The 41,225-nt window shown below is 65.6% G+C and carries 35 protein-coding genes; 28 read left to right on the plus strand and 7 right to left on the minus strand.

The annotated features are described in order from the left end of the window. From CRP50_RS26590 to CRP50_RS23610, 13 genes are all read left to right on the plus strand, one after another. On the plus strand, positions 1 to 348 hold a 348-nt coding region (locus CRP50_RS26590; RefSeq protein ID WP_217992116.1), incomplete at its 5' end, for a hypothetical protein. Next, positions 345 to 1,973, plus strand: a complete 1,629-nt coding sequence (locus tag CRP50_RS23560) for a DUF927 domain-containing protein (RefSeq protein ID WP_176525323.1) — start codon at positions 345 to 347, stop codon at positions 1,971 to 1,973. The genes CRP50_RS26590 and CRP50_RS23560, both read left to right, overlap by 4 nt. Beyond that, the gene (locus CRP50_RS23565; protein ID WP_141415242.1) at positions 1,966 to 2,460 is read left to right on the plus strand and encodes a hypothetical protein; all 495 of its coding nucleotides are present in this window, start codon (positions 1,966 to 1,968) and stop codon (positions 2,458 to 2,460) included. Before CRP50_RS23560 ends, CRP50_RS23565 begins: the two co-directional genes overlap by 8 nt. Further along, positions 2,457 to 2,843 carry a hypothetical protein gene (locus CRP50_RS23570; RefSeq protein WP_097281657.1) on the plus strand — a complete coding sequence of 129 codons (387 nt, stop codon included), beginning with the start codon at positions 2,457 to 2,459 and terminating at the stop codon, positions 2,841 to 2,843. Before CRP50_RS23565 ends, CRP50_RS23570 begins: the two co-directional genes overlap by 4 nt. 376 nt (positions 2,844 to 3,219) lie before the next feature. After that, on the plus strand, positions 3,220 to 3,849 hold the full coding sequence (locus CRP50_RS25330; protein WP_141415243.1) for a hypothetical protein: 630 nt from the start codon (positions 3,220 to 3,222) through the stop codon (positions 3,847 to 3,849). A 476-nt stretch (positions 3,850 to 4,325) separates the two neighbouring features. Continuing rightward, on the plus strand, positions 4,326 to 5,822 hold the full coding sequence (locus CRP50_RS23575) for a type I restriction-modification system subunit M (RefSeq protein ID WP_097281684.1): 1,497 nt from the start codon (positions 4,326 to 4,328) through the stop codon (positions 5,820 to 5,822). A gap of 3 nt (positions 5,823 to 5,825) precedes the next feature. Then, positions 5,826 to 6,848 (plus strand): RhuM family protein, encoded by a 1,023-nt coding sequence (rhuM, locus tag CRP50_RS23580; RefSeq protein ID WP_097281658.1) that lies wholly within the window; start codon positions 5,826 to 5,828, stop codon positions 6,846 to 6,848. An 86-nt stretch (positions 6,849 to 6,934) separates the two neighbouring features. After that, positions 6,935 to 8,095, plus strand: coding sequence for a restriction endonuclease subunit S (locus CRP50_RS23585; RefSeq protein ID WP_217992117.1), 1,161 nt, complete (start codon positions 6,935 to 6,937; stop codon positions 8,093 to 8,095). Between the two features lie 30 nt (positions 8,096 to 8,125). Further along, a complete protein-coding gene (locus CRP50_RS23590; RefSeq protein WP_097281660.1) occupies positions 8,126 to 11,140 on the plus strand; it encodes a type I restriction endonuclease subunit R in 3,015 nt (1,004 codons plus the stop codon). 2 nt (positions 11,141 to 11,142) lie between these two features. Next, positions 11,143 to 11,916, plus strand: a complete 774-nt coding sequence (locus tag CRP50_RS23595; protein ID WP_097281661.1) for a M48 family metallopeptidase — start codon at positions 11,143 to 11,145, stop codon at positions 11,914 to 11,916. Between the two features lie 359 nt (positions 11,917 to 12,275). Next, complete coding sequence (locus CRP50_RS23600; protein ID WP_097281662.1) at positions 12,276 to 13,199, plus strand: restriction endonuclease; 924 nt, start codon at positions 12,276 to 12,278, stop codon at positions 13,197 to 13,199. Positions 13,200 to 13,233: 34 nt separating this feature from the next. Beyond that, complete coding sequence (locus tag CRP50_RS25335) at positions 13,234 to 14,187, plus strand: hypothetical protein (protein ID WP_141415244.1); 954 nt, start codon at positions 13,234 to 13,236, stop codon at positions 14,185 to 14,187. A 218-nt stretch (positions 14,188 to 14,405) separates the two neighbouring features. Further along, positions 14,406 to 14,855, plus strand: a complete 450-nt coding sequence (locus CRP50_RS23610) for a hypothetical protein (RefSeq protein WP_097281664.1) — start codon at positions 14,406 to 14,408, stop codon at positions 14,853 to 14,855. Between the two features lie 227 nt (positions 14,856 to 15,082). On the opposite strand, the gene CRP50_RS23615 is transcribed toward CRP50_RS23610, so the two are convergent. The 3 genes from CRP50_RS23615 to CRP50_RS23625 form a co-directional block, all read right to left on the minus strand. Then, positions 15,083 to 15,694 (minus strand): plasmid pRiA4b ORF-3 family protein, encoded by a 612-nt coding sequence (locus CRP50_RS23615; RefSeq protein WP_176525324.1) that lies wholly within the window; start codon positions 15,692 to 15,694, stop codon positions 15,083 to 15,085. A gap of 8 nt (positions 15,695 to 15,702) precedes the next feature. Then, positions 15,703 to 16,593, minus strand: a complete 891-nt coding sequence (locus CRP50_RS23620) for a DUF1186 domain-containing protein (protein WP_176525325.1) — start codon at positions 16,591 to 16,593, stop codon at positions 15,703 to 15,705. Between the two features lie 408 nt (positions 16,594 to 17,001). After that, positions 17,002 to 17,340: a hypothetical protein gene (locus CRP50_RS23625; protein ID WP_141415245.1), complete on the minus strand. Its 339-nt coding sequence runs from the start codon at positions 17,338 to 17,340 to the stop codon at positions 17,002 to 17,004. 591 nt (positions 17,341 to 17,931) lie between these two features. On the opposite strand from CRP50_RS23625, the gene CRP50_RS23630 reads away from it, so the two are divergent. The 9 genes from CRP50_RS23630 to CRP50_RS23675 all read left to right on the plus strand — a co-directional run bounded on the left by CRP50_RS23630 (position 17,932) and on the right by CRP50_RS23675 (position 28,627). Next, a complete protein-coding gene (locus CRP50_RS23630; RefSeq protein WP_097281667.1) occupies positions 17,932 to 18,213 on the plus strand; it encodes a hypothetical protein in 282 nt (93 codons plus the stop codon). Then, positions 18,210 to 18,599: a hypothetical protein gene (locus CRP50_RS23635; RefSeq protein ID WP_176525326.1), complete on the plus strand. Its 390-nt coding sequence runs from the start codon at positions 18,210 to 18,212 to the stop codon at positions 18,597 to 18,599. The genes CRP50_RS23630 and CRP50_RS23635 overlap by 4 nt, the downstream gene beginning before the upstream one ends. Further along, positions 18,583 to 19,905, plus strand: coding sequence for a relaxase/mobilization nuclease domain-containing protein (locus CRP50_RS23640; RefSeq protein ID WP_097281668.1), 1,323 nt, complete (start codon positions 18,583 to 18,585; stop codon positions 19,903 to 19,905). Before CRP50_RS23635 ends, CRP50_RS23640 begins: the two co-directional genes overlap by 17 nt. A gap of 116 nt (positions 19,906 to 20,021) precedes the next feature. After that, positions 20,022 to 21,104 carry an ArdC family protein gene (locus CRP50_RS23645; RefSeq protein ID WP_097281669.1) on the plus strand — a complete coding sequence of 361 codons (1,083 nt, stop codon included), beginning with the start codon at positions 20,022 to 20,024 and terminating at the stop codon, positions 21,102 to 21,104. A 761-nt stretch (positions 21,105 to 21,865) separates the two neighbouring features. Further along, positions 21,866 to 23,278, plus strand: coding sequence for an RES family NAD+ phosphorylase (locus CRP50_RS23655; RefSeq protein ID WP_097281671.1), 1,413 nt, complete (start codon positions 21,866 to 21,868; stop codon positions 23,276 to 23,278). 349 nt (positions 23,279 to 23,627) lie between these two features. Continuing rightward, a complete protein-coding gene (locus CRP50_RS23660) occupies positions 23,628 to 24,158 on the plus strand; it encodes a sigma-70 family RNA polymerase sigma factor (RefSeq protein ID WP_097281672.1) in 531 nt (176 codons plus the stop codon). Beyond that, positions 24,118 to 25,215, plus strand: a complete 1,098-nt coding sequence (locus CRP50_RS23665; RefSeq protein WP_097281673.1) for a FecR family protein — start codon at positions 24,118 to 24,120, stop codon at positions 25,213 to 25,215. Before CRP50_RS23660 ends, CRP50_RS23665 begins: the two co-directional genes overlap by 41 nt. A gap of 119 nt (positions 25,216 to 25,334) precedes the next feature. Continuing rightward, positions 25,335 to 27,599: a TonB-dependent receptor gene (locus CRP50_RS23670; protein WP_097281674.1), complete on the plus strand. Its 2,265-nt coding sequence runs from the start codon at positions 25,335 to 25,337 to the stop codon at positions 27,597 to 27,599. 65 nt (positions 27,600 to 27,664) lie between these two features. Continuing rightward, a complete protein-coding gene (locus tag CRP50_RS23675; RefSeq protein ID WP_097281675.1) occupies positions 27,665 to 28,627 on the plus strand; it encodes a hypothetical protein in 963 nt (320 codons plus the stop codon). On the opposite strand, the gene CRP50_RS23680 is transcribed toward CRP50_RS23675, so the two are convergent. Then, on the minus strand, positions 28,576 to 29,196 hold the full coding sequence (locus CRP50_RS23680; RefSeq protein WP_217992118.1) for a GNAT family N-acetyltransferase: 621 nt from the start codon (positions 29,194 to 29,196) through the stop codon (positions 28,576 to 28,578). The genes CRP50_RS23675 and CRP50_RS23680 overlap by 52 nt on opposite strands. Further along, positions 29,166 to 30,719, minus strand: a complete 1,554-nt coding sequence (gene pap / locus CRP50_RS23685) for a polyphosphate:AMP phosphotransferase (protein ID WP_097281676.1) — start codon at positions 30,717 to 30,719, stop codon at positions 29,166 to 29,168. Before pap ends, CRP50_RS23680 begins: the two co-directional genes overlap by 31 nt. 286 nt (positions 30,720 to 31,005) lie before the next feature. On the opposite strand from pap, the gene gap reads away from it, so the two are divergent. The 5 genes from gap (at position 31,006) to CRP50_RS23710 (ending at position 38,216) form a co-directional block, all read left to right on the plus strand. Next, positions 31,006 to 32,013: a type I glyceraldehyde-3-phosphate dehydrogenase gene (gene gap / locus CRP50_RS23690; RefSeq protein WP_097281677.1), complete on the plus strand. Its 1,008-nt coding sequence runs from the start codon at positions 31,006 to 31,008 to the stop codon at positions 32,011 to 32,013. Positions 32,014 to 32,121: 108 nt separating this feature from the next. After that, on the plus strand, positions 32,122 to 33,315 hold the full coding sequence (locus CRP50_RS23695) for a phosphoglycerate kinase (RefSeq protein ID WP_097281678.1): 1,194 nt from the start codon (positions 32,122 to 32,124) through the stop codon (positions 33,313 to 33,315). A gap of 168 nt (positions 33,316 to 33,483) precedes the next feature. Further along, positions 33,484 to 34,998, plus strand: coding sequence for a hypothetical protein (locus CRP50_RS23700; RefSeq protein ID WP_097281679.1), 1,515 nt, complete (start codon positions 33,484 to 33,486; stop codon positions 34,996 to 34,998). A gap of 44 nt (positions 34,999 to 35,042) precedes the next feature. Further along, positions 35,043 to 37,490, plus strand: coding sequence for a hypothetical protein (locus CRP50_RS23705; protein WP_097281680.1), 2,448 nt, complete (start codon positions 35,043 to 35,045; stop codon positions 37,488 to 37,490). Between the two features lie 21 nt (positions 37,491 to 37,511). After that, the gene (locus CRP50_RS23710) at positions 37,512 to 38,216 is read left to right on the plus strand and encodes a CpXC domain-containing protein (RefSeq protein ID WP_097281681.1); all 705 of its coding nucleotides are present in this window, start codon (positions 37,512 to 37,514) and stop codon (positions 38,214 to 38,216) included. A gap of 70 nt (positions 38,217 to 38,286) precedes the next feature. Here CRP50_RS23710 and CRP50_RS23715 read toward each other — a convergent pair whose 3' ends face one another. Further along, positions 38,287 to 39,786, minus strand: a complete 1,500-nt coding sequence (locus CRP50_RS23715) for an aldehyde dehydrogenase (RefSeq protein ID WP_097281682.1) — start codon at positions 39,784 to 39,786, stop codon at positions 38,287 to 38,289. After that, on the minus strand, positions 39,783 to 40,433 hold the full coding sequence (locus CRP50_RS23720) for a cupin domain-containing protein (RefSeq protein WP_097281683.1): 651 nt from the start codon (positions 40,431 to 40,433) through the stop codon (positions 39,783 to 39,785). Before CRP50_RS23720 ends, CRP50_RS23715 begins: the two co-directional genes overlap by 4 nt. A 310-nt stretch (positions 40,434 to 40,743) precedes the next feature. Here CRP50_RS23720 and CRP50_RS23725 point away from each other — a divergent pair. Beyond that, positions 40,744 to 41,225: alanine dehydrogenase (locus CRP50_RS23725; RefSeq protein ID WP_416045222.1), on the plus strand; the 482-nt coding region annotated here is incomplete at its 3' end.

The raw sequence follows: 41,225 nt of genomic DNA on the forward strand, positions 1-41,225 counted from the left end.
TTCTTCTGCGACGGCAGGCGCGGGTCCGTCTCCAGCCGCGCGCCCGTGCTGGGGCTGAAGCCGGCCATGGCCGATGCCGTAATCCGGCGATGCGATTTTCTCAGGGTCATGTACAACCTCGCTTGGTGGTCGGTGATCGGTCTGCCGGGCATCACGGTCATCTTCTTGGCGGTTGAAGACCGGATGTCCTTGGCAGCCGTCGCGGCCACTGGCGAGGGCAAAACCCGCGCCGGACAGGGTCCGACCTACGGCCGGGCTACGCCCGCCCTCCGGTCGGACCCTGTCGTCACCAACAATGTCGCTGGCTCGTCAAGTTCAATGTCGCTGTGCACCCGAACGGCGACGTGAAGCGTGTGGAGCTGTGTAGCTGGATCCGTGTGGCGGGTCTCGCCCGCGACTGCAACAGCCAGGGCTGGGAAATCCTCGTCCAGCTCCGCGACCCCGACGGCTTGGTCCACGAGGAGTTGATCCCCTATTCCGAGTTGGCGGGTGACGGCACGACCGCCTACGCCCGCCTGAAGAGCCGCGGCCTGCGGAGCATGGGCGGCAAGGGCGTGAAGAACGCCATCCTGAGCTGCCTTGAGATGTGGGAAACGCCCGTGCGTATCCGCATGGTGCCTACGGCGGGCCATCACGACGGTCGCTTCGTCACCCCGAGCAAGGTCTACGGCCCCACCGACGGCGATGAACTTCGCCTTGACCGCCGCAACCTCCGCCCTGGTCAGATGACCGAGTACAAGGGCACCAAGGAACTGGCCGACGAGTTGGCCTCCCTCTGCGTCGGCAATTCCCGCCTAGTTCTGGCTCTCTCCACTGCCTTCGTCGGCCCGCTCCTCCACCTCCTCGGCATCGAGGGCGGCGGCCTGCACTTCCAGGGCGAAAGCAGCATCGGCAAGACCACCCTGGTCAAGATCGCGAAGACCCCCTACGGCTATTCGCTCCAGACGTGGCGTGGCACCGACAACGGCCTCGAAGGGGTCGCCGCCAACCACAGCGACCTTCTGCTGGTCCTCGACGAAATCGGCGAGTCGGACGGCCGCGTCGCGGGCCGCGTGGTCTACATGCTCGCCAACGGCACCGGCAAGCTCCGTGCGGACGCCCGCGGCGAAGCCCGCACGCCGAAGACCTGGCGTCTCGTCTTCCTGTCGACGGGCGAGAAGACGCTGGCCGAGATGATGGCCGAGGCGGGCCAGACCATCAAGGCTGGTCAGGAAATTCGCATGATCGAGATCGCTGCGGACGCGGGTGCTGGCATGGGCATCTTCGAGGACATCCACGGCTTCCCGTCGCCCGCGGCGTTCGCTGACCATCTGGTCGCCCTGTCGGACAAGGTCGCGGGCGTGGCTGGCGACGAGTACCTCACCAAGCTCATGGCCGACGTGGACTCGGCGGTTGCGACGGTCAAGACGCACATGGACAGCTTCATGGCCACCTATTGCCCCGCGGGAGCCGTCGGTCAGGTGTCGCGTGTCTACCGCCGCATGGCCCTGATCGCCGCCGCGGGCGAGCTGGCGACAAGCATCGGCGTCCTGCCGTGGTCCAAGGGTGAGGCGACGGCCGCCGCGGCCTACTGTGCGTCGAACTGGGTTGATCGCCGCGGCGGCGTCGGCTCCTCGGAAGCCATGCGGTGCATCGAAAGCGTCCTGTCGCAGATCGAACGCTACGGCTCCTCCCGCTTCGATGAATGGACCCAGGCTCCGCTGAGCACCGACGAGATGATCGTCGACAAGGCCCACATCCGCTATGGGTGGCGTCGCATGCAGAACGGCCGCTGGGAGTACTATGCGACCGCCGACGGCTGGGCCCAGTTGCATGAGGGCTTTTCCAAGGACCTCGCCAACAAGGCCCTGATCGATGCCGGTATTCTGAAGCCTGGCAACGACAGGACCCCGAAGCCGGTCACGGTTCCTGGCTACAAAAAGCAGCGTCTCTACCACATCGTGCCGCCCTCGGAGGACGATGCCGATGCGTGACCGCTTCGCCGCTTTCCGACGCGGCGTGGTGGCGGAACACGGGGGCCATGTCCCCCGTGTTCTGGAACACCCCACCGCCGATCACGGTGTTCCCGTCAAAACCGCGGAAAATCAAGTCCTTGACGGCATCGGGAACACGGGAACACCTGGAACACCCGATTTGGCGGACTGGCTTCACGACTACGAGGAGCGGGCCGCCATCCGCGAGCATGACGGCGGCCTGCCCCGCCACGATGCCGAGCGGCTGGCCTACGAGGAAACCCTTCTCGCTTGGCACCACCGCCACGGGATGCCGCCCAAGGGCACCTGCGGTGCCTGCGGCCAGCCTCTCGGGGATTGGACCGTGCCGCTCCCTGACGGGGCCGTCGTCCACACCACCTGCGTCAGGAAGTACCACAGCATCTCGCGGACCCGAGCCGCCGCCGCCTTGACCCTGGCGGGCGTTCCCGCCCCTATCGACAACAGCCACACTGGAGCCTGGAAATGATCGAGTACAAGAAGCACCGCGTCACCGCCGACGACATCGTCCGCACCGTCGGTGCCCGCCCCGCAGACGGCACCGCCCAACACTGGGCGTTCCGCGAGGGAGTCGAGGACGGCTTCGCGGGCCAGCCGATGAAGCCCAAGGGGAACCCGTACATCGCCGCCTGCTACAAGGACGGTCATGCGGTCGGCGTTGCTTTCGCTGACTTCCTCGGCCGCCTCAAGGTCCGCCCGACCCGCCAGATGGTTGAAGGCCTCGCCGAGGCCCTCCGCGAAGAGGGGCGGCAGGACGGTCGCGTCGGAAAGTGGAACATGCCCAAGACCGATGAAATGATTGCGGCGGAGATGGCCGCGTACCAGGAGGGCTACGACGAAGCGGCCCGCTGACGCTGGCGGGGGCGACGGACCTTCCGCCGCCCCTCTCCGAGGATAGGCATCACCACTTGCGAAGGGGGTGCGCTGCGCGCACCCCGCCCCCGAGGGTCCACAGGCAAGGTCGCCGCCAGCCCAGCCGCATGAAGGGCGGCTGGCGGCTCGTTGCGTGGGGACTTCGGGGACAGAGACAGGTAACACTGAGTTGTGAAACGGGAACCTTAAATTGACACCCGATGTTGCCTTCGTACCTCTTTTGACACAGAATTCCCCCTACCCTGATGCTGGGCATACGCCCGTAAAGACCGAGATGCCGCCCTCTTTCCAGATGCATTACTGCCATCGCTAGCAATGTAGAACTAACTAGCACAGGAAAATGAAAGGATGTGGAATGATAAAGTCGACCACAATTATGGAACACAAAAAACCAAAAATAACTAAACTCGATCACGCGGTATCTTGGATAACTTTACTTTCAGTTCTTACGATTTGGGGGCTAATAATAACCTTACCAATATACTTTCTTAACCAGAAAAAGATCGGAAAACGCTGGATTAGCGACATTGAGTCTGAGGCGAATAAAAAATTCATAGAGTTTGTGGGTCAGAACCCGAAATACGTAGATATTTTCATCACCGACGCAGGCGACAAGTATATGTCGGCATCTGCGTTAGCGTATAGAGATGGCCGCCTATTCGTTATGGAGAACGGCTTAGCGGCTGAGATTCCTTGGGCGGCAGTACGCTCGTGGAGCTATGAGGTAGTAGAGGCGGGAAAAATGGTCACCACCTCCAACAACCTATTCGATAAAATGGATGTTGGGAAAATAAACAGGAGAATGCAGGATGAGGCAGACAAAAAGAGTGGCCTGAAGATATTTGTGGCGGACGTTGATAAGCCTGTTTGGTTTTTAATGACGAGTGATGAAGGCATACTTACCAAGTGGCACGAGATATTCAACCAGATTAACGAAGGCACATTGATGATTGCGCCGTATTCGAACGAACCGATACCTGCATAATTTTGCACTGCGGTTAAGGTACATTGGGGGAAGCGTCGCAGTTTCGACCACCGAACAGGCGGTGCCGCTTCTTGGGCAGGTCGCAAAACCACTGTGGGGACGGCGACCTTACCCCTCCCACGGGATGTGTCTCACAGACGACTGTACTGAGGGCGGCTTCGAGGCGGCCTGGGGCAGCCATGATCCCGCAGGCCCGAGCCGCAGGCGTTCCTGGTGTTCCCATATTCCTACCTCCGCAAAGCGGTAGGACAGCGGGTTTTCCTGGGAACACCTGTGGGCACACCCTGTCGCAGGCACGGTGTTCTGGAAAACTGCACCGGAACGCCTCCCATTACGCCAGACCCACGGCTTTTCGCGGGCTCCAGCCATCTGGAACACTAGAACACATGGAACACCGCATATCGGGGACGGTGGCGGTTGCCCGCTCTACCTCTTCTGGTAGACTTCCGTACCCGATCACCTTTGCCGTGGTTTCCATGCCCGTCCTGACCCTCGACCAGCTTGAATCGCACCTGTGGAAAGCCGCCGACATCCTTCGCGGCTCGGTCGATGCCAGCGATTACAAGCACTACATTTTCGGCCTCCTCTTCTACAAGCGGCTCTGCGATGTGTGGGAGGAGGAGTACGAGGACCGCATGAAGCAGTACGGGGACGCCGCCCTTGCCGCCGACCCCGACGAGCACCGCTTCCACATCCCCGACGGGCACTTCTGGAAGGACGTGCGGAAGCACACCACCAACATCGGCGAACACCTCAACGCCGCCTTCCACGCCATTGAAGACGCCAACCACCGCCTGCGGGGCGTCTTCCAGGACGTGGACTTCAACAACAAGGAGCGGTTCCCTGACGCCGTCCTTGAGAAGCTCCTTCAGCACTTCGAAACCCACCGCCTCCGCAAGGTTGACGTGGAACCTGACGTGCTCGGGCAGGCGTATGAGTACCTGATCGCCCAGTTCGCCGATGATGCGGGCAAGAAGGGCGGCGAGTTCTATACACCCAAGATGGTCGTGCGGCTGATCGTCGAATGCCTTCAGCCCGAGGAAGGCATGTCCATCTACGACCCCACCTGCGGGTCGGGCGGCATGCTGCTGGAAGCCTTCCACCACATCGAGCGGCAGGGTAGGAACCCGCGAAGCCTGTCCCTGTTCGGGCAGGAGCGGAACCTCAACACCTGGGCGATCGCCCAGATGAACCTGTTCCTGCACGACATCGACGACGCCTCCGTCGCCCGAGGCGATACCCTAATCGACCCGAAGCACCTGATCGGCGACAGCAAGGCGATCCGCACCTTCGACCGCGTGCTGGCGAACCCGCCGTTCTCGCTGAAGCAGTGGGGGCACGAGGTCTGGAGCAACGGCGACTCCTATGCCCGCGACCTCTACGGCTGCCCGCCCAAGTCCTACGGCGACCTCGCCTTCGTCCAGCACATGGTCGCCAGCCTGAAGGAAGACGGTATGCTGGGCGTCGTCCTGCCCCACGGCATCCTGTTCCGGGGCGGGGCGGAAGGACGCATCCGTGAAGGCATGCTGAAGGACGACATCATCGAGGCGGTCATCGGACTCGCCCCCAACCTGTTCTATGGGGCGGGCATCCCCGCCTGCATCTTGATCGTCCGCAAATCCAAGCCCGCCGACCGCAAGGGCAAGGTGCTGTTCGTCAACGGCGTGGAACAGTTCGTCGAGGGCAAGGCCCAGAACCGCCTGTCGGACGAGAACGTCGCCACCCTGGCGGCGGCGTTCCATGGCTATGCCGACATCGACCGCCTCGCCCGCGTCGTGCCGATGGACGAGATCGCCGCCAACGACCACAACCTCAACATCAGCCGCTACGTCCACGTCACCGAGGACGAGGAAGACCTCGACGTTGCCGAGGAGGTCGAGAAGCTCCTTGAACTGCGGGAACAGCGGGACACGGCGGAAGCCAAGATGATGGGTTTTCTGCGGGAACTCGGCTACCTCCCCGAGGGAGCCTGACCCATGGCGGAGGGAGAGATCATCCTCTACCGCTCCGAGGACGGGCGGGCTCAGTTCCAGCTTACCGAAAGCGACGGCTCAGTCTGGATGAGCCAAGCCGAGATCGCCGACCTGTACCAGACCTCCAAGCAGTCCATCAGCCACCATATCCGCAACATCCTCTCGGAGGGGGAGCTGACCGAGGCGGCAACTGTCAAAGAAAATTTGACAGTTCAAACCGAAGGCGGCAGGCGGATTTCCCGCACCATCAAGCTCTACCGCCTCGACATGATCCTGGCGATCGGCTACCGCGTCCGCTCGCCGCGTGGCGTGCAGTTCAGGCAGTGGGCGACGGCGACGCTGACGGAGTACCTGCACAAGGGCTTCGTCATGAACGACGACCGCCTGAAGGACCCTGGCGGCTGGGACTACTTCGACGAGCTTCTGGAACGCATCCGCGACATTCGGGCGTCCGAGAAGCGATTCTACCAGAAGGTCCGCGACCTGTTCGCCCTGTCGCAGGACTACGCCGACGACACGGCGGCCGCGAACAGGTTCTTCGCCACGGTGCAGAACAAGATGATCTACGCCGTCACCCGCCACACGGCGGCGGAACTCATCGTGGCACGGGCCGACGCCGACAAGCCCAACATGAACCTGCAAAGCTGGACGGGTGATAGGGTCCGCAAGGCAGACGTGATCGTCGCCAAGAACTACCTGACCGCCGACGAGGTGACAGAGCTGAACCGCTTCGTGACCATGTTTCTCGACCATGCCGAGGACCGCGTGTCGCAACGCAAGCAACTGTCGCTGGAGGACTGGCGGACCACGGTCGACCGCTTCATCACCTTCAACGAACGTCCCCTCCTCGACCATGCGGGGAGGATCAGCCACGACCGCATGAAGAGCATCGTCCACGACCGCTATGACTCCTTCGACGGACGGCGGAAGCGAGAAGAGGCCCTCGCCGCCGACGCGGACGACATGGAGGAACTGAAGGCGATCGAGGCATCTGCCAAGGCCGCGAAACGGGACCGCAAGCCATGACGTCGACGAGGGTGCCAAATGGGTGGCAGAGCGTAGAACTCGTGGAGGTCGCTCGCGAGTGCCGTCAGCGAAACACTGACGGCAGCTTGTCGTCCGACACTCTGCTGGGCGTTTTCAAGAACGAGGGCATGGTTCCGATGCGGGACCGCGTCCGGGGAAGCGACGTGTCCCGGTGCAAGGTTCTTCCCGCCGGAGCCTTTGCCTATAACCCGATGAGGCTGAACATCGGTTCCATCGCCCGATGGGCGGGTGATGCGGACGCGATCGTCAGCCCCGACTATGTCGTCTTCCAGTGCGACGAGCGGCAGCTCAGCGGCGATTTTCTCGACTACGTCCGGCAGTCCAAGGACTGGGCGACGTACATGGAGAACGCGGGAAAGGGCGGCGTCCGCATCCGCATCTACTTCAAGGAGTTAGGGCAGTTCCGCTTCCTGCTCCCCCCACTCCCCGAGCAACGCCGCATCGCCGAAATCCTGTCCAGCGTGGACGAAGCCATCGCCGCGACGCAGGCGGTCATCGAGCAGACCCGCACGGTCAAGCAGGGCGTCCTGAAACGCCTGCTGACCAAGGGCATCGGTCACACCCGCTTCAAGCAGACGGAAATCGGGGAGATTCCCGAGGCGTGGGAGGTTGTGCCGCTTCAAGCCATTGCGTCCGTTCAGACAGGCTTGGCGAAAGGAAGCAACAAACCTGATGACCCTGTCGAGCTACCGTACCTCCGGGTCGCAAACGTACAGGACGGCTACATCGATCTTACCGAGGTGAAATCCACTGCGGTTGATCGGTCACGGGTGGCTCGCTACAGCCTTCGTGCGGGTGACGTGCTCCTCACAGAGGGGGGAGACTTCGACAAATTGGGACGTGGTGCGGTCTGGCGTGCTCAGGTCGAACCGTGCCTGCACCAGAATCACGTCTTCGCGGTTCGCCCCAATCAGGAGGTGCTCCTATCGGATTTCTTGGCGGCTCAGACTGCATCGGACCATGGCAGGCGATACTTTCTGTCTTGTGCGAAGCAGACGACGAACCTTGCCTCGATCAACTCCACGCAGTTGAAGGAATTTCCTGCCATCGTTCCGCCGCTGAAGGAGCAGTCCGCAATCAACGCCCGCACGGCGGCCTTGCAGGAGGCTGAAGATGTTGCGAAGGCAAGTCTCCGTCGCCTGGAACAGATAAAATCCGCCCTCATGTCCGACCTCCTGACAGGTCGCAAACGGGTGCCAATGGCGGAGTTAGCCGCCGCCGAATAGGGGGCACGCGGAAACAGGGGGATCACGATCATGGGGATGGAATGGCACCTGGCGGAGAAGCCGACGCTCGCCTGCCTTGAGGGCATGGGCTACGCGGTCGTGCCGCCGTCCGAGCACGCCGCCCTCCGCGACGGCGACAACCAGGTGCTGTTCCGTCCCCACCTTGTGGACGCCATCAAGCGGATCAACAGGCTGTCGGATGCTGACGCCAACGCCGCCTTTGCCGACCTCGTGTCCGTGTCCGACAACGAACGCTGGCTGTCCATCCTGCGGGGCGACTTCAGCCGCACGGTGCAGGGCGAGGCTCGGCACCGCACCATCCGCGTCATCGACTTCCTGAACCCCGCGAACAACGTCTTCACCGTCACCAACCAGTTCCGCGTCAAGGCGGAGCACACCCGCATCCCCGACGTGGTGGTCCACGTCAACGGCATCCCCGTCGTCGTCATCGAGTGCAAGAGTCCTGTCAATGCCAAGGACAAGAGCAGCGAGGCGTTCGAGCAGATCAAGCAGTACGAGCGGGACATCCCCCGCCTGTTCCTGTCCAACGTCTTCAACGTCATCACCGACGGCACCAACTGCCTGTACGGGGCAACGGCAAGCCCGTCCAAGTTCTACGCGACTTGGCGGGACCCGCACCCCCGCAAGGCGGAAGACTTCGCCGACGCCCTCTCCATGGGGCTGTGGAGCCTGCTGGAGCCGTCCCGCCTGTTGGACCTGATCGGCCATTTCATCGTCTTCGAGCGGGCGGGCAGCGGCAGGGTCGTCAAGAAGATGTGCCGCTACCAGCAGTTCCGTGCGGTCAACAAGATCGTGGACCGCGTGGCGGAAGGAAAGCACCGGCGGGGTCTGGTGTGGCACACGCAGGGGTCGGGCAAGTCCCTGACCATGGTCTACGCCGCCCTGAAGCTGAAGACCCACCGCACGGTGTCCTCGCCCGAACTGGCGAACCCCAACATCATGGTGCTGACCGACCGCGTGGACCTGCACAACCAGATCAGCGGCACCTTCGTCGCCTGCGGCCTGCCCAATCCCGTCGCCGTTGAGAGTATCGGCGACCTGCACGCTCTGATCCGCGGCGGGTCGGACGGGCTGACGGTGCTGTCCACGATCTTCAAGTTCCAGGGTTCAAAGACCCCCATCGCCAACTCGGCGAACTGGATCGTCATGGTGGACGAGTGCCATCGGACGCAGGAAAAGGACCTCGGGGCGTACCTGCGGGCGACCCTGCCCGATGCCCGCTTCTTCGGCTTCACGGGCACCCCCGTGAAGAAGACCGACCGCGACACCTATGAAAACTTCGGCGTGGCGGGCGAAGGCTATCTCGACAAGTACGGCATCGACGATGCGGTCGCCGACGGGGCGACGGTGCCCATCCACTACACGGGACGGAAGACCGACTGGCACATCGACGAAGCCAAGATCGACATCCTGTTCGACACCTGGTTCGCCGACCTGCCCGACGACAAGCTGGCCGAGTTGAAGAAGAAGGGCGTGTCGGTCGCCGACCTGGTCAAGCACCCCAGGCGGATCGAGCTGATCGCCTTCGACATCTGGACCCACTTCAAGGCGTATGCCCGTCCCGACGGTTTCAAGGCTCAGATCGTCGCCATCGACCGCGAGGCGGTGATTCTCTACAAGCGGGCGTTGGACAAGGTCATCGCCGAAGACCTGATGCAGGACGGAATGTCCGAGGACGACGCGAAGGCGGAAGCCGCCGCCCTGTCCGCCTGCGTCTACTCCGCCTCCCAGGAGGACGCCAAGCCTAGCGAGGACGAGCGGACGGAGGACATCCGCAAGGACCTGCGGCGGCACTACCTGGATGCGGATGCCGAGACCAAGGCGAAGGATCGCTTCGGCACGGCGGCCGAGAAGCCCGAGTTTCTGATCGTCTGCGACAAGCTCCTGACGGGCTTCGACGCCCCGATCGAGGCGGTCATGTACCTCGACAAGCCGCTGAAGGAGCACACCCTGTTGCAGGCGATCGCCCGCACCAACCGCGTCCACGACGCCCGCAAGCACAGCGGTCTGATCGTCGACTACATCGGCGTCTCAGACAATCTGGACGACGCCTTGTCGTCGTACCGTGCCGAGGACGTGAAGAACGCCCTGCGGAACCTCGACGACCTCCGCAACCAGCTTCGCTCCGCCCATGCCGACGTCCTGCGGATGATGAAGGGGCTGACGCGGTCGGGCACGCTGTCCAAGGACGACCTGAAGGCGGAGTTCGACGCCCTGATCGCCCTGCTGAAGGGCGAGGACCAGTGGTTCATCTTCAAGGGCAAGGCGAAGGGCTACATCGCCGCCTACGAGGCGGTCAGTCCCGATCCCGCCGTGCTGGAGTTCTCGGACGACCTGAAGTGGGTGGCGACGTTCCTGCGGTACGGCACGCAGGTCTTCGAGAAGAAGGAAGCCTTCGACCAGCGGGAGTACAGCCGCAAGATCAGGGACATGCTGGAACGGCACCTCGACGCCACGGGCTTAAGCGTGACGGTGAAGCTCCGCCACATCACCGACCCCGACTTCTGGCAGGACTTCGAGACCGCGGGCAAGAGCGAGTCCGACATCAAGGAAGCCGCCATCCGCAAGACGACCGAACTGCGGAAGACGGTGACCGAACGCATGGGGCAGAACCCTCATCAGTACGGCAAGTTCTCCGACCGCCTGCGGGAGCTTCTGGAACGGCTGGATCGCGGGCAGGAGAGCTTCGCCGAACTTCTGAAGGATGCGGAGAAACTGGCGAAGGACCTGCAAGCCGAGGAGACCGCCCACGAGGGAACGGGTCTGTCGCAGGGGGCCTACGGCATCCTTCAGGTGCTCAAGTCCTTCGACGGCGGCGACCAGGCGGACGACTTGGCGACAGTGATCGCCGACCTGTATTCCAGCGACGAGACCGCCCCGCCCCTGTGGCAGGAGAAGGAAGGCTTGCGGAAGACCCTGCGGCAGGAAGTCCGCAGGCTCGCCCACGCCTTCGGGCTGGGCAATCTGCGGGAAGTCTCCGAGCAGGTCGAGGAGTTCGCCCTCAAGAACTTCGCGAAGGCGTGACGATGCCCGTGCTGACGGTCGGCGACACCCACATCCCCTATGACCTGAAGCGGTCGGAGTCGGCCACCCGTGCCCGCTTGACGGTGACGCCCGAGCGGGTGGAGGTGGTCGTGCCGTCCTCCGCCACCGACGACGAGATCGCCGCCATGCTCCACCGCCGCCGCGGCTGGCTGGTCGAGCAGACGCGGCAGATGACAGAGAGGGCGGCGAAGGCGAACACCGTGCGGCGGTTCGTCAGTGGGGCAAAGATCCCCTATCGCGGCCGGCTGATGCGGCTGAAGGTCGAGCCGACGGACGACACGCTGGTCGAGGTCACCTACCGCAACGGCTTCATCGTCGGGTGCCCGCGAACGGCGTCCGAGGCATCGCGGGACGACCTGATCGAGTCCGCCCTCCGCCTGTGGCTGAGGAAGCGGCTCCGCGAGGACGTGAGCGACATGGTCCGCCGCCATGGCAAGCCGAACGGCCTTGTACCGAAGCGGGTCGAGGTAAAGGACCAGAAGCACATCTGGGGCAGTTGCGGGCAGGACCGCGTGGTGAACCTCAATTGGCACCTGATCTTCGCCCCGAAGACGGTGCTGGAGTACGCCGTGGTCCACGAGCTGTGTCACCTGCGGCATCGGAATCACGACACTGGCTTCTGGGGACTGGTAGGCTCAATCCTGCCCGACTGGGAAAGCCGTAAGGCGTGGTTGGACAGGAATGAGAGTTTCCTTAATCTGAGAAGGCTCGAAACTTGCGGAGACAGCAATAATGCACAAAAAGTATCCCGCTAATGCATCCAGAAATATTAAAGCACTATCTATATGTGCACTATTCGCAACTTTTTTAGCAGCTTGCAGTTCGGCAGACCGCGTCAGAATGTCGCAGTTCTCCCCAGAAGACAATGGATTCACATTTACAGCTGGGGCAGATGCAATTTACCCAGAGAACGGCGCCAAAGCAGAGGAAATAAGGTTGCAATGGCTTCAAGAATACATCCGCCTAAACGGAACATGCCCCCAAGGTTACGAAATTATTGAGCGAAAGGCAGTGAAGACTAGAGATATTCCGCTACCTTTATACAGAATCCACTATAATGGAACGTGCCACTCTGGTCCGCGTGCAGGCAGATCAGCCAAGTAGGCGTCTTGTCATGACCATTCCCGACTTCCAGACCCTCATGCTCCCGGTACTTCGGGCATCCGCCGACGGCGAAGTCCGCATCGGCGACGTAGTCGAGCGGCTCGCTGACGAGTCCGAGCTGACCGAGGAGGAGCGGGCTGACCTGCTTCCCTCCGGCAAGCAGACGACGTTCGCCAACCGCGTCCACTGGGCGAAGAGCTACCTCGGCAAGGCGGGCTTGGTCGAGCTGACCCGCCGTGCCCACTTCAGGATCACGGACGATGGAAGGCAGGTTCTCCAGAACCCGCCAGATCGCATCACCATCAAGTTCCTTGAGCGGTTTGACGCCTTCAAGGGCTTCCGTGACGGCAACGGCACCGAGGGGAAGACGGAGACGCCAGCCACTGCCGAACCCGCGGCGGATGATTTGCTGACCCCAGACGAGGTGATGCGGACGGCCCATCGCCAGGTGGAGGACGCCCTCGCCGACACCCTGCTCCAGCGTGTCCGGTCGGGCACACCCGCCTTCTTCGAGAAGGTGGTCGTCAACCTGCTGATCGCCATGGGCTACGGCGGCACTGCGACGGACATCGACAAGGCCCTGGTCGGCAAGACGGGCGACGGCGGCGTGGACGGAGTCATCGACCAGGACCCGCTGGGGCTGGACCGCATCTATGTGCAGGCGAAGCGGTACGCGGACGGCAATACCGTCGGCTCTGGAGCCATCCGAGACTTCTTCGGGAGCCTCGACCGCTTTAAGGCGGCGAAGGGGCTATTCGTCACCACCTCGACTTTCACCGCGTCCGCCAAGGACACCGCCGACATGCTCAGCAAGCGGATCGTCCTGGTCGACGGCAAGCAATTAGCGAAGCTGATGATCCGGCACGAGGTCGGATGCCGCGTCGCGGAGACGCTGACGCTCAAGAAAGAGGACGAGGACTTTTTTGACTCATAGGGGGGTGTGTTCGGCAAAACGCCAAAAAAGCGATATGGGCGACTGCGTCAGGCCAACCTATTTTTATTTGCGGAAAAGTTGGAAAGAAATGAATAAAGAAAAACACACCTGGATAGCCATAACATTGGGCTCTATTTTGCTATCTCCGCTCCTGTTTATTGGCGGCATCATACTTGGCAGCAACACCGATGTCAGCCATGCCTTATCTTCGGATTCGATGTCGTCCTGGGTAAGTGCGGCTGCAACTCTCGCCATTGCCATCCTGACTTTCATTCTCGCGAAGGAGACATGGAACCTTCGCATCTCCCAGATGCAACAAGTTGAACAAATAAGGAAAGATTCTATCAGACCAAGCGTAGAACTGTATTTTCTCCCTTCTCCTGTAGCGTTCCAGTTCATAAACGTTCATGTCGAAAACAACGGAAGAGGGGTTGCAAGAAGTATAAAATTCACATTCCGCCCAGAAGGGAAAGAGTCATTCACTCCAGCAGAGTTGGACGTAATATCTCATCTAGAGAATATCAACATGCTCAAAAGCGGCCTATCCTCCCTAGGTTCTGGAAAAAGTCGATCAAGTTTCGTATTCAGCTTCCTAGATCTTTCTAAAGTACATAAAGATAAAATGTTCGAAGTTCATTTTAGTGTATCTCTCTCGTTCGAAGACGCAGATGGAATAGCGTATATATCGGAATCTATCATCGACTTTTCCGAGTACATTGGCGTGACGGAAATAGGCGGCGGAGACCCGACCTATCAACTTTTTCAGGAAACCAAAAAAATACGTGAAATACTCCAGAGGGTGCAAGGTAATATGTCTTCCGGTCGTTTTAATGTTAACCTATTCACGTCGGAGGACCGAGACAAGGAGAGAGAAGCAATTCGCAAGGAGATTGAAGAAGCCCGAAAGAGCGAGGAGTCTCGCCGTGCGGTTCCACCTGGCGGAGCCGGTCAGCCTGAACCAGTGCCGAATGAGCCTCCAAGGACCTAAAATACCGCTTAGCCGTGGTTCGGCTTCATGGCAACGCGTTCCGCTCCCTGACGGACGGCGACATTGACAAGATCGCGGCTCAGCCCTTCATGCCAGCTCCCGGCATGATTCCCCATGGCGATGATGGTCATTATTGGGGCATGATGCGGAGCCTTCGCTTCGCAGAGGCATTCGGCATCGACATCCCTGCCCACGCCCGGCAATAGAAAGGAACTCGCATGTGGAGATTTAGCCACGGCGACGACGGCACCCTGCAGGTCCGTTTCCCTGACGGTTCTGGAACCACGCTGCCCCCACAAGAGAGTGCTGAGCTTGCCAACCAGCACCTTCACCACCTTGTCGAGAAGGCATGGCCTCAGGAAGACGAGGGAACCCGCATAGCGAACCCTTTCGCGGCGGTCTTCCACGACCTGTTCCGCTTCATGACTCCCGAGGGGATGCAGGCTTACGACGAGATCCCCGAGATGTTCAAGATGCAGCAGGTGAACCCCTACATTCGGGGGAGCATCGCCGTGGTGGCCGCCATGCAGGCAGTGCCGCTTCTTGAACAGGTCGCGAAACCTCTGTGGGAAGGCGATCTTACTCTTCCCGCCGCGATGCGTCTCACGGACGACTGCATCGAGGGCGGCTTCGAGGCGGCATGGGCGGCAATGACTCAGCAGGCGTGAGCCGCAGGTGTTCCTGGTGCTCACGTGTTCGCGAGCCGCCGAAAGCGTTGATAACCCTCGGATTCTTAGGGAACACCATGTCCCCAGCCTACAGCGTTCCCTTTGCGGGTGGTGTTCCACACTGGTGTTCCTGAACACGGTGAGGAACACCATGGCCCCCACGAGAAACGGCAGATTTCGGCCGTTCCCGAGGCCTTGGAACACTGGAACACCAGGAACACCGATTTTCAGGGCTCCGTCGCCTTCCGCCTCGGCACCGTCCGCCGTGCCGCCCGAATGCGTCCCAGCATCGCCCTCACCGCCTCCAGGTCAAGGAACCCCGTGTCGAAAGAGTCCTCGCCCCACCAGTCGGCGACCTCGTCGTGTTCCTCGTGGTCGGGATCGTTGATGGCCGCCAGAAAGTCGGCGTAGCCAGTGGAGCCGCCGCAGTCCTCGGGAGGGCAGGCCCCCGACCAGTCTAAGAGGACGGGATAGTCGACGCCGTCCTCGGATGGCATGACCTTCTCGACCGCGACCTCATGCCGCCAGTCGTCACCGAAGTCGTAGACGTAATCGAACGTGGGCACGCCCCTCGCGACGATCGTCCCGAGCTTGACGTTCCTGTCGCTGTGGATTCGGGTGCCCTGCGTGCCGAAGGCCAGGTCGCCCTCGATGTCGGGTTCGCCGTATATCTTGCCGCCAATACGGAACTCATGGAGGTGCATGTCGAACCAGCCCATCGTCGCCTGTATCACGTCGTGGACGCGGCGGAGCGGGTAGTCGGCGGGCACCTGTACCCGCCGCCATACGGGCGGATCCACGTCCATGAGGGTGATCTTGAGCTGGATGATGTCGGTCATGGTCGCCTTCAGTGCAGGCAGCACTTCTTGAACTTCTTCCCACTCCCGCAAGGGCATGGGTCATTGCGACCGACATGGCGGTCGGGGTTCGTGTGAGTGCCGACATTGGGTAAGGTGCTGGCCCGTTCCACGGCAGGTCGGGCCGCCGCTCTCTTCGCTTCCTCGGAGAAGGCATGCCAAGCCGCAAGGTGCTCCACGGCATCCCCCATCGGGCGGACGCCATCGTAGTGAAAGGCGGCCAAGCCATCGGAGGTCGAGCGGCTGAGATCGACGAACATGCGGAAGAGGTTCTGGTTGACCTCGGACTCGTCGACAAGCCGCCGCTTCACCAGGTCCTCCACGACCCACTCCATGTTGGCGAAGCCGAGCTGGGCGGGCACCCAACCCAAGCCGACCCACGCGAAGTTGCCGTCCCGTGGCTCCATGGTGTTGAGGAGATGGTTTATGTAGCCCTTCATCGCCTCGCGGTCGATCTCGCCCAAGGCCGTGAGGTAGCCCATCGCTTCCAATGCCCCGAAGCGGACGTACTCGTCGCCGTCGGGGTTCTCGATGACCGCCTTCAGGGCTTCCGCGTCGCCATCCCACGTGGAGATCAGGATTCTCTTGAGGCTTTCGGTGACGCCATCGCCGAGGATGTTCTCGGGGGCCTCTGCGTCCATGCACAGGCGGCAGAGCGGCTTGAAGGCCCGCGTCTCGCCGACCTGGCCCATCAGGTGGATGATGAAGAACAGGGCGTTCTCCGCCTCCGCGGAACGGTGAGAGCCGTCAGCATACGCCTCCAGCGTCCGCAGCAACTCGGGAGCGACGGCATCCCAATCGGCGACGGCCGCCCGCATGGCGTCGGCGGGCAGGTCATGCCCCGCGTCGGTGAACGCCAGAATGATGTCGTCAGCTTGCATGGGCTTCCCCGCCATTGATCGCGGAGAGGCTACCACCCGTTTCTGACATCGTCACGAACTCGGTGTTCATGGTGTTCCCGTGTTCCCTGGCGGCTGAAACCCGCACGAATGCTGGCTTTCGCCGTGCGGGCCTGGTGTTCCCGAAGGTGTTTCGAAGCGTGCTCCCAAACATACTACATTGTATTTTTGTTTTTCTAATTGACAAAGACATAGAAGAAGTGCATTATCCTTCTTGTGCACAGCGTTCTGAACTGCCGAACAGGCAGTCGATTCCCTCGGGGTGTTTCTCCGCATCTGCGGAGCATCTATCTTCTCCACGTTAGTGGAGGTAATGAGTGGCAGTTTTCCCCACGGTAGTGGGGTTCAAACAGAAAGAGGCGGATTCTTCGGAGTCCGCCTCTTTTGCTGTCACGCATCCTCCTCCCGCTCCTCGTCGTGCCGCCGCCACAACTCCTCGGTCGACAACTCCATCCCCTCAGGCGGACGCGGGTGCCCGTGGTTGTCGAAGGGCAAGAGCCTGCCGCTCTGCCATTCATCCAGCACCGCCGCGACGAGCGTCATCGGGCCATCCTCCCGCCGCCAGTCGACGAGCCAGCCCATCGCCAGCACGCTCGTCTTCACTTCCCTGACCCGCCAAGCGTAGTCCTGCGAGGATCGCAGACGGGAGGCGGTGACATTGACGATCTCCACCTCTGCAATGGTGCGAGCCAGATCCCTGTCTCCATGCGGCTCCAGATCGACAGTCACCCTCAGCATCACTTCCCCCTTTCTCGGTGTTCCAGGTGTTCCCGTGTTCCCTATGGCGTGAAAGCCGCGGAATCGCTGGCTTTCCGCTGAGGGAGACGGTGTTCCCGTCGGTGTTCATCACGGTGTTCGGGAACACCAGCGGGTTGCCCGCGATGCAGGGCGTCTCAGGTTGATGTAACCTGGCCCAGGTCGGAACAGTTTGAAATACTTTGCACATTTCCGTTGCACGGGCCAACGGGAGCGTTGCACGGATGCTGACGATCGAGCGTCTTCCCCCGAAGTGCCGTAAACGGCGGCGTATATGGACGTAGACGTAGATGCCGTGCGAGGCTGTCCACAGAGCACTGCCCTGGCCCGCAATCTCGTATACAAGAAAAGTATACAGCGTAGACGAAGACGCCACGGCGGAACGTCAACAAAGCACTCCCGAAATGCCGAATCCGTATACAAGTCTTCAGCTCCCAAAGGCTCGAAGGCCTGTTACTTCTGTCTACACGGAACCAAAAGGGAAGCAAGCCATGGCGTCTACGACACCGCTTGCAAGGGTGCTTCGCCCCCGTTGACCCCCAACCCATGGACAGGAGATCACCTATGCCCACCACCATCGCCACCACCCTCGTCGCCGCCGATGCCTGGAGCCGCTGGCTTCTGGCGACCATGGACGACCACCTGGCGGAGGCCGCCTTCGACGGCGTGCCCATCGATATGCTCGCCGTCTCGTCGGCCTACATCGCCCACGGCACGCAGATTGCCTTCCATGTCGGCGACGTTCCGCCCGCCGACCTCGCCGAACACCTCCGCCGCCTCGCCGACTGCGTCGAGGAGGGCCTTCATAGGGTGCCCGTCCTCGTGGACGGCAGGGGGGACGCATGAGTGAGAAACGGCTCCACGTGGTGAGCTTCAGACTCACCGACGGCGAGGCCGCCCACGTCGACGCGGCGGCGGCGACAACCAAGCCTGTTCGCTCCCGTCAGGACTGGTGCCGAGCCGCCTGCCTGCACCTCGCGAAGGCCAAGGTGCCGAACCCGCCGCCACCGAAGCGGAACCCCGCGAGACGGCTTCCCAAGGCGGATGTCCAGGCCCTTGGCAAGGTGCTCGCCGCCCTCGGCAAAGTGGGCGGGCACACCAACCAGATGGCGAAGGCCGCCAACCAGAACGGCCGCCTGCCGCAGATCGAGGAACTGACCAAGGTGCGTGTGGTCCTTGAGGACATGCGGGCCGACCTTCGTGAGGCATTGGGTCATGGTCATCAAGGGTAGCTCGCGGGGGCAGTCCCCTGCCGATTGCCGCAGGCTGGCCGACCATCTGCTCGACGGGTCGGAGAACGAGTCTGTCGCGGTGCTGGAGGTTCGCGGGGCGGTCGCCGAAGACCTGCACGGGGCCTTCGCCGAGTGGAAGTCGGTGTCGCTGGCGTCGAGGGCAAAGAAAGCCCTGTACCACGCCTCCGTCAATGTCGGCCGCCACGAGGCCGAGATCATGACCGAGGCCAGGTGGCAGGAGAGCGTCGACGAGCTTGAACGTCGCCTCGGGCTGACGGGGCGGCCTCGGGCGGTGGTGCGGCATCGCAAGCGGGACCGCGACCATGTCCACGTTGTCTGGCTCAGGGTCGATCCGCTGACGCTGAAGGTCGCCAGCGACAGCCACAACTACCGCCGCCATGAGGAGGCCAGCCGAGAGCTGGAGGCCCGCTTCGGCCTGGACGCGGTCGTCGGTGCCCATACCAGGCCCGAAGGCACGGCCCGCCCCGTCGCCGCCGCCGCCCATAAATGCTGGCAGGCGGCGGAGCGGACGAAGATGCCCGTCGCCGAAGTGGCCGCCGCCATCCGCGGGGCGTGGCGGGAGTCGGTGGATGTGCAGAGCTTCGCCGCCGCCCTGGAGAAACGAGGCTTGTCCCTTGCAAACGGCGACCGTGGAATCGTGGTCGTGGATCGGGCGGGGACGCCGCACTCCATCGCCCGCCGCCTCGGGATCAAGGCGGCTCAGGTGAAGGAGCGGCTGACCGACCTGGACACGACGAGCCTGCCGACGCTGGCAAGCAGGAAAAAGAACAGGGAACGCAAAGGGAATCTGATGAAGAAAGAGACGAAGAGAACCGCATGGGGCATCGAGGCTCTCGGGCCGATCAAGCCGATGGACTGGGACCGCGTGGAGGCATGGTGGCGGGAACGGGGCTTCGATCCTGTTCGCGAATGGAACCGCCTCATAATCGACGCCTACGGTGCTACTTGGTCCGACTATGGCGACCGCATCGAACTCCACTGTGACGGCGAGCCCACCGACGAGCAGATCGCCGCCATGGTGCGGGCGGGCCGCGAAAGGGGCTGGCAGAGCGTCCGTTTCTACGGCGGTTCCGAGGACTTCCAGCGACGGGCCAGGGAAGAGGCGATCAGGCAGGGCTACTCCCCTGACCGCATCACCCTTGAATGCGAGGAGGGGCGAAAGGCCAAGGAGCCGATGCCCGAGCACCTGAAGAAAGCTCTTGGAACACCGGAACACGCGGAACACCAGGAACACCGCCAAACAGAGGAGGCCGACCATGAGTACGCCGACGCACCCCGACTCTGACGACGTCATCCTGACGTGGGAGGAGATCACCGACCTCGGGCTGGAGGAGGCTCCCGCCGACGCGGGACCGAGCTGGGAGGAGATCAGGAAAGCGAGACGCAGGGGGAGGACCGACGATGACCAAAGGCACTAAACGACAAGCTTCACAAAGGCAGGACCACTACCAGATCGTCACCGACCGCATCATCGCCGCCCTGGAGGCGGGCACACCGCCGTGGCGGAAGCCGTGGGACGCGGGCAAGGCGGCGATGACGGGGCCGCTCAATGCCGTGACGGGGCACCGCTATCGAGGCATCAACGTCCTCCTGCTGGGCATGGACCCGAAGGCGTGGGAGACGGGCGACCCCCGCTGGTGCTCGTACAAGCAGGCTCAGGACAAGGGGTGGCAGGTCCGCAAGGGCGAGAAAGCCTCCACGGTGTTCTTCTTCAAGACTGTCGAGGTGGAGAACCGCGACAGGGTGGACGACAACGGCGACCCCGAGAAAGCGGTGGTGCCCGTCCTGCGGTCCTACCCCGTTTTCCACGCCTCGCAGATCGAGGGCATCCCCGCCTACGAGCCGCCGACGATCGGGGATGCCCCCTGGCGGCGGCCCGAGGCCGTGGAGACCATTCTTGCCAACTCGGGCGTCTCGTTGAGGGTCGGCGGTGACAAGGCGTTCTACTCGCCCAGCACCGACCACATCCAGCTTCCGCCCGACGGCACGTTCTCCAGCGTTCAGGCATGGGCTGCGACGGCGATGCACGAGCTGGGGCACGCGACAGGACATCCGAGCCGCCTGGACCGCGACCTGCGGAATCGCTTCGGCTCCCGAGCCTACGCCCAGGAGGAGCTTCGGGCGGAACTGGCCTCGGCCTTCATGGCCGCCGAGCTGGGGATCCCCGCCGAACTGGAACAGCACGCATCCTACATCGGGTCATGGCTCGAAACCCTGAAACAGGACAAGCGGGAAATCTTCAGGGCGGCGGCGGACGCTCAGCGGGCGGCGGACTGGTGTCTTACCTGCCACCCCGACTATGCCGCCACCTTGGACGCGACGACGAAGGATAAGGAGGCTGAGAGCACGCCCATCGCCGCCTGCGGCGTTCCGTTGCCTCCCCAGGACGAGGAAATGCCCGACCACCTCAAGGCGGCTCTGGGCATGTCGGTGCCGACGGCACAAGCGAACTCGGCTCCTGCCTACGGAGGGCCGCGAATATGACGGGACCGCTGGCACCGTGGGTTGCCCGTCAGGAGGAGATGGCCGTCGCCAAGGCTGTGCGGCATCTCCTCACAGCGGGGGCTTCCGACAGGGGCGTGACCACGCCCCGCCATTGGAGAGCATTGGACACCGAGTTGGCCGCCTACCTGCGGCACGTCGACGCCGTCGGCCAGGAAGCGTGGTCCGAGGAGCTTTCCCGCGTCCGCCGCCGCCAAGCCGCCGCGACGGAGAGAGGCGATCATTGGGCAGGTGGCGGTGCCCCTGCCCTGTCGCTCGTGGCCATCATGGACCTGATGCCGACGTGGCGGGCATGGGGGCGGATGCTAAAGGAAGGGCGGACCTGAACCTTGGCCATCGTGCCTCGCCCTCGTATAATGCGGCCTTTCCCAAAAGGGGATGTGGACCACTCATGTGGACCAATCGCGTGGACCAGTAGAGGCACGTCGCACTGAAAACGGCGGAGAAGCTTGTTGTTTCGGGGACGTCAGGTTCGAATCCTGCCGCCCCAGCCAACTTCTCCCGATCCACGACATGATCGATGTCGGAATCGGCTAAGGATGGGATTCTGCGGCTAAGGATGGGACTCGTCAGTTAAGGATGGGACCGGCGGGACGATAGATCGTTGATTGTTCGACACTTTCGCCCGAATCAGGCAAGCGTGCTCGGCGGGAGCGGACGGACAAGCTGATCCTGATGGTGTCGGTGTTCGCAATGCGCCATCATCGGCCCGCTGCGATTCCTATGGCCGACCGAGCACCACCATGGCTGACGATGCAACGCGCTGGCTCTGCTCTCTGTGCACCACCGATCCAGGTTTGAAGGATCGGATCGAAGACGAGCACACCGAAGCCACCTGCCATTTCTGCGGACGCCATGGGCTGGCGATGCCTCTTGAGGACGCTGCAGATCTTTGCCATGGGGTCTTCACGAAGTTCTTCGGCCTGACACCCGCTGACCCTGACGTCTTCGAGCGCCTCGATCCATCCTGGGAACGTCATGGTGAGGCGCCGCGGGACGTGCTTGTTCGTGCTGCAGGTGTCGATGTGGACGTTGCGGATGAGCTTGTTGGTTGCCTCTCCGACGACTACGGATACCGTGCGGTGAGGGACGGAGACGAGGATCCATACGGACCCGAGGCGAGGTATGAAGCCATCGCCGCGGATGATCGGACATTTCAGGACGAATGGCTGGCTCTTCAGCTAGAACTGCGCGAGCGGTCGCGGTTCTTCAATTCTGAGGCCGAAGACATCCTCGGCAGAATCTTCGGCGGCCTGGAAAGCCTCCAGACCTTCCAGAAGCAACCGGTCGTCGTCACGATCCCGCCCGACGATCCGGACGCCGTTTTCTGGCGGGCTCGGCTGTTCATGACCCAGAGCGAAGCGGAGGACGCTCTCGTTGATCCGGCCGGCTCGATAGGTCCGCCACCTCCGCAAAAGGCGCGGGCCGGCCGCATGAATCCGGCAGGCGTGGCCGTCTTCTATGGCAGCCAGGACATCGACGTGTGCCTCGCCGAGTTGCGCCCGCCGGTCGGATCATGGATCGTCGCTTGTCAGTTCCGGCCATTGCGCCCGTTGCGGCTCCTCGATCTTCCTGCGCTCGAGGCCGTTTACGAGGAGGGCAGCTACTTCGACCTTGATTTCGGGACACGACGGGAGCGGGCAGCCTTCTTGTCCACGTTCTGCACCCAGGTCGCGAGGCCGGTTCTGCCCGGGGAAGAAGATCTCGGGTACCTGCCGACGCAGGTGATTGCAGAGTACCTCGCCGATAAATTGCACATCGATGGGATGTTCTATCCGTCGCCCCAGGCCGGCGGCGACCGTCACAACGTCGTGCTGTTTCATCGGGCTGCGCGCGTACGGCAACAGCTCCCTGCCGAGGGCGAGGAGCAGACCGGGCAGATCGAGGTATTGGAAGAGGGGATTGAAGCTGTTGTTAGGGTTACACGCATGCCTCCTGCGCAAGTCGCTGCGGAAAAGGCCGAGGCGCTCGAACTTCTCGACTTTCCCGGAGAGGCGTGGCTTTCCCAGTGGCCGGCCGTGGCCCAGCCGGAAGATCCGCGCACGGAAACCATCGAGGTCGTGGCGGGTAGCGTCTACGTGAACTACGTATTTGCGGTAACTGTGGGTGCCGCCAGCACTAAGGTCAGCTACTTTGACGTGTCGGACTGGCCGTGAATTTCGCAGTCGCGACGGTCCGCGCAGTTTTAAGAGTACCGCCTAAGACTTCATCATCAGCCCCCTTATCCGCCGTAACACATTTATTGGGACCTTCCTTCGGGGGATCCCCCCATGAATGCTCCGCCGCAATGGCCGCAATAGCCGTCGGTAGGGCCGGAGGAGAGTTTCATCTCCTGGTTCACAGGCTCGCCTAAGCCAACTGGCTGTTGCCGCCGGAGCTCTACGCGCCCGCGGCCTGCGCAAAATCCACCCCCACCGCCTCTTCCGGTTTGACAAGCGCACCCTGCGGCCCCTTAATGCGAACGATACGCATTTTCACGTTGTAAGGTCCCCCGGAGCCCCTTCCATGCCCACGCCGCGGCAGAGCGACACCCTGTTCCGTCTGCTGATGGCCCATCGGCGTCGCCTGGTCCGCTATGCCCGCACCATCGTCGGTGACGACCATCGCGCCGAGGACGTGGTGCAGGATGCCTTCCTGCGGCTCGACGGGGCGGTGGAGGCCGGGCCCAATGGGGCGGCGGCGGTGAGCAAGCCGGTGCCGTATCTCTATCTGGTGGTGCGCAACCTGGCGGTGGACGCCCGTCGGCGCATGACGCGGGAGGAGCGGCGCACGGCGCCCGAGGACGGCCACTTCGCCATGCTCGCCGGCGATCATCCGACGCCCGAGGCCACCGTCATCGCCCGCGACGACCTGCGCCGGCTGGAGGCGGCGCTCGCCGAACTGCCGGAACGCACCCGGGTCGCCCTGAAGCTGCATCGCGTCGACGGGCTGCGGCTGGTCGACATCGCCGCGGAGCTGGGGGTCTCCGTCGGCACCGCCCACCGGCTGGTGAGCGATGCCCTGGATCACTGCCGGCACCGGCTGCGCCGTTCCTGACGCCGCCATGACCGCCGCCCCCGACACGCCCGCACCCCGAGCCAACCGCGGCCACAGGACCATGACCGAGGACTCCACGCCCCCCGCCGCCCCGCCGGCCTCCGCCGAGGAGTGGCTCGTCCTGCTGCAGGACCGCCCCGACGACGCGGCCCTGCACGCCGCGCACCGGCGCTGGCTGGTCGCCGACCCGGCCAACGCCGACGCCTGGCGCGAGGCGCAGCGGGTCTGGGCGCTGCTCGGCGACCCGGAGGGTGCGGCCGTGGTGACCCGCGCCGCCGCCGCCGCCGACCCCCTGTACCATCGTCCCGTCACCGTACCGCCGCGCCGCCGCCCGAGGATGGCCGCCGCCGTCGCTGCCCTCGCCGCCTGCGTCGTGTCGGTGATCCTCTTCGGCGGCGGCTCCCTCGCACCGGCGGACGTCGCGACCGGCGTCGGCGAGACCCGCCGCATCCTCCTGGCCGACGGCAGCACCGCCGTGCTGGCACCGCAGACGGCGCTCGACGTCGCCGTGGACGCGGCCGAGCGGAACGTCATCCTGCGCCGCGGCACCGCCTTTTTCGAGGTGAAGCCCGATCCGGCCCGCCCCTTCACCGTCGGGGCGGGCGCGGTGCGGACCACCGTGCTCGGCACCGCCTTCGAGGTGGGGCGCGACGGCGAGGCGGTCCGCGTGGCGGTCGAACACGGCCGGGTGCGCGTCGACGCCGCCGGCGGTGCGGCGGCGGCCGTCACCCTGTTGGCCGGCCAGGCGGTACGTGTCGATACGGCGGGCATCGGCGCGGCGGAGACCCTGCCGCCGGCTCTGGTGGCGACATGGCGCGGCGGGCTGCTCGCGGTGCGCGACGAGCCGGTCGGCGCGGTGATCGACCAGCTCGCCCCCTACTTCGGCGGCTGGATCGTCGTCGCCGACGAAACCCTGGCGCAGCAGACCGTCACCGGCCTCTACGACCTGTCCGACCCGGCCGCCGCCGTCGCGGCCGTGGCCGCCGCTCACGGTGCCGCCGTCTACCGTATCTCGCCGTGGCTGCTGGTCCTGCGCGGCGGCGGCGCGGACGGGTAGGCATCTGCCCCCGAACTATTTCTGAAAATGCCGGCAGGCCCCGTCGTCTTCTTCAGGATGATGCGAATGCGTTGCAATCGCGCGATGACCGTAGACCGAGCGAGAGAACGAGGAAGACCATGTCCCAAGAGGTTTCGCGCCCTTCCCAGCCGGCGGTGAGCGGCACGTCCCTGGCCGCCCTGGCCATCGCGGGTGCCCTGCTGGCGGCCCCCGCCGCGGCGCAGACGGCCGGCGGCCGACCCGAACTGGCGCAGGCGGCGGCCGTGCGCACCTTCGCCATCCCGCCGCAGCCGCTGGCCGACGCCCTGACGCTGTTCGGGCAGCAGGCGGGCGTGCAGGTGACGGCCCGCGGTGAGGCGGTGCGCGACGTCCGCACCCCCGGCGTCGACGGCGAGATGAGCGTCGACCAGGCGCTGGGCCGCTTGCTGGCCGGCACCGGCCTCGGCTACCGCATCGCCCCCGGCGGCACGGTGACCATCGAGTCCGTCGCCCCGGCCGCCGAGGACGGCGCCATCCTGCTCGACCCCATCCGCGTGGAAGGCACCGCCGACGCCCGCGGCATGGCCCGCGGCGCCGATGCCGCCGCCGCCATCGCCGTCGGCCCGGCGGAGCTGGAACGCCGCAATCCGGGCAAGATGCAGGACGTGTTCGCCGGCGAGTCCGGCATCTCCGTCGGCGGCGCCGTGCCGCTCGGCCAGAAGGTCTACGTCAACGGCATCGAGGAAACCAACCTGGCGGTGCGCATCGACGGTGCCCGCCAGAACAACAAGGTCTTCCACCACACCGGCACCAACCTCATCGACCCGAGCCTGCTGAAGGCGGTGCGCGTCGACCCCGGCGTCGCGCCGGCCGATGCCGGCCCCGGCGCCCTCGGCGGCGCCATCACCTACGAGACGGTGGACGTCGACGACCTGCTGGCGCCGGGCCGCGTGCTCGGCGGTTTCGTCACCGGCAGCTACGCCACCAACGGCGACACCGTCACCGCCGGCGCCTCCGCCTACGGCCGCTCCAACGGCCTGGAACTGCTCGGCTACGTCAACCGGGCGGTGGGCGACAGCTACGAGGGCGGCAACGGCCGGACGGTCGACGGCACCGCTGCCGACCTGGTCTCCGGCCTCGCCAAGCTGGCCTATGAAAGCCCCGGCGGCCACCGCTTCGAGGCAGCCGCCGAGCGGGTGAAGGACGACGCCGACCGGCCCTACCGCGCCAACATCGGCCGCCTGCCCAACCGGCCGGACCCGGTGGTGCGCGCCTACGACATGGACCGCCGCACCGTCTCGTTCACCTACGGCACACCCGACGCCGTCGGCCTGTTCGACCCGGAAGTGGTGCTGGCCTACAGCGAGACCGAACTCGGCATCCCCGAGCCCTTCGGCAGCATCGGCACGACCAGCAGCGCGTCGGGCCGTATCGCCAATACCTTCAACCTCTCGCCCGTCGACAGCGTCACCGCCGGCATCGACTTCTACGACGACGAAGCGCACTACGAGGACCCGACCGCCGTGATGGCGGAGAAGGCCCGTAACGTCGGCGCCTTCGCCCAGGCGCGGCTGCAGCCCATCGCGCCGCTCGACCTGTCGTTCGGCCTGCGCGGCGACCACCAGTGGTTCGAGGGCGTGAACGGTACCGAAATCGAGAGCGCCGGCCTCAGCGGCAACGTCTCGGCCGCCTACCGCCTGACCGACATCGTGACGCTGACGGCGGGCTATTCCAACGTCTGGGGCGGCATCGCCCTGGCCGAGAACTACATCCTCAACGACCGCTGGTCCTACGACCCCGACATGGCGTCAGTGCGGGCGCAGAACTACACCGCCGGCATCGAGACCGACTGGCGCGGCCTGAGCTTCGGCGCCCGCGTGTTCCGCAGCGACTTCGACGACGCCCGCGACGAAAGCTTCCGCGGCGGCCCCTCGCTCACCACCGACTTCGAGACGCGCGGCTACACCCTGTCGGCCGGCTACCGCTGGGCGACCGGCTTCGTCACCGCCAGCTTCACCGACAGCGAGATCGAGGTCGCCGGCCGCGCGCCGGACACCGACGTGACCCAGTACCTCGGCGCGCCGCTCGGCAAGATCATCGCGGTGGAAGCCGCCCACCGCTTCGACTCGGTCGGCGTCAGCGTCGGCGGCGTCGTGCAGGCGGCCCTGAAGAACACCGACACGGAAGAGGCCGGCGGTCAGGCCCTGCCCGCTTACGAGGTGGTCGACCTCTACGTCGAATACGAACCGGCGATGCTGGAGGCGGTGACGCTGCGCCTGGAGGCCAACAACGTGTTCGACGAGAGCTACGCCGACCGCGCCACCTACGGCCAGGACTTCGCGACCGTGGAGCCCCTGCGCGAACCCGGCCGGTCGTTCCTGCTGAAGGCCAAGGCCACCTTCTGACGCCTCCCTTGCACCGGCGGCCCGGCCCGCCATACTGCAGGCTTCGCCGCCGGTGCAGAGAGACCATGCCCGCCCCATCCGTCCACCGCATCGTCGCCGTCGACTGGAGCGCCCGCAGCGGGCTCGCGCCGGTGCGGCCGAGCCGGGATTGCCTGTGGGCGGCCACCGCCCGGGTCGGAGCGGCGGCGGAGCCGGAGGCCACCTATTTCCGCTCCCGCCTCGACATCACCCGCTTCCTGCAAGAGCGCATCGCCGAGGCCACCGCCGCTGGCGAGCGAGTGCTGATCGGGTTCGATTTCGCCTTCGGCTACCCGGCCGGCACGCTGGCGGCGCTGGGCGTCGAGGGCGGCTGGCGCGGGATGCTCGGCCTGATGGCGGGGCTGATGCAGGACGACGGGGCGGAGAACACCCGCTTCGCCGTCGCCGACCGCCTCAACGCCCGCCTCGGCGGCGGGCCGGGGCCGCTGTGGGGGCACCCGCACGGGCGGCGGTTCGAGCATCTGGCGCCGCGGCGCGGCGTCTTTCCCCATGTCACCACCGACGGCCGCGCTCTGCCCGAGTTCCGCCGGGTGGACCTGCCGCTGCGGGGGCGCGGGCTGCAGTCGGTGTGGAAGATCTGCTACACGGCCAGCGTCGGCGGCCAGACCCTGACCGGCCTGCCGTGGCTTCATCGCCTGCTGGACGATCCGCGCGTGGTCGCCTGGCCCTTCGACACCGGCTTCACGGCCGATCCCTTCGCCGTCCGCCCCGGCACGGTGGCGGTGCTGGCCGAGATCTGGCCCGGTCTGCGGCCCATCGATCCGCGCTGGGCCGGCGGCATCCGCGACGAAGGCCAGGTGAAGACGGTGGCCGACGCCCTGCGCACGGCGGCCGAACGGAGCGAGACGGCGGCGTTGTTCGCGCCGCCCGCCGTGCTGGCCGACACGACCCTGGCGGCCGTCGCCGCCGGCGAGGAAGGGTGGATCCTCGGCGCGCCCTACTCCGCCGGCGCAGCCGCTCCCGCCCAGGCGCCGCGCTCGCAGGCATAGGCGACGCGCACCAGATCGCCGTCGCCGGTGAAGCGGCCGACCAGTGACAGGCCGGCCTTCTCCAGCACGCGGCAGGAACCGACGTTGTCGGCCCGCGCCGTCGCCACCACCCGTTCCACCGCCGGCTCGGCGAAGGCGCGGGCGACCAGGGCGCGCGCCCCTTCCGTCGCCAGCCCGCGGCCCCACAGGGCGCTGCGCATGCGGTAGCCCAGTTCCACCACCGCCGGATCGCCGCCGTCGCGGGTGAAACGGAACCAGCCGCAGAAGGCCGCCTCCGCCCGGTCCTCGGCCAGCCAATAGCCGAAGGGCCCGTCGCGGCCGTTGGCGGCGAGGAAGCGGCCGAGGGTGTGGGTCAGGCTCCAGGTGGCGTCCGGAATGCGGTTGCCGGCTTTCAGGAAGGTGCCCGTCGGCCCGACCACCGCCGGGTCGCCGTCCAGTTCCAGCACGTGCGGCGCATCGTCCGGCGTGAAGCGGCGCAGCCGCAGCCGCGCCGTCTCCAGCAGGACCTCCGCACCCGCCCCCGTCACCGCCGTCCCCGTCACCCGAGCCGCCGTTCGAGGGCGTCGCACACCGTCTCGATGGTCTTCACCCGCGCCCAGCGCTTGTCGTTGGCTTCCACCAGGGTCCACGGCGCGGGGTGGGTGGAGGTGCGCTCGATCATCTCGTTGACCGCCGCCTCGTAGTCGTCCCAGCGTTCGCGGTTGCGCCAGTCCTCGTCGGTCAGCTTCCACTTCTTGTAGGCGATTTCCTCGCGGGCCTTGAAGCGGGCGAACTGCTCTTCCTTGGTGATGTGGAACCAGAACTTCACCAGCACCGAGCCGTGTTCGATGAGCTGTTCCTCGAAGTCGCGGATTTCCGAATAGGCGCGCTTCCATTCCTCCTGGGCGGCGAAGCCCTCCACCCGCTCCACCAGCACGCGGCCGTACCAGCTGCGGTCGTAGATGGTGACCCGCCCGGCCCGCGACAGATGGCGCCAGAAGCGCCACAGGTAGTGGTGGGCGCGTTCCTCGTCGGTGGGCGCAGCGACCGGGATGACCTGGTAGTCGCGGGCGTCGAGCCCGGCGGTGAGGCGGCGGATGGCGCCGCCCTTGCCGGCGGCGTCCCAGCCCTCGAACACCAGGATGGAGCTGACGCCTTCCGCCCGCGCCCGGCGCTGCAGGCCGTTGAGGCGGGCACGCTGGATCTGCAGGTGCTCGCCGTAGTCCTTCTTGTCGTAGGCGCGCGTCATGTCGAGCGACGACAGGATGGACGGCATGCGCGTCAGGATGGCCGCGCCCGTGCCGGCGGGCTTGCCGGCGGCCTCCTCGGCGGCGGCCTCCACCTGTGCCGCCTGCTTCTTCTCGCGGGCGTCGAGGGTGGACACCAGGCGCTTGCGCATCTGCTGCGCTTCGATGTGGCGCAGGGCGGCGTCGCGGATGGCGGTGAGCACGGTCAGCGCCCGGTAGCGCGGGTCCAGGCCCTCGACGATCTGCCAGGGGGCGTGCGCCATGCTGGTCTGCACGATCAGGCGTTCGGACGCCGTGATGAAGTCCTCGTACATCTCCCAGTGAGTCCAGTCGCGGTCGGTGACGCGCCACGACTCGTGGGGGTCCTTCTCCAGGGCCTTCAGGCGCTTCTTCTGTTCCTTCTTGCCGAGGTGCATCCAGAATTTCAGCACCAGGGCGCCGTCGTCGGCCAGTTCCTTCTCGAAGGCGGCGATGCGGTTCAGGCGTTCGTCGAACCGCGCCTCGTCGATGCGGCCCCAGGCGCGGTCGAGCAGCGGCTGCGAGTACCACGCCGACAGGAAGAGGCCCATCTTGCCCTTGGGCGGCAGATCGCGCCAGTAGCGCCAGAACACCGGGCGCTCGCGTTCCTCGTCGGAGGGTTCGCCGTAGGCGCGGGTGACGATCCAGCGCGGGTCCATCCACTCGTTGAGCAGGTTCATGGTCTCGCTCTTGCCGGCGCCGTCGACGCCTGCGAACAGGATGACCACCGGAAAGTCGCAGCCGCGCAGGCGCTGCTGCAGGTCGACCAGTTCTATGCGGAGCGTATCGGCGACGGCCTCGAAGTCTTCCTTCGAAACCGTGCGGCCCAATTCGGCGGTGCGGAACATCCCCTCTCTCCCGTCGTGCGTTCGTCTTCGACGGTGACGAGACTACCGCCCCACGCGCCGCGCGCAAACCGTGCAAGTACCTGATATGACGGACGTCGAGCATGTCCTACGCTCGCGGGTGGGTTTTCACGCGGTGGATACCGAACGGTAACCGCAATGGCGCTGGATTCGTCTGCGGTTCTGTGAGAAACGATAGGACCCGTTTTTGACCGCCCCGACGGGCGGTTGCCCCCTGTTCAAGCCGGCCCGCGTTCCGGGCCGCAAGATCATCATGACGGAGGATGGTATGGCAGTTCGCGTTGCGATTAACGGCTTTGGCCGCATTGGCCGCCTTGTTCTGCGCGCCCTCGTCGAGTCCGGCCGCTCGGACATCGAAGTCGTCGCGATCAACGACCTCGGTTCGGCCGAGGCCAATGCGCACCTGCTGAAGTACGACTCCGTCCACGGCATCCTGCCGGCCGAAGTGTCCGTCGAAGGCGACAGCATGGTCGTCGGCGACAAGCGCATCAAGGTCATCGCCGAGCGCGACCCGACCAAGCTGCCGTGGGCCGAGCTGAAGGTCGACATCGTCGCCGAGTGCACCGGCATCTTCACCGACAAGGACAAGGCGAAGGTCCACCTGGAGGCCGGCGCCAAGCGCGTGCTGGTGTCCGCGCCGTCCAAGGGTGCCGACCTGACCGTCGTCTACGGCGTCAACCACGACAAGCTGACCGCCGACCACACGGTCGTCTCCAACGCCTCCTGCACCACCAACTGCCTGGCCCCGGTGGCCTGGGTGCTGAACGAGACGTTCGGCGTGCAGCACGGCTTCATGACGACGATCCACGCCTACACCGGCGACCAGCGCACCGTCGACACCCTGCACAAGGACCTGTACCGCGCCCGCGCCGCCGCCATGTCCATGATCCCGACCTCCACGGGTGCGGCCAAGGCCGTCGGCCTGGTGCTGCCGGAACTGCAGGGCAAGCTGGACGGCGTCGCCGTGCGCGTGCCGACCGCCAACGTCTCGCTGGTCGACCTCAAGGTCGTGCTCGGCAAGACCGTGACCGCCGAGGAAGTGAACGCCGCCGTCAAGGAAGCCGCCAACGGCCGCCTGAAGGGCATCCTCGGCTACAACGAGCTGCCGCTGGTCTCCATCGACTACAACCACAACGCCAACAGCTCGACCTTCGACGCGCCGGGCACCAAGGTGCTGGAAGGCAACTTCGTGCGCGTGATGTCGTGGTACGACAACGAGTGGGGCTTCTCCAACCGCATGCTCGACACCGCGGTGGCCATGGGCAAGCTGCTGTAATCGCAGCCTTTCCCGACCCACTCAGATTCTAAGGACCGCCCCCGCGAACTTCGGCTCGCGGGGGCGGTTCCCCATGGACCGGATGCGATTGAGAAGAGGAACTATTCCATGGCCGACTTCAAGACCATCGACGACATCGACGTGGCCGGCAAGCGGGTGCTGGTGCGCTCGGACCTCAACGTGCCCATGAAGGACGGCAAGGTCACCGACACCACCCGCATCGACCGTTCCTGCGACACCATCCGCGACCTCGCCGCCAAGGGCGCCAAGGTCGTGGTGCTGTCGCACTTCGGCCGCCCCAAGGGCAAGCGCAACGACGAGATGAGCCTGAAGCCGGTGGCCGAGGCGCTGTCCGCCGCCCTCGGCACGGCGGTCGCCTTCGCCGACGACTGCGTCGGCCCGGCCGCCGAGACGGTGGTGAACGGCCTCGCGTCCGGCGAAGTGGCGCTGCTCGAGAACCTGCGATTCCACGCCGAGGAAGAGAAGAACGACCCCGGCTTCGCCCGCTCGCTGTCGGACCTCGGCGACATCTACGTCAACGACGCCTTCTCGGCCGCCCACCGCGCGCATGCCTCGACCGAGGGCCTCGCCCACCTGCTGCCGTCGGCCGCCGGCCGCCTGATGCAGGCGGAACTGGTGGCGCTCACCAAGGCGCTCGCCAAGCCCGAACGCCCGGCCGCGGCGCTGGTCGGCGGCGCCAAGATCTCCACCAAGCTCGACGTTCTCGGCAACCTGATCGAGAAGGTGGACATGATCATCATCGGCGGCGGCATGGCCAACACCTTCCTGTTCGCCAAGGGCATCGCCATCGGCAAGTCGCTGTGCGAGTCCGACATGGCCGACACCGCCCGCGCCATCATGGAAAAGGCGGAAAAGTCGGGCTGCGAGATCGTGCTGCCGCAGGACGTGGTGGTGGCGCCCAAGTTCGAGGAAGGCGCGCCGGCCACCACCGTCGCCTTCGACGCGGTGCCCGCCGACCAGATGATCCTCGACATCGGCCCGCAGGCCATCGAAACGCTGAAGCAGAAGCTGGCCGGCTGCAAGACGCTGGTGTGGAACGGCCCGCTCGGCGCCTTCGAGATCAAGCCGTTCGACACCGCCACCAACGCCATCGCCCAGGAAGCCGCCCGCCTGACCGCCGAAGGCAAGCTGCTGACCGTCGCCGGTGGCGGCGACACCGTCTCGGCGCTGGCCAATGCGGGCGTGGAGGAGAAGTTCTCCTACGTCTCCACGGCCGGCGGTGCCTTCCTGGAATGGCTGGAAGGCAAGACCCTGCCGGGCGTCGCCGCGCTGGCGGACTGATGCACGGCGCATGAGCCGACGAGGAAGGGGCGCCGCCGAAAGGGGGCGCCCCTTTTTTGGTGCGGCGCACACGTCGCAGTAGATATTTTTACGATCTTCTTGCTTTCGGCGGCATATCGGGCAATCTGCAGTAGACGTTCCGCGCGACTCTACAAGGCTAGGCCCGCCATGCACGCCCTGCTCGACCCCGACCGCGCCCACAAGCTCATCAAGGCGGCGCGCGCGCCCGTCGCCTTCGCCTTCCTGCCCGGCAAGACGCCCGACAAGAGCGTGCTCGCCGTCGACAAGACCAAGACGGGCAAGGCGCTGTTCGACCTGTGCAAGAGCGAGAGCGGCCTGAAGAAGGGCGCCCACGGCACCGTCACGTCGGAGGGGCCGCTGGCCGTCTTCGCCTGCGACAAGGACGAAGTGGCGAACCTGGAGCAGGCGATCCTGCGCTACTTCAAGGCCCACGGCGTCACCATGAAGGTGGAACTGGCGACGCCGGACCTGGAGGACGCCGAGGAGCACGAGGCCGAGCACGAAGAGACGCCGCCGCCGAAGCCGCGCCAGGAGGCCGAGCCCGAGCCGCAGGACGAGGCCCGCCCCAAGGCGCCCGTCGACGAGGACGACGAGGACGACGTTCCGGAAGGCAAGATCTTCCAGCCCGACACCATCGTCGCCCTGATCCGCAAGGCGGCCACCAAGCCGCGCCCCTTCGCCTTCGGCCTGGCCGCCGGCACGCCGCTTCTGTGCATGCACCCGCGCCTCGCGCCCAAGCGCCTCGCCGCCAAGGTGAAGCAGGAAGGCGCCCGCCGCGGCGCCTGGGGCATGGTCGGCCGCGAGGGAGCGGTGGCCATCTTCACCACCGAGAAGGCGCCCTTCCCCGGCCTGCGCCGCGGCCTGAAGCGCTGGTTCAAGGAGCACGGCCTGACGCTCAAGCTGCGCGTCCACGGCCCCGACGGCGAATACGACGACCCCGAGGACGTGGAGATCGAGGAGGCGCCGGGGTCGGAGGCGCCCGGCCCCGACGGTGGTGGTCCGCTGGCCGAGCTGCGCAAGCGCGTGGCGGCGGCCATGCCGGGGCTGAAGGCCGTGGCCGAAGCCCGCCGCGACCTCGCCGACGACATCCGCGAAGCCTACGCCGCCGCCCGCGACGCCTCCACGGACGGCGACGCGGTGCGCCTGGCGGAACTGGTGGAGACGCTGGAAGCCCTGGCCGCCGCGCCCCTGGAGGCGCCGGTGGAGGCGGAGCCGGAGGACGAAGCCCGCGAGGAGGTAGCCCCCGGCGACGAAGACGAGCCCCCGCCGTGGTTCGACCGCCCCTCCTTCGAGGCGGCGCGTCAGCGCTGGACGACGGCGGTGGACAGCGCGGAGGCCGAGGTGCAGGCCCTGGTGGCGGCGCTGCGCAAGACGGATGACACCGACCTGCATGCCATCGCCGACCAGCACGTCAGCACGGTCATGGGCGGCATGCGCGTCGCCATGACGGCGGCGCTGTTCAACGTCGCCCAGGCCCCGGATGCGGCCGTCGGGCCGGCGGCGGAGAAGGCGCTGGCCGCCATCGGCCGCTTCCGCGCCCACCTCGACAGCGACCCGCGCATCCCGGCCTGCGAGCGCAACCCCTTCGGCGTCGCCGTCCGTCTGCGCGACCCGCTGCACGGCGCCCTGGACGACCTGCAAGCCGTTCTCGAAGCCGCCTGATGCCTCGGGCGCCCCACCGTTACACCCTGCTGCGGATGTGAGCCATGGACGACGAGATCATCGACTGGAAGGCCCTGTTCGGCGCCCTGCTCCACGACGTGCAAGGCGCGAAAGGCCTTGCCGAAGGTGAAATCGAGGCCTGCCGGGGCTTGACCGATGCCCTGGCCGGCTTCGCGTTCGCCGAAATCGCGCCGCATGAGCAGCGTCTGAACGAAATCCGCGATGCCTTGGCCGACGCCGAGGGTGGCGGATCTTCCGAGGATCGTGTCGAGCGCTATAGGGTCGTGCAGGCGCAGGCGCAGGCCCTGGCACATCAGGTGCGAGAGGACATCGACGCGGCGACACTTCTGCAGCCCCGGATCATGACGGTGACCGCCGGGGCCGAAACCTACAAGAAGCGCCTGACCCTCATCCAGGACGCTGTAGCCAAGGCCGCGCAGCGCGGACCGGTGGACGCCCTGGGTGTGCAGTGCCGGACGTTCACCACGCGGAATGGACTGACGAGCGTGGCACAGACGTTGGGGCTCGCGGAAGCCGGCTTGCAGGCCGTCAGTGGCCCGATCGATATCGCCGTCGGGCAGGGCGTCGACGACATCGTCGCGCAGGCCGAGGCAATGGTCAACAACCTCGGAAACATCCGCGACAACGCCGTGCAGGAGCCCATGGCGAAGGCCGCCCTGACGGCGGATATTCAGGTGGTGACGCAGCAGTTGGCCGCTGCCCGGCTGATCGTCAACCCGACGGACCGGGCGCTCGCCGCCTGGCAGGTCGTCGAGAATTGCGCACCGGCCATGTCGGATGCCATCAACCGCAACAACGACATTCCTCTCGCCAAGGGGAGGATCGAAAACAAGTGTGCCGCGTTGCGGGCCCATGCCCGCGCCATTCCGCACCTCAAGACCGCCGCCAAACCCTTCGAGACCTATGCGGAGGCGGTACAGCAACTGGTGAGCAGTGCCGCTACCTGGGCGGACTTCGACCGCGAGACCAAGCGCGCAGACGTCGCCTTGGACGCGATGATCGCGACGGCACAGTCGGTGCGTCCCACGGCGGAAGCCATCGGCAAGACGATGCGGTCCTTCGACAACATCATGGCGCCTGTCGCAGCGAGCAGCCTCACAGGCCTCTACTTCAATGCCCTGGCGAACGAAAAGTCGGCCTTGGAAGCACGCATCGATCAGAGGCTCGCCACGGCCGCCGCCAGCGAAGTGGTCGGCATGGTGGCGGCACACGGCACGGCGCTCAAGAAGCTCCTCGACCGCGCCCTCACCGAGAAGGCGAAGGTGATCGACGGGCCGGACCGCAGCAAGGAACTCGCGGCGCTGGGCAAGGAAGCATTCAGCATCATCGCGACCATCGCCGATGTCACTGTCAAGGCAGCCCTGGAGAACCGCCACAAGGATATCGCGGAAGAGTGGAACAGCGTCGTCACGAATCCTGACGAGATGGTGAAGAAGACGAAGCTGCTGGAGAGCCTGGTGCTCGCGCGGAACCTGCTGACCGACGCCACCCGCGAATCCCTGAAGCAGCGGCCGGACGACACCGTCTTCGCCACGCTCAAACAGGAGGCGACGCGCCTCGGCGGCAAGGCCCCCGACGCTGTCGTCGATACGAAGTACCGCGCTGCCATCGAGGTGCAGTTCGGGGTCAATCTGCGGGTCGAAGAGAACATCGACACCCGCATGATCCCCAAACTCTACCTGCTGCTGTCGAGCGTTCCCGCCTCCCACATGAAGAACAAGAGCCTGAAGACCATCGATTATGGTCGAGAGCCGCCCAGCGCAGTCAACTACTACCGCTCCAGCGAGAAGCTCATCTCTTTCAACGCCATGCCCGAGAACAATAACAACGAAGCCTACAAACCCGATCAAGGCAACAGCGTATCGGTTTCCTATTACTCCGCCACGACACTGCATGAAGTCGGGCACTCGGTGGACGACGCCCTCGGCTATATGGACAAGAACATGGCCAAGGACGACCACGGGGGCTGGAAGGGCGACGAGACGCTCGACAGCGTCGCCGAGGCCTTCGGCAAGGCCGGGTTCTATGGTCGCCATACACCGCACGGAGCGACCGAGGCGGACTTGAAGAAGCTTCTCAAGGCCGCACTCGAAGGGACCATCCCCGACAAGCCTGCGACCGACACGGCAGCCCTCGGCTCGCTGCGGAACCGCTGGCGGGCCATCACGGGCGACGCCACAGTGTCCGCCTGCCTCAAGGCCCGCACCGACAAGTCGCCTTGGTACGGCGGCAAGAGCCGCGCCGCCGAGTTGACGGCCAGCACCCGGGTCTACCACGAGTCCTACGCCGGCCAATGGTCGAGCTATCTGTTCGCCGCCCGTGCCACCACCGGAATCTCTGAGTACCAATGGCGCGCCGCCGGCGAGTGGTTCGCGGAAGTCTACGCGCTCTACTACCTGGACAAGCTCGACAAGACCCAGGGCATCGGCAAGATCATCGCCGACCTGCCCGACCCCGAAGCCCGCCCCTGATCGCCGCCCGGAGGAGCCGCCATGTCCATCTTCAACGGCGCCAGCGCCCCCTGCCCGGTGTGCGATACGGTCAAGACGCTCGACGTGGTCGCCAGCGTCAATGCCGACCGCCGCCCCGACCTGCGCGACGAGATCCTCGCCGGCACCTTCCAGGGTGTCGCTTGCGACGCCTGCGGCGCCGCCTTCAAGTTCCCGCCGCAGATGACCTACATCGACGTCGGCCGCGGCCAGTGGATCATGGCGCTGCCGCCGTCGCGCCTCACCGCCTGGCCCGAGGCCGAGGCGGCGGCGCGGGCGGTGTTCGCCACCTCCTTCGGCGACGCCGCGCCCAAGATCGCCCGATCCATCGGCGCCAAGCTGGCGGCGCGGATCGCCTTCGGCTGGCCCGCCCTGCAGGAGAAGTTGCGCTGCCGCGACGCCGGGCTCGACGACGTGACGCTGGAACTGGTGAAGACCGCCATCCTCGCCAACGTCGACGGCTCGCCGCTGGCCGACGACCTGGAACTGCGCCTGCTGGCGGTGGAGGACGACACGCTGGTCTTCGCCTGGCTCAGCATGACCACCGAAGCCGCCGTCAACAGCCTGCGCGTGCCGCGCGCCGTCTACGACGAGATCGCCGCCGCCCCGGGCGACTGGGCCGAGATCCGCGGCCAGCTGGACGGCCATGCCTTCGTCGACATCGCCCGCTTCCTGGTGCCGCCGGCGCCGGCGGAAGACGCGGCGTAAACGCACCAGGGGCGCCCGCCGTGGCCGGCGGGCGCCCCTGTCATGCAGGCCGCATGAAAAGCGGACCGGATCAGCTCAGGTCGATCCAGGTCGCCTTCACCTCGGTGTACTTGTCCATGGCGTGCAGGCTCTTGTCGCGGCCGTTGCCGGACTGCTTGAAGCCGCCGAAGGGCATGGTCATGTCGCCGCCGTCCCAGCAGTTGACCCACACCGAGCCCGCCTTCACGGCGCGCGCCATGCGGTGGGCCTGGCGGATGTCGCGGGTCCAGATGCAGGCGGCGAGGCCGTAGATGGTGTCGTTGGCCACCTTCACCGCTTCCTCGGCGTCCTTCACCGAGATCACCGACAGGACCGGGCCGAAGATTTCCTCGCGGGCGATGGTCATGTCGTTGCGCACGCCGTCGAACACGGTCGGCGCGATGTAGAAGCCGCCCTCGTTGCGGCGCACCTGCTCGCCGCCCAGGCGCAGGGTGGCGCCCTCGGCGCGGCCCTTCTCGATGTAGCCGAGCACGCGCTGCATCTGCCCTTCGTCGACGATGGCGCCCATGGCGGTCGCCGGATCGAGCGGGTCGCCGGGCATCATGGTCTCGCCGATCTTGACGATCTTCTCGACCAGTTCGTCGCGGATGCTCTCCTGCACCACGAGCCGGCTGGCGGCGGTGCAGACCTCGCCCTGGTTGAAGAAGATGCCCATGGCGGCGTGCTGCGCCGCCTTGTCGAGGTCGTGGGCGTCGGCCAGCACGATGTTCGGCGTCTTGCCGCCGGCCTCCAGCCACACACGCTTCATGTTGGACTGGCCGGCGTACTGCAGGAACAGCTTGCCCACCTCGCCCGAGCCGGTGAAGGCGACGCAGTCGACGTCCATGTGCAGGCCGAGCGCCTTGCCGGCGGTCGGGCCGAAGCCCGGCACCACGTTCAGCACGCCCTCCGGCAGGCCGGCTTCCACCGCCAGCTCGGCGATGCGCAGCATGGACAGCGGCGACTGCTCCGCCGGCTTGACGATGACCGAGTTGCCGGTGGCGAGCGCCGGGCCGAGCTTCCACGCCGCCATCAGCATGGGGAAGTTCCACGGCACCACCGCCGCCACCACGCCGATGGGCTCGCGGGTGATGAGGCCGAGGGCGTCGGGGCCGGTGGGGGCGACCTCGTCGTAGACCTTGTCGATGGCCTCGGCGTGCCACTGGATGGCGTTGGCCGCGCTCATGACGTCGACGGCGAAGCTGTCGCGGATGGGCTTGCCCATGTCCAGCGTCTCGAGCAGCGCCAGTTCGTTGCGGTGCTCGCGCATCTTGTCGGCGAGGTTCAGCAGGATGCGCTTGCGCTTGGCCGGCGCCATCTGCGACCACGAGCCCTTCTCGAACACGGCGCGGGCCGAGGCGACGGCGCGATCGACGTCGGCCACGTCGCCTTCCGCCACCTGGGCGATGACGCGGCCGTCGCGCGGGCTGACGCAGTCGAAGGTCTTGCCGGACTGGGCGTCGACGAATTTGCCGTCGATGAACAGCTGGGTGCGCGGCGTCAGCTCCGACGCCAGGCGCTGGTATTCGTCGCGCGTGAGAAGCTTGCTCATGGGGTGCGGTCTCCCTGCATCTGCATGTGCGGCGGGTCTTCGGGCGGCGCCTCGGCGGCGGCCTCCATGGGCTGGACCGTCGCCGCCTGACCCTTCTGGAAGGTGGTGGTGGTGCTGGCGGAGACGAGCACGCAGGGCTCCTCCCCCAGGTTGCGGAAGCGGTGCGGCATGCGGGTGCTGAAGTAATAGCCTTCGCCGGCCGTCAGCACCCGGCGCTCGTCGCCGACCGTCAGCTCGATGGCGCCGGAGACGACGACGCCCGCCTCCTCGCCGTCGTAGGACAGCATGGTCCCGCCGGTGTCGCCGCCGGGCATGTATGTCTCCTGCATCATGTGCAGCTTGCGGTCGCGGTAGCTGCCGCCGACCATGCGGAACTTCACCGTGTCGCCGAAGGAGAAATCGGCGAATTCATGCACGCCGTAGAAGGTCTTGTTCTCCGACCCGAGATCCATGGTGAAGAACTCGGCGAGCGAGATGGGCATGCCGTCCAGCACCTTCTTCAGGGAGGCGACGGAGGGGCTCACCCGGTTCTGCTCGATGAGCGAGATGGTGGAATTGGTCACCCCGGCCCGCTTCGCCAGTTCGCGCTGGCTGAGGCCATAGAGGGCGCGCAGGGCCTTCAGGCGGGCCCCCACGTCGAAACTCATGCGCCGTTCCTCCCGTGGCCGGCGGTTCACCGGCGCTCAGAATGTTTTACATCCGGAGTCGGCGGCAGCCGGACGGATGCCGCTGATAGTAAGACCAATGCAGGGCCTTCGGAAGCCCCCTTGTCAAATTTTCTCATCACCCCTACGGTGAATGAGACAGCCCCTCCGAGGAGGAAAAACCACCAAGACACCAAGGCACCAAGAGGTCGTGCCGGCGTCGACGGCGGTGCCCGGCGACGACGTGGCGGCGAAGATCGAGAGCTTGGTGTCTTTGTGTCTTGGTGGTTCCAACACTGCCAGGGAGTCTTCCATGCTCATCGGCGTTCCGAAGGAAATCAAGAACCACGAGTACCGCGTCGGCCTGACGCCGGCCAGCGTGCGCGAGCTGGTGCACCACGGGCACGACGTGATCGTGCAGACCAACGCCGGCGGCGCCATTGCGCTCACCGATGCCGACTATCAGGCCGCCGGCGCGCGCATCGTCGACACGCCCGAGGAAATCTTCGCCCGCGCCGAGATGGTGGTGAAGGTGAAGGAGCCGCAGCCGCACGAATGCCGTATGCTGCGCGAGGGCCAGTTGCTGTTCACCTACCTGCACCTCGCGCCGGACCCGGAGCAGGCGAAGCTTCTGAAAGAGTCCGGCTGCGTCGCCGTCGCCTATGAAACCGTCACCGACGCGCGCGGCGGGTTGCCGCTGCTGGCGCCCATGTCGGAAGTGGCCGGGCGCATGTCCATCCAGGCCGGCGCCAAGGCGCTGGAGAAGTCGGCCGGCGGACGCGGCGTGCTGCTCGG

It is taken from the genome of Caenispirillum bisanense, assembly GCF_900230255.1.
In the GTDB taxonomy this organism is placed as follows: domain Bacteria; phylum Pseudomonadota; class Alphaproteobacteria; order Rhodospirillales; family Rhodospirillaceae; genus Caenispirillum; species Caenispirillum bisanense_A.

Coding starts and splice junctions, on each gene's coding strand:
- CRP50_RS23565 (WP_141415242.1), top strand. CDS start 1,966: ATGCGTGACCGCTTCGCCGCTTTCCGACGCGGCGTGGTGGCGGAACAC.
- CRP50_RS23570 (WP_097281657.1), top strand. CDS start 2,457: ATGATCGAGTACAAGAAGCACCGCGTCACCGCCGACGACATCGTCCGC.
- CRP50_RS25330 (WP_141415243.1), top strand. CDS start 3,220: ATGATAAAGTCGACCACAATTATGGAACACAAAAAACCAAAAATAACT.
- CRP50_RS23575 (WP_097281684.1), top strand. CDS start 4,326: ATGCCCGTCCTGACCCTCGACCAGCTTGAATCGCACCTGTGGAAAGCC.
- rhuM (WP_097281658.1), top strand. CDS start 5,826: ATGGCGGAGGGAGAGATCATCCTCTACCGCTCCGAGGACGGGCGGGCT.
- CRP50_RS23590 (WP_097281660.1), top strand. CDS start 8,126: ATGGGGATGGAATGGCACCTGGCGGAGAAGCCGACGCTCGCCTGCCTT.
- CRP50_RS23595 (WP_097281661.1), top strand. CDS start 11,143: ATGCCCGTGCTGACGGTCGGCGACACCCACATCCCCTATGACCTGAAG.
- CRP50_RS23600 (WP_097281662.1), top strand. CDS start 12,276: ATGACCATTCCCGACTTCCAGACCCTCATGCTCCCGGTACTTCGGGCA.
- CRP50_RS25335 (WP_141415244.1), top strand. CDS start 13,234: ATGGGCGACTGCGTCAGGCCAACCTATTTTTATTTGCGGAAAAGTTGG.
- CRP50_RS23610 (WP_097281664.1), top strand. CDS start 14,406: ATGTGGAGATTTAGCCACGGCGACGACGGCACCCTGCAGGTCCGTTTC.
- CRP50_RS23615 (WP_176525324.1), bottom strand. CDS start 15,694: ATGACCGACATCATCCAGCTCAAGATCACCCTCATGGACGTGGATCCG.
- CRP50_RS23620 (WP_176525325.1), bottom strand. CDS start 16,593: ATGCAAGCTGACGACATCATTCTGGCGTTCACCGACGCGGGGCATGAC.
- CRP50_RS23630 (WP_097281667.1), top strand. CDS start 17,932: ATGCCCACCACCATCGCCACCACCCTCGTCGCCGCCGATGCCTGGAGC.
- CRP50_RS23635 (WP_176525326.1), top strand. CDS start 18,210: ATGAGTGAGAAACGGCTCCACGTGGTGAGCTTCAGACTCACCGACGGC.
- CRP50_RS23640 (WP_097281668.1), top strand. CDS start 18,583: ATGGTCATCAAGGGTAGCTCGCGGGGGCAGTCCCCTGCCGATTGCCGC.
- CRP50_RS23645 (WP_097281669.1), top strand. CDS start 20,022: ATGACCAAAGGCACTAAACGACAAGCTTCACAAAGGCAGGACCACTAC.
- CRP50_RS23655 (WP_097281671.1), top strand. CDS start 21,866: ATGGCTGACGATGCAACGCGCTGGCTCTGCTCTCTGTGCACCACCGAT.
- CRP50_RS23660 (WP_097281672.1), top strand. CDS start 23,628: ATGCCCACGCCGCGGCAGAGCGACACCCTGTTCCGTCTGCTGATGGCC.
- CRP50_RS23665 (WP_097281673.1), top strand. CDS start 24,118: ATGCCCTGGATCACTGCCGGCACCGGCTGCGCCGTTCCTGACGCCGCC.
- CRP50_RS23670 (WP_097281674.1), top strand. CDS start 25,335: ATGTCCCAAGAGGTTTCGCGCCCTTCCCAGCCGGCGGTGAGCGGCACG.
- CRP50_RS23675 (WP_097281675.1), top strand. CDS start 27,665: ATGCCCGCCCCATCCGTCCACCGCATCGTCGCCGTCGACTGGAGCGCC.
- pap (WP_097281676.1), bottom strand. CDS start 30,719: ATGTTCCGCACCGCCGAATTGGGCCGCACGGTTTCGAAGGAAGACTTC.
- gap (WP_097281677.1), top strand. CDS start 31,006: ATGGCAGTTCGCGTTGCGATTAACGGCTTTGGCCGCATTGGCCGCCTT.
- CRP50_RS23695 (WP_097281678.1), top strand. CDS start 32,122: ATGGCCGACTTCAAGACCATCGACGACATCGACGTGGCCGGCAAGCGG.
- CRP50_RS23700 (WP_097281679.1), top strand. CDS start 33,484: ATGCACGCCCTGCTCGACCCCGACCGCGCCCACAAGCTCATCAAGGCG.
- CRP50_RS23705 (WP_097281680.1), top strand. CDS start 35,043: ATGGACGACGAGATCATCGACTGGAAGGCCCTGTTCGGCGCCCTGCTC.
- CRP50_RS23710 (WP_097281681.1), top strand. CDS start 37,512: ATGTCCATCTTCAACGGCGCCAGCGCCCCCTGCCCGGTGTGCGATACG.
- CRP50_RS23715 (WP_097281682.1), bottom strand. CDS start 39,786: ATGAGCAAGCTTCTCACGCGCGACGAATACCAGCGCCTGGCGTCGGAG.
- CRP50_RS23720 (WP_097281683.1), bottom strand. CDS start 40,433: ATGAGTTTCGACGTGGGGGCCCGCCTGAAGGCCCTGCGCGCCCTCTAT.